The organism is Asaia krungthepensis NRIC 0535, from assembly GCF_025995175.1.
In the GTDB taxonomy this organism is placed as follows: Bacteria; Pseudomonadota; Alphaproteobacteria; order Acetobacterales; family Acetobacteraceae; genus Asaia; species Asaia krungthepensis.
In genome coordinates this window covers 1-55,681 of record NZ_BAPV01000009.1, presented here as the reverse complement: position 1 = coordinate 55,681, position 55,681 = coordinate 1, and the positions used below count along the sequence as shown (strand labels likewise).

Genomic DNA, 55,681 nt, shown 5'->3' with positions numbered 1-55,681 from the left:
CAGCTTGCGGGACGGATCGCGGTGGTGACAGGCGCCGCGCGGGGCATCGGACGCGCCATTGCCGTCGAATATGCTGCCAATGGCGCCGATGTCGCGATCATCGATATTGCGGGCCCGGTCAGTTCTGTAGCCGATGCCATGCCCGCGACGGGCGATGAACTGGAGGAGACAGCGCGTCTCATCAGAGACTATGGCCGCCGGACAGTGGTGATCAAGGCCGATATCCGGCAGATCGCCCAGATGCGCGCAGCGGCGGCGCAGATATCGGAGACTTTGGGGCAGATCGATATTCTGGTCGCCAATGCGGCTATTCAGGGCTGGAAGGCCATTCTCGATATGGACGATGCCGATTGGGACGACCAGATAGACAATAACCTGAACGGGACGGCGCGCACCCTTCGTGCCTTCGTGCCCCATATGATCAAGCGTCGCGGAGGACGTGTTCTGATTGTTTCCTCAATGCAGGGACGTCATGGCACCCGCAACGGGTCAAGCTACTCGGCTTCCAAATGGGGGCTTATCGGGCTCATGAAATCAGCGGCCATGGAGTTCGCCCCCTATGGTATGACCGTCAATGCAGTGATCCCCGGCCTTGTCGGCACGGCACTGACGCTGAATCCCCAGCGCCTGACCGCCGTCGAGGAGCAGGCCCATCACGCTGTGAAGGGACAGGTTTCTCCGGCCCGGGCATGGCGCGACCGCGCCCGGAGCGAGGTGGAGCCGGTGGGATGGCTTCAGCCGGAGGATATCTCTCCAATTGCAGTATTTCTGGCGTCCGAGGCATCAGCCCTCACGACGGGTGCCGAATTCGAGGTCAATGGCGGCGATAGCGCCTTGATGACCTGAAACCAAGCCCGACTGATCTTCGAAACCGTATAGCTGAGTGGCATGTGTCCTGCACATGAGGCGTCAGCAATCATGAGATCATGCCTGCCGAAGCCCTCGCATGTCCTGTCCCGATCGCGGTCCAGACAGCAATCTGACGAGGGTCTTCGATCGGCTCCGGCCAGAAATTCTAGCCAATTAAGGTCAGCGTATCAGAACCAGATCGTCGCGATGGATCAGCTCGTCGCGACCGCTATGGCCGAGGCACCTTGTGATCTCCTCCGAGCGGTGACCAGCGATCCTGCGCGAATCTTCAGCATCATAGGCGGTCAGGCCACGGCCGATCTCGTGCCCTTCTGCGTCGCGGATCACCACCAGATCGCCCTGCTTGAACGCGCCCTCAACCTCTCGGACACCTGCCGGGAGCAGGGAGCTACCCTTGAGCAAGGCATGGGCCGCACCCTGATCGATGATCAGACTGCCCTTCGTTTCAAGCGCGCTGGCAAGCCAGCGTTTGCGTGCCGAGCCAGCATCCTCACTGGCCAGAAACCAGCTACAGCGTCCTCCATCGAGCAGGCGGCTGACCGGGTGCATCGAGAGCCCGGACGCGATGGCCATGCGCGCTCCTGCACGGGTGGCGATCTGCGCGGCCAGCAGCTTGGTGTGCATGCCGCCGGATGAGTAGCCCGGTGGCGGCGCGCCGCCCATGGCCATGATCGATTCCGTGAGAGTCTCGATTTCAGGCAGATGCTCGGCTTTCGGGTCCAGCCTTGGATCGGCGGTGTAGAGCCCATCGATATCGGAGAGCAGGATCAGCGTATCCGCGCCGATCATTTGCGCCACGCGCGCGCCAAGGCGATCGTTATCGCCGAAGCGGATTTCGGTGGTGGCGATGGCGTCGTTTTCGTTGATGACCGGGACGCAACCCAGAGCGAGAAGGGTACGCAGGGTGGCGCGTGCATTCAGATGTCGCTCGCGATCTTCCGTATCGCCTGGCGTGAGCAGCAATTGCCCCGCAGTCAGCCCCTGAAGGGCCAGAGCGGCGCTCCAGGCCTGGGCGAGCTGGATCTGGCCGACACTGGCAGCGGCCTGCTTCTCCTCCAGGCGCAGCCTGCGCCCGACCAGCCTCAGCCGGGTGCGTGCCAGAGCAATGGCGCCGGAGGAGACCACGACCACATCCGTGCCCTGGGCACGTAGCCGGGCAATATCCTCGCAGACTGTGTTGAGCCAGTCATGGCGAAGCGCGGCGTTTTCAGCATCGACCAGCAGGGCCGAGCCGATTTTGATGACGACGCAGCGCGCTTCGGCCAGACGGTTTGTCACGGGGTGTTCTCGCGTTCTTCCAGACGGTATTGGGTGACGCGATCCTGCACGATACGCAGCAACTCGGCCAGCCCCTCATGAGTGGCTGCCGACAAGGTGAACACCTCGGCCCCCGAAGCCTTGGCCAGTGCTTTGGTCTTGGCTGTGATCTGGGTTTTGGTCAGGGCGTCGCATTTGTTGAGCACGATGATTTCCGGTTTCTCGGCCAGTGTCTCGTCATACGCCGCAAGCTCGCCGCGGATCATGCGGTAGTTCTTGACCAGTTGGCTCTCCGTGCCATCCAGGAGATGGATCAGCATGGCGCAACGCTCGACATGGCCGAGGAAGCGATCGCCGAGCCCGGCGCCCTCGCTGGCGCCCTCGATCAGCCCCGGAATATCCGCAATGACGAATTCTTCCGTGGCCGAGAGACGCACGACGCCAAGCTGGGGATGCAGCGTGGTAAACGGATAATCGGCAATCTTGGGCTTGGCGCGCGAACATACCGAAAGCAGCGTGGATTTACCGGCATTGGGCAGACCTACGAGCCCGACATCGGCGATCAGCTTCAGGCGCAGCCACACCCAGCGTTCTTCACCCGGCCAGCCCTTGTCGGCGCGGCGCGGGGCACGGTTGGTGCTGGTCTTGTAATTGGCATTGCCGAACCCGCCATCGCCGCCCTTGCAGAGCAGCACTTCCTTACCGGCCTCATCGAGATCGGCCAGCATGGTTTCACGGTCATCGTCGAAAATCTGGGTGCCGATGGGCACATTGATGATCACGGTTTCGGCCTTGGCGCCGGTGCGGTCGGAGCCGGCACCATTCCCGCCCTTGCGGGCACGGAAATGCTGTGTGTAGCGGAAATCGATCAGCGTGTTCAGGTTCGGGACGGCGCGGAAGACGACATCGCCACCGCGACCGCCATTGCCCCCATCGGGACCGCCGAACTCGACATATTTCTCGCGACGGAACGCAACAACACCATCCCCGCCATCGCCGGAACGCACATAGATCTTGGCCTGGTCGAGGAATTTCATGGTCTGTCTCGTCTTCGTCCAAAAATAAACGGTCCAAACAAGAAAGGCCGGCCCATGCGGACCGGCCTCTCCCGTCAACTGGTTGTGGCCAGTCTTTACTCTGCGGCTTCTGCCAGCGTCACGGAAACGTGGACGCGGCCTTCAGCGCGGCGCGTGAACTTCACGGCGCCATCGGCGAGGGCGAACAGGGTGTGGTCACGACCGACGCCAACATTCGAACCGGCCATCATCTTCGTGCCGCGCTGACGGACGATGATGTTGCCTGCGAGAACGGCTTCACCGCCGAACTTCTTGACGCCGAGACGGCGGCCTGCACTGTCGCGTCCGTTACGGCTCGAACCGCCTGCCTTTTTTTGTGCCATGGAGGTCTCTCCTTCTCTCTAGCGTCAGTTACGCTGCGTTGATCGCGTCGATGCGCAGGACGGTCACGTGCTGGCGGTGACCATTCTTGCGGCGGCTGTTCTGCCGGCGGCGCTTCTTGAAGATGATGACCGTGTCCAGGCGGTCCTGGGCGATCACGGTTGCCGTGACAGTGGCGCCAGCAACCAGCGGAGCGCCGATCTTGATGCCGGCGTCGGAACCAACGGCCAGAACGTCGGAGAAGGTGATGGTCGTGCCGGCTTCGGCTTCGAGCTTCTCAACCTTCAGCGTGGCCTGCGGGGCGACGCGATACTGCTTTCCGCCGGTGCGGATGACTGCGAACATGGTTTAACTCTCTATCAGTCCGATCTCTTGGCAATTTTGCCGGGGTTTTCCCCCAGTCGGCATTGCCCAGTCGCTTTTTATTATTGGCAGAAGGCGCAAGCGCTCCCGCGAGGGGGGCTCACTACAGGAGGCAAGGTAGAGCCGTCAATGATTATCGAGCCGGGTCGGGTGGAAAATCGCGGCGATGCGTCCCTGGCAAATCGGGGCAGGGTGAAAGAATCGTTTCATCCCCTCTTGCAAGGGGCATGATCTGCCCCCTATAAGCCGCCCACGACCGGGTGATCCTGTTACGGAGAGGTGCCAGAGTGGTCGATTGGGACGGTCTCGAAAACCGTTGTGCCTTCACGGGCACCGTGGGTTCGAATCCCACCCTCTCCGCCAGACCCGCCCAGCGGGTCCCTTCGGATTAGCCGGTCGCTTTCCCCCGTTTTAATATTCGGATGCTATCGTCCTGACTGGTCGGGGCGGTTTTGCTGCGGCCTCCTCCGTTCGTTTGCATTGGCCTGTCTTTTCGCTTCTTCCTGACATCGCGCTGGAAAACCCCCTGTAGAAAAGGCTAGAGGCTTTCGCACCCAATGAGAAAAACGGGCGCGGATCGGTCGATGACCTTTCTTGGCGCTGAAGAAAAACAGGACGACAAGATCGTGAAAAGCGATATCTGCCCGCAATGCGGCTGTGAACATATCTATCAGGATGGCGGACTTTGGGTCTGCCCCGAATGCGCTTTGGAATGGAGCATTGCCGAGGGCGCGCCTGCGCTCGCAGAAGATACGGTCATTCGTGATGCCAATGGCAATCCCCTTGCGGATGGCGATACCGTGACCATTATCAAGGATCTCAAGGTCAAGGGATCTTCCTCCGTCATCAAGGGCGGCACCAAGATCAAGGGCGTGCGCCTGACCGACGGGCATGACGGGCATAACCTCGCCTGCAAGGTGCCAGGCATCGGCGCCATGAACCTCAAATCGGAATTCGTCAGAAAGGCCTGACGCATTCATCGGGAAAGGAAGCGGAATGTCAGGTTCTTCAGCTCGGGTATCGCCGACGCAACCCCTGGTCCTTCCGCGTCGCTCCCTGCTGGCCTCGACCCTTGGATTTTCCGCGGCAACACTCACGGGCTGTCACGGCCCGTCGCACCCTAAGGCGCCTGAGCAGATTGCCCTCTGGTCGGACGCTCCCCCCGGGGGCGGAGGCCCTCGGGGGCCCGAGCAGGCTACGGCAAAGGGCGCCCTGTATAATATTACCGAGCCCCGACTGGAGATATTCCGGCCCGAGCGTCCCAATGGAAGCGCTGTGCTGATTGCAGCGGGCGGTGGGTATCAGCGTATCGGCATGCAGCGTGAGGCATACCCGGCCGCGCATTGGCTGACGGCGCGGGGTGTCACGGCGTATGTCCTCGTCTACCGCCTCCCCAGCGAGGGCTGGGCCGAGGGGCCTCTGGCGCCCTTGCAGGATGCCCGGCGTGCCCTGTCCCTGATTGGCCGCCACGCCCGTGCCGATGGAATCGATCCGGCGCGGATCACGCTGCTTGGCTTTTCGGCAGGCGGGCATCTCATGGGCATGACAGCCTCGCAATGGCACGGATCTGGGCCATTTGTGGCGTTCGAGCATGCGTCACGCGCCCCCCGGCCTGCCGGTGCGGCACTGATTTACCCGGTGATCACGCTTGAAAAGCCCTACGACCACACGGCCACCCATCGTGACCTCGTTGGCATGGATGCCGAGCCGGCACTTGCGCGACTCTGGTCTGTGCAGAGTCATGTCATGCCCGGTTATCCGCCTGTGTTCCTGACCCAGGCCGATAATGATCGCATCGCCAACCCCTATAATGCCTCGTTGATGGCCCGGACCTGCACGGCCATCGGCACGGCGGTCGATTATCGTCGTCTGCCCTCCGGGGGGCATGGGTTCGGTATGGGAGAGCCGGATCAGGTCACGTCACGCTGGCCGCAGTGGTATGAGGCGTGGTTGCAGCAATACGGCATGATTTGACGCAGAATTCGATCGGCTGCAGGCACGAACTCTACGGCGCTTGGAAATCAGGCCGATGCCGTTCGTTCATGACGCCTGCCCATCACGTAGGTGGCTGCAATAGCGCGCTCGTCACCGAGCATCGACAGGGCGAACAGCAGATCGGAAGTTTTCTCCGCCCTTTGCGCGCGCTGGGCCATGAGCGGAGTGGCGAACGGATCGAGCACGCAGAGATCGGCCTCACGACCCGGCTCGAGTTCCCCGATCACCCCCTGAAGGCCGAGCGCCTGGGCCGCGCCTGCGGTCGCCAGCCAATAGGCCTGAACCGGGTGCAGGGTTGTGTCATGGGCCTGGGCGGCACAATACGCATCGTTCATGACACGCAGCATCGAGAGGCTGTTGCCGCCACCGATATCGGTCCCGAGAGCGACGTGGACCGGACGGTCGCGTCTCAGCGCCTCGAATATCCTGAAGGCCCCGCTGCCGAGAAAGGCATTGGAGGTCGGGCAATGGGCGAGGGTACAACCAGCATGGGCGCAGCGCGTCAGATCCTGCTCTGAGACATGGACGGCGTGACCGAAGATGCTGCGCGGCCGCACCAGACGCGCATGGTCGTAGACATCGAGATACCCCGAACGCTGCGGGAAGAGCGATGCAACCCACTCCGCCTCACGTCTTGTCTCGAGCAGATGGGTCTGCATGAACAGATCGGGCGCTGTATCCAGAAGCGCGCCTGCAAGCTCCAGTTGCTCCTCGGTGCTGGTCGGCGCGAAGCGCGGTGTCACGGCATAGAGCTGCCGGCCATGGCCATGCCATCGGGCGATCAGATCACGGGACTGATCATAGCCCTCTCTCGCGCTATCACGGAGGTAATCTGGCGCATTGCGATCCATAAGGACTTTTCCCGCAATCATACGCGTATTGCGCTTTTGCGATTCCTCGAAGAAGGCGTCGGCTGATTCCGGGTGAACCGTGCAGTAGACAGCTGCCGTTGTCGTGCCGTGGTCGAGCAGCTGGTCGAGGAAAGATGAGGCGATACGCGCGGCATAGGCCTGTTCTGCAAAGCGTCGTTCCTCAGGGAAGACATAGCGCTCCAGCCAGGTCAGAAGCTGCTCGCCATAGGACGCGATGACCCCGAGTTGAGGGTAGTGCACATGGGCGTCGATGAAACCCGGTCCGATAAGCTGCGACCGATGATCGATCACAGGCATGTCGCGGGGTAGGTCAGCGCCGATCGCCCGGTACGACCCGACTGCGGTAATATGGCCCTCCTCAATGACGACCACCCCGTCGCTATCGGTGATCAGGGCCTCCTCCGGCGGCATATCGAAAGGATTGCCCGCAAAGCGCAATGTCGTGCCGCGCAGGGCGAGGCGGGAAGACGCAGGCATCATGTCGTCGTGTCCAGAAGCTCGTGACTGGTGAAAGCGTGGGATTCGTCGAGGAAAGCAGCATTGGCCACGAGTTCGTCCCTGATCACGACCAGATAGGATATTCCGCGAATGAGCTCCAGCCGTGTCACGAGGTCCTGCTCCGTTCGATCCAGCGCCCTGAGGCGCCGTACCGCCGCCGCAGCGACGCGGGCAGGGCGGTCATGCCTGTCGCGCGTGTACTCCATCCGGTCCAGAAGCAGCTCGATCGGGCGCCGGGCCGTGACCGGCAGATGTTCACGATCGAGCAGGGTGCGCAGGCGTATGGCGTTCAGGCCGATCGTCATTGTGGCCAGCGTACCCTGAAGATAGCTCTCGACGACGGGCAGAGGCGAGGGGCCGGCATGACGGATAAGCCGGGCGAAGCGATCGATATTGCGACCGATCCACTGACGGGTTTCGGGAGGCTTGCGCAGATGACATAGCGTGCGCAATTCTCCCAGCATCTGACGTCTCAGACGCAGTCTCTCGGATTGTGGGTTGAACGGCATGAAGGTGTGAAACACCAGAACGGCCGCGCAGGCGGCCATGACGGTTGCCATCGCGCCGTTATAGAATGCAACCTCGTCAAGACGATGATGGTTCTGCACATTCACCATGGCCGGCATGAGCAATCCATAGGCAGCAGCTGCGCCCGCAGTGGCGGCATTGGCGCGGGCCAGACCGCCAATGAACATGGCCGGGCCGAACGCCATGATGAACATTTCATAGGTGTCGAATTTCGGGACAAAGATGAATGTCAGAATGCCACCGGCAATGACGGACCAGATGGTGCCCTTGAGAAAGGCGGTCGTGCCCAGGACCGGGTTTTCCTGCGTGGCGAACAACCCGCAGATCAGCGATGTCATCGAAATGAAGCCGGTTCCGTTAGGCCAGGCTGTGACCTCCCATACGAGGGCGGTAAACAGAATGGCTGCAATGACCCGCAATCCGTTATTGATCGCATTGCGTGGATCATGATGCGATTGCAGCCGGAAATGGAAGCGGTCCCCCGGGATCAGATGCGTGCTGGCATCGTATTCGATGATTGCAATTTCGAGGTCGTTGAGGAGCTCGCCAAGGGCCACATGGAGAACACGCTCATCGACAGGGCCTAGCTGGGGAGCCTCTTCATGATCGGCCCTGATGAAGGGGGCCGCATGGATGCGGCAGGTTTCGATGAGCAGATGAAGATCGGCGAGGATCGGCTGAACGGGCTCTTGCTTGCGCAGGCGCATATCGAGACTGCGCAGGAATTCCTGCGCCTGATGCGAGGTCTCACGAAAGCTGCCATGATCATGGGCGAGCGTTGCAAGCCGGGCCGCCATCCCAAAGCCGCGAGACAGCAGGATCGAGACGGCGGCAAGCGCCGCACGGGCGTGGTCACCTTCGTGACCATGGGGGCCCATCTCGATCTCGGCAAATTCAATTTCGCTATTGAGGCGCAGGATGGTGGCAAAGAGATCACGCGCCTTGCGCTGTGTCGTTGCCGCGTCGGCAAGGATGTCGGCAATCGAGTAGGAGACCAGGGACAGCGCCGTCTGAAGTTTCGAACGCACCGCCTGACGGGCCTGGCGCTCCTGACTCGTCGCGAAAACGAGCCCCATTCCTGCCTCGCACAGCACGCCGAGGGCAATATAGGTCGAGCGTGAGACGGCAATCATGAAAACGTTCTCAGGGTCGTACACAGCGCCCATCGCAATGATCGCACAGGTATATCCCGAGAGGACGAGGGCATAGGCCCTGAAATTACTGACGAATGTTGCAAGCCCGGCGCAGCAGCCCATCCAAAGCGCAAGGGTGATGAAGAACAGAAGCGGTTGCTGCGGAAAGACTGTGAAAAGCCCGATCGCCGCAATCGCGCCGATGACGGTGCCGACGATGCGCCACCGTGCTTTCGACAAGCTCTCACCGCGTGTGCCCTGGGCCACTGCCCATACGGTCATGGTAGCCCATATGGGGCTGTCGAGCTCCATCCACATGGCAATGCCCAGAGCGAGCAGCGCTGCAATGGTGTTGCGCAAGGCAAATTCCACCGCCTGACCGGAAGGGACGAGGAGCCATTTCCAGCGGCCGGAGGGCTGGAAACTGAACCACCGGGCCATGCCAGATGCCGGGTTGGGCGCGGTGCTGCCAGAGCGTGCGGCAATGAACCAACGACGTGAGAAAGAGCGCACTGTACGGAAACCGATTATGGCGACGAGGCCGAGAGACGAGCGGGTGGTAATAAGCTCCTTCATGATGGCAGCGGCCGACACGTAAGAAAAGCGTACAGCTGGGAAGGATGCCTAAAGTTTGCGTAACGCCCTCGGTGACAAGATGCGCTAGGGCGCGGGCGGTTCCTGCTCGACGTGGCCTCGGACCCTATCTCGAAAGGCCGGGGGAATCTGTGCAATCAACGCGTTACCAAGCGGCTATAGTTAACAGACGTTATTTCTGGACCGATACGGTACGCGATACATCGAAACGGACTGCTCCGGGTGACTGTCACCGTGGAGATAGCGCCCATGTGTTGCATGGCTTTTCAGTTCTCGCAGGGTGGTAGAGGAAGAATCTGTGAGTAACCGGATGTAAAGGAGAAGAATCTATCAGCCTCTTGGATCTATGGAGCTGTATAGCCATCTCAAACGAATCGTCTGGCGAAGGGAATTGGACACAGAGAATTCCAGCGCGGCGAGCTGATTTTGACTCGGACTTGCTATCCGTCGACGCGACATTTCGGGTAAAAAATGGAAAAGGAACAAGCATTTACATCGTTAATTATTCAGGAAAATTGATCAGATTCGGAATGCATGGACAAAACCGAAAAAAAAATGATTGGCGATTGATGAAATTATCAAAAGGTTTACAAAGATATTCTAGAGTGTTTTGACGTATATTGACGGGAAGGTCAGAAAAAAGCAGGACAACGCCCCCATCTGGACAATATTGTTCTTGCATGACGCTATGAAACATTGTGAATTAAGCTTGTTTTTAACGGAAATCGATCATTACTATAAAAATTACAAGAGAAATCGTTAAACCTATTTACCTGAAAAAACTGATGGTATAAAACCTCCGGTTAAAAGAGTTAAACTTCAACAAAGAGAAAATAAATGTCAGAGTCTGAAACCAATGTCGCCCTGCTTGAGTTGACCGCTCAGATCGTTTCCTCTCACGTTGCCAATAATCCGATGGCGGGTGACGATCTCCCCGGCATGATCAAGCAAGTATACAACGCTCTTCAGGGCGCAGGTCAGGCCGATCCCGAGCCGGAGCGCCCGCAGCCTGCAGTGCCGATCAAGCGCTCCGTGTTCCCCGACTATATCGTCTGCCTGGAAGACGGTAAGAAGCTCAAGATGCTCAAGCGTCATCTGCAGAGCGCTTACGGCATGACGCCGGAGCAGTATCGTGAGCGCTGGGGCCTGCCGAGCGATTATCCGCTGGTTGCCCCGAACTATGCGGAGCGTCGCTCGCATCTCGCCCGTGAAATCGGCCTCGGTCGCAAGATCAATGCAGGGGCCGATACGGCTGCCCGCGCCGCGACCGAAGAGAATACTGACGGGGAAGAGACCGTTACCCGCCGTGGTCGCGCAAAAAAGGCCTGAATCGGGTCAATACCCGGTAGACGGAACGAAAAAGGCAACTCATCCTGTGATGAGTTGCCTTTTTTATTTGATGCGCGGGAAAAAGACGGATGACAGGGTTCTCTCAACCTGGCGATGACACTGGCGTTGCCTTGCGCCACCAGCGGCGACGGCTTGTTCTGTGGCGCGGTGTGGCGATTGCCGCGCTCATCACCATGGGGATATGCTTGTTTGCGCCGGGGCTCCCACACAAGCCCATCGATCACCTCGCGAGATTGGAAATTACCGGCGTCATTGGAAATCGTGTACGCCCGACCGTTGAGGCAATCGGGCGCGCGGAGCGGGACCCCCATGTTCGTGGGATGGTGCTGGTCATCGACAGTCCCGGTGGCGGCGTGACCGGCGGCGTCGCTCTGCATGACGCGATCGAGTCCTTCTCCCGGCACAAACCTGTTGCCGTCTCCATGCAGGGGCTTGCGGCCTCGGCGGGTTATATGATTGCCGTCCCGGCGCAGCGTATCTTCGCTTATCCCTCGACCATCACGGGGTCTATCGGCGTGATCATGATGCGGCCCGATGCCTCAGTGCTCCTCGGACGGATCGGGATCTCGGCCGAGGCAATCGCTTCTGGACCGATGAAAGACCAGTCCCAGCCTTTCACTGCACTGAAGCCCGAGGGGCGACAGATGCTCCAGGGGATCGTCGACGATCTCTTCGACCAGTTCGTCACCATGGTGTCCAGAGGGCGACATCGACCTGTCGACGAGATCAGGTCGCTTTCTGACGGGCGGCCTTATACCGGGCGTCAGGCCATACCCCTCCATCTGATCGATGCAATCGGGGATGAGGATCAGGCCACGGCCTGGCTGAAAGGGCAGGTCAAAGGCGCAAAAGATCTCCCGGTCCGGAAACTTGCTGCCGACAAGCCGCCCAGAACACTATGGGAGCGCCTGCATCATCGATTTGGGGGTTCCTGGTTCGGCCTTCCGGAGGCGCTGGAACAGGTAGCCGCCTATCAGACGCTTGACGGTGCGGTTTCGATTTTGCCACGGTAAAAACCTGACATCGCCGCTGGGCGGGTGTCTGCGCCTGTCCAGCCTTTTCGAAAGCCTGCCGAGTTTCCCATGACGAAATCCGAACTGATCGCCGAACTCTCTGCAGCACATCCTCATCTCAATGCCCGCGATATCGAATTGATCGTACAGACGATCCTGTCTGAAATCTCGTCTGCACTTTCTCGCGGCGACCGGGTCGAAATCCGCGGCTTCGGCGCGTTCGTCGTGAAAAAACGCGATGCCCGTCAAGGTCGAAATCCGCGCACCGGCTCTGCCGTCGCTGTCGGCGAGAAGACGATTCCTTTTTTCAAGGCAGGCAAGGAACTTCGTGAGCGGGTCAACGCCCATGCAGGCAAGCGCGGGTAAGGGTAGGCCCCGGTTTCAATCATCAATGCCGCTCGTCGCGGCAAGGCGTCACGCAACCGAATGCTGATTGGAAAATCAGTGTTTGGCTGTTTGTATCTCGCTCAGCAGGAAGTCACGCAACACGGTGATCCTCTTCGACATCTTGAGTTCTTCCGGATAGACGAAGAATGCTTCCACAGTCGGTATAGGCTCGTGGGGCAGGATCCTGACCAGCTGGGGATGCGCCTGTGCAAGATAGGTCGGCAATGAGCCAATCCCGGCCCCGTTGGCGATTGCGGTTGCAATGGCGGGGAAGCTGTTGATCTCGAGCTTGTTGCGAACCGATCCATGACATTGCCGGCGCACGAGCTCCAGTAACCAGAAAGCGTCCGGGAGCGGGGGTGAAATGCCGGCAAATCCGACCAGGTGATGCTGCCCGAGGTCAGCGATGCTCGTCGGCATACCATGCTGATCCAGATAGGCCTGGCTGGAGTAGATAGGCATCGGGAAATTGGCCAGGTGACGCTGGATCAGATCTGCCTGACGGGGCGGATGCATGCGAATGGCGACATCGGCTTCCCTCATCCCCAGATCGAGATCCGTATCCTCCATGATCAGGCTGACCTCGATATCGGGATGCAACGCAAGAAAGCGCTGCAATCTGGGGGCCAGCCACCCAAGCCCGAAGCCGGATGTCGTCGTGATTTTCAACTCGCCCTTGGCCTTGACCTTGCTCTCGCTGAGATAAGCCTGGGTAAGGGAAAGCTTGGAGAATACCTCGCGCACCGTGTGGTTGAGCGTCTCACCCTGTTCGGTGAGGATCAAACCGCGGGCATGGCGATGAAAAAGGGGGACATTCAGTGTTTCTTCGAGAGCCGAGATCTGGCGCGAGACGGCTGACTGGCTGAGATTGAGGCGGTCGCCGGCATGGGTGAAAGAGCCGGCCTCTGCAACGGCATGGAAGATTCGCAGTTTGTCCCAGTCCATGCGGCTTTCCTAGAGCTCGTCCTCGACCGCGCAAGGATGGAACGCGGCAGGAAACGGAATTTCCTGGGCGTTCCATGCGGTCATGAAATCTTGATCACAATGACTTGGCAGCATTCCACGGCGCTGCCAAGTCATTTTCTGCGCAGGATCTTACGCATAAATAACGATTTTTGACTCAGGAAAGACCAGCGAGAAGATGCTCGGCCTCAAGCGCCGCCATACAACCGGTACCGGCTGCAGTTATAGCCTGTCTAAATTTCTTGTCCTGCACGTCACCAGCCGCAAATACGCCCTGAACAGAGGTCTGCGTGCTGCCCGGCACAGTGATGATGTAGCCTTCGGGGTCGCACTCAATAGTGTCACGGAAGGGTGCCGTATTCGGGCTGTGGCCGATCGCGACAAAAACACCGTCAACGGCCAGTTCCTGTTCGGCGCCGTTCTGCGTGTCACGCAGTTTCACTCCGCAGACAGTTTCGGGCTTGCCCGCCCCGAGTATTTCCTCGACTGCGTGGTTCCACAATACGGTGATCTTGGGATTGGCGAATAGCCGGTCCTGCAAAATGCGCTCGGCACGCAATGTGTCGCGGCGATGAATGAGCGTCACATGATCGGCATGGTGGGTGAGGTAGAGTGCCTCTTCCACAGCTGTATTGCCGCCGCCAATCACGGCCACCTTCTTCCCACGATAGAAGAATCCGTCGCAGGTGGCGCAAGCCGACACGCCGCCGCTCTGCAATCTGGCTTCTGAGGGCAGGCCGAGCCATTTGGCCTGGGCACCTGTGGCGATCACCACCGTCCGCGCGAGATACTCTGCGCCCGAATCCGCAGTCAGTCGAAAATACCCGTCTTCGGTCTTCTGGTCGAACCGGCATTCGGTGATCAGATCATAGTGCATTTCGGTGCCGACATGCTCAGCCTGGAGGCGCATCTGCTCCACCAGCCAGGGTCCCTGTACCGGCTCGGCAAATCCCGGATAATTCTCGACATCGGTGGTGATCGTCAGCTGGCCACCCGGCTGAAGCCCCGCCACGAGAATCGGCTTGAGATTGGCGCGCGCCGCATAGATGGCTGCCGTGTAACCCGCTGGCCCGGCGCCGATGACGAGCAGATCGGTCTTGAAACTCTGGCTCACTGATTGGGTCCTTAATCGGGGCCCGGTGCTGGAAGCGCCGGACCGATATGACATCACAGGTGTGAAGAGACATGGCTCTTGGTTCAGGATGCAGATATAGGTGATGCAGCGCGCCTGCCAACCGACTAGTTTTGACCGACCCCACGGTGACGATGACTGACCACGACCCAGACGATCATATTCCCCATCATCATGCGTCGAGAGGCGATTCGCCTCTGGGGAGTTCCTCTTCCGCATCTCCCGCGGGTCCGACGGGTGGAGGCATTGTCGATCTGGACGCCATAGATCGTCAGATCGTCGCTGAGTTGCAGCGCGATGGCCGTATGACCAACGTCGAACTCGCGCGACGCACCGGTATATCGGCGCCGCCCTGTCTGCGTCGTGTCAGACGCCTTGAGGAGATCGGGGTCATCGAAGGCTATCATGCCGATGTCGACGCCTCGCGGCTTGGGTGGTCGCTGACCTTCTTCGCGCTGATTGGGCTCGAGAGCCAGAAGGGCAGTGTTCTGGAGGCTTTCGAGGCCGAGGTGGCGGACTGGGCCGAAGTGCGGGAATGTCACATGATCCGGGGGGGCGGAGACTTCCTCGTCCGTCTTGTGGCACGCGACGCAGCTCATCAGAACTATCTCACCAAACGCCTGACCGATCTCGATCACGTGGTGCGGGTTCAGACATTGCAGACCATCAGGACCAGTCTGAACAGGGCCGGTGTTCCCGTATGAGTCTCCCGCTTCCAGCGGATCTGACACTCGTCATTCCCTGTTACAATGAGGCGGAGAACGTTGTCCCCCTGATCGAAGGGGTAAGGCAGGCCCTCGGCTTGCTGCGCTGGGAGATCGTTTTCGTCGATGACGATTCGCCCGACGGTACCGCCCGCATTGTTGAGCGAGAGGCGCAGCGCGACCCGCGCATCCGCCTTGTACGACGCGTCGGACGGCGCGGTCTTTCCTCTGCCGTGATTGAGGGCGCCTTGTCCTCCACGGCTCCGGTCATTGCCGTGATGGATGGCGACCTGCAACATGACGAGAGCATTCTGCGTGATCTCGTGACGCCTTTGCTCGAAAACCGGGCCGATGTGGCTGTTGCGAGCCGTCACGTTGAGGGAGGCGACAGCAGCGGGCTGGCCAATCGATGGCGTCATATGCTCTCCCAGGCCGGGATCAGACTTGCACAGTCCATTCTGCCCATGCCGCTCTCGGACCCGATGAGCGGGTTTTTCGCCATGCGTCGCGCGAGTTTCGAGCAGGCCGTGCCCAGCCTTACCGGTACGGGGTTCAAGATCCTGCTTGAGATTGTCCTCTCGGTGCCCGGTACCACCCGCCTGATCGAGGTGCCCTTCGTTTTCCGCCCGCGCGTCGCGGGGGAAAGCAAGCTGAGTCCGCTTGTGATGGTTCAGTTTCTGGGCATGCTGATCGAGCGAGGCTGTGGCGGGTGGCTGCCAACGCGGTTCATCATTTTCGCTGCGGTGGGCCTGGTTGGCGTCGCCGTCAATCTTCTTGTCTCGGAGATTGCGCGTTTCGCAGGGGCGGATTTTGCAACCGGTCAGATCATCGGCACGGCAATTGCCATTCTGGCGAATTTCCAGCTCAATAACCGCATCACCTATCTTGACCGCCCGTTGCGCGGCAAGCGATGGCTGCCCGGATTATTGATCTTCGTGATCGGCGCGGCGATCGGCGCTGTGGGCAATATCGGCGTGGCGCAGCTTCTCTACGACACACACGCTCACTGGAGCCACGCCAGTGCCGCCGGTGCCGTTATTGGTGTGGTCTGGAATTATGCGATTGCCTCAACCCTCGTCTGGCGCTGACACCTTCAGCTTCTGGCATGTGCGTGACGTGTCGGCCACGCGGCTTTTCTGGCTGCTTCTGACATGTCTCACCGCTTTGCGTCTCGCTCTGGCCGCAAGGCTGGGGCTGACGCCGGACGAAGCCTATTACTGGCTCTGGTCGCGTCATCTTCAGCCCGGTTATCTCGATCACCCGCCGATGATCGCCCTGTGGATACGCGTGGGTACGGCGCTATGTGGCGAGAATCCCCTCGGGATCAGACTGCTGGGGCCATTATCCGCCTTTGTCGGCTCCGGAGTACTGGCCGCTGCGGGGCGCGATCTCCTGGGAAGTCGTGCCGCGGGGTATCGCGCGGCGCTCCTCCTTAACGCCACGCTGATGCTCGGGCTGGGCGCGGCTACCGCCACGCCTGACACGCCTCTCGTCTTCTTTATCGCCCTTGCCCTCTGGGCGCTCGGGCGTCTGTACAGAACCGGGCATAGCCTGTGGTGGATTGCAATAGGACTGTGCTTCGGGCTGGCGTTCGACAGTAAATATACAGCGGTCCTGCCGGCCTTCGGATGTGGTCTATGGGCGTTATCCACGCCCGAGCGTCGCAAGCAATGGCTTGGCCTTCTTGGTGGGGTTGCCGCTGGCATGGTCGCCATCGCGCCAGTACTGTTCTGGAATGCGACTCATCACTGGGCCAGCTTTGCCAAGCAGGGGGGGCGGGCAGGGGACTGGCAGCCCCTCCGGGCGCTCAGTTTCCTCGGCGAGCTTGTGGGGGGGCAGATCGGTCTCGCAACGCCTCTCGTCTTTCTGCTTTTCTGTGTCGGGATTGTCTGGTGCATACGCCGCTCACGGGCGGAGAGCGTTGCACGATTACTAGCCTGTCTCTGTCTCGTACCGGTCATTGTGTTCGTCCAGCACGCTTTCGGGGGAAGGGTCCAGGCAAATTGGCCTGTGGTTCTTTACCCTGCGGCTGCATTGGCTGCCGCCTCGACCGGGTGGCGTATCGGGACAGCCTGTGCGCTCGGACTCACCTTGACCGCTCTGGTGACATTTCAGGGCCTGTTCTCACCGCTCAGATTATCGGCCCATCATGACGTGATTGCCCGTCAGACCGCAGACTGGTCGGGGCTTGCCTTGCGCGTACGGGATGCCATGCCCCCCGGTCAGTCCCTGATTCTAGGGGACTACGCTCTGGCGGCGATCATGACCTATCACGATCCGACCCATCCGGTATTCAGCTATGACCAGCGATGGGCGTATCTGGATCGGGAACGACAGTCCCCGGGTCCTTCCCTGCTTCTGGTGCGCGACAGTGAAAAGCCCGACTTGCCTTCTTCCTGGCTTGGTGCCGACAGGCCTGGACGATTCTGCCGCCTGCTTCGCGGGGAACCGATCCTTTGCTACCGCCTGATCTCGGTGACGATACCCGAACGATCGACCATGTTCCGCCTGCCCTGAGCCGGTAAGAGGCGGCATTTGTCAGCCGGATTTTCGGGGCTGGCTGTCCAAGGGTAGATGAAGCGGATCTGTGAGAGCACATCGACTGCATTCCTGATGGAATCCGAGCGGTCGGAGAGTGTCATGATGCGTCGCTCGCCGATGCGTTTTCCAAATGCCGAGCATTTCCCTCCCTGCCGGGGTGCTCTACGCTGGTTTGATCATCCAGCAGGGGAAGCACCATGAGACGCATATTCGTGGCGATGACATCGCTTGTTTGCACGTCGCTGCCATTTGTCATGCCCGTGGCTGCGCGAGCGGCTGCCGATGGCGCGTCAACCCATCTAGTCGTTCCATCGCGTACGGTGCTCGAACAGGTCGAAGGCAAGGAGGCACTTGACTGGGTCAGGGCGCAGAACAGCCGCAGCATGGAAAGGCTGCAGTCAGACAAGCGCTATCAGAAGTTTCACGACGACGTGCTGGCCGTCGAGCAGGCTCCGGGGCGGCTGCCTCTACCCGACCAGGCCGGGGGACGTCTTTGGAACTTCTGGCAGGATGCCGCTCACCCCAAGGGCCTGTGGCGCGTGACGAGCGAAGAGTCCTTTGCACAGACGACGCCGGACTGGAAAACCGCCATCGATCTGGATGCCCTTGCCAGGGAGGAGAAGCGCGACTGGGTGTTCCAGGGCGCCGATTGCCTCGAACCTGACGCCAGGCGCTGCCTCGTCGTGCTCTCGCTGTCGGGCGAGGACGCAGCGTCCTATCGGGAGTTCGATACGACTACGAACAGTTTCGTGTCAGGTGGTTTCGATCTGCCGCGTTCCAAGCAACGCGTGGCGTGGCTCGACCAGGACAGTTTGCTCGTGGCGCGTGACTGGGGCGCGGGCAGCATGACGCGTTCCGGCTATCCCTTCAGTGTGCGCCTGCTCAAGCGGGGGCAGCCTCTCTCCGAAGCGAAGGAAATCTATCGCGGGGCCGAAGGGGATATGATCGTGGAGCCTCAGGTGCTGCACGACGAAACCGGGCATCAGATTGCCCTGATCCAGCGCAATCTCGATTTCTTCAGGAGCGAATACAGGGTCTATGATCCGGCGACGGGCGCGCTGAGGCAGATCGCTCTCCCGCAGAAGATCGGGTATCTCGGATTCTATGCTGGCAAGCTCGTTCTGCGTCTCGACGAGGACTGGACGGCAGGGGGGCATTTCAAACGTGGCAGCATTATCGCGGTTGACCCGTCAGCGCCCGGCAAGACACCCACGCTGGTCTTTACGCCCAAGGACACCGAGACAACGACCGATATCGGCGTGACCTCGAAAGGGGTGATTGCAGTTGTCTACACGGACGTACAGCCCTCGCTCCGACTCTACACCCCGACCGGAAAGGACGGGAGCTGGCATGAAGCCTATTTCATTCTGCCACGCATGAGCTCGGCCACCCTGCAATCATCCTCTCCTTCAGCCAGCAACGCCTATCTCAGGGTCGAGGGGTACATCAGACCGCCGGAACTCGTGCGTTTTGACGCGGCGAAGATGGTGGCGCATCGGGTCAAGTCCACGCCTGCCCTGTTCGATGCCAAGGGGCTGCGCACCGAGCAGTTCTGGGCCAAATCGAGCGATGGGGTGAATATTCCCTATTTCGTCACCCATCGCCGTGACTGGAAAATGAACGATCGTAATCCGGTGCTTTTTACGGCATATGGCGGCTTCGATCTCTCCTACCTGCCAACCTATTACGCCGATATCGGCAAGACGTGGCTTGAGCGGGGGGGTGTGTATGTGGTGGGCAATATACGTGGCGGCGGCGAATACGGACCGGCCTGGCACGAGGCGGGGATGAAATCCGGACGGCAGCATGCCTATGACGATTTCGCAGCGATCGGACGTGACCTCGCAGAGCGTCACATTGCCAACAAGGATCATCTGGGAATACGTGGGCGCTCCAATGGTGGGCTGCTGATGGGTGTAGAGTTCACCCAGCATCCCGAGCTCTGGAAAGCCGTCATCATCGGGGTGCCGCTGCTCGACATGGAAAATTTCGAGACCATGGCAGCGGGCGCCTCATGGGCGGCGGAGTACGGCCATATGGCCATTCCCGCCGAACGCAGCTTCCTCCAGAAGATCTCGCCTCTGCAGAATCTGAAGAAGGACGTTGCCTATCCGGTGCCGTTCATCTTCACCTCAACCAAGGATGACCGTGTCGGACCGGTCCATGCACGCCTGTTTGCCGCGCGTCTCGCTGAGCTGGGGAAGGATTTCTACTACTATGAGGACACCGAGGGCGGTCATGCGGGCACCGTCAATGCTCAGGAGATCGCTCATGAGCGGGCGCTCGAAGCCGTGTACCTGTCTCAGACCCTGATGGATCAAGATGTTCAGGCGGCACATTGACCGGAGGCTGCGCCGCATTGCGTGGGCACCCTAGACTATTTAAACTGATACCGAAGGGAGGAGGGACTTTCCCTCTTTCCTTGAGGGCCTCGTCTTGGGCTGAGGAGGTAAGAAGGCACAAAAAAACCGCCGTGAAAACGGCGGTTGTTCTGTTTGCCGGTTCGGCAGGCTGATCAGAAGCCTTCACGCTCCAGGCGCTTGCGCTCCATCTTGCGTGCACGACGAACCGCTTCTGCGGCCTCGCGAGCGCGACGCTCGGAGGGCTTCTCGAAGTGGCGACGCAGCTTCATCTCGCGGAAAACGCCTTCGCGCTGCATCTTTTTCTTGAGCGCCTTGAGCGCCTGATCAACATTGTTGTCACGAACCAGAACCTGCACGGGTCTGCCATCTCCTGTCCGACCATGAAGATCATGGTCTGTTTGTAAATGCGATGCCAGGAACGCGATACCGATGGCAGAGCGTTCCAAAGAGGCCGCCGCCTTAGCACAGGTTTTCGAGGGGACACAAACGGTTTGAGCAGTATCGCCCGAAATTTATTCATGTCACGATGCGGATCAGCACGGGAACTTTTCCCCAAGGGCGAGGACTGGATCGGGTAATGGCGTTGCTGAAGATCGCGCGTATGGGGCATCCGGTATTGCTCCAGAAGGCGCAAGAGGTTGAAGACGTTCACTCTTTGACCATCAGGCAGCTTGTCTCAGACATGATCGAAACGATGCTTGATTCGCGTGGCGCCGGGCTGGCAGCCCCCCAGGTTCACAAATCCTTGCGTCTGTTCGTTTATCATGTGCCGGAGGCGCGCTGTGCCGCAGGTGAGAGCCCGATTCCGCCACGTGTGCTGATCAATCCCGAAATCACGCCTCTGGGCGATGATACCATGGAGTGTACCGAGGGCTGCCTCTCTCTGCCCCTGCTGCGCGGTGTTGTGCCTCGTCACGCTGCCGTCACCTATAAGGGGCTGGGTCTTGATGGCGCGGTCATCGGCGGTGAGGCACGGGGCTTTCATGCCAACGTGCTGCAACATGAATATGACCATCTTGAGGGTATTCTCTACACCATGCGCATGACGGATTTCGCGAGCTTCGGTTACGCCGAGGAATTCGCCACACCCCGGGACAGCGAGGGATGAGCATGTCAGGCCTGCGTGTGCAGCGCGATGCGCCGGGTCAGGCGCATCTTTATCTTCGCGAGGAGCAGATACGCCTCACTTATGAAGCCATGCTTCTGGCCTGGCGGGAGTTGAGCGCGATCTGCGATCCGTTTCAGCGTGACCAGCAACTTGGATCGGCGCATCATCGTGTGATGTTTCTGGTCTCTACCCATCAGGGTCTGACCATGAGCGCCTTGCTCCGGCGTCTTAACATCACCAAACAGAGCCTGAACCGGGTCCTGCAGGATCTGATGGCCCGTGGCCTTCTTGAGCAGCGGCCCGACGAACGGGACAAGCGCCTCAAGCACCTCCATCTGACCCCCCAGGGTGTGGCGATCGAAGAAGAAATCTTCGGCGCGCTGCGCGACCGGATGACGATGGCTTACAGAGCTGCAGGCGGTCAGGCCGTCGAAGGATTCAGGCGCGTTCTGGCAACATTGCAGGGCGAGGGGGAAACGCCATGAACCAGGCCCATGTGCTTGTGGTGGATGACGATGCGCGGCTGCTGCGGCTGTTGCAGCGCTTCCTGTCGGAAAACGGTTTCAGGATCACCACAGCCATGGACGCGGAGGCGGCGCGCAAGATTCTCTCCGTCACCCAGCCTGATGCGATGGTGGCCGATATCACCATGCCCGGTGAAGACGGACTGAGCCTGACGCGCTGGCTGCGGGAAAAAGGGCAGGTCTGGCCCATCATCCTGCTCACGGCGCGTGGCGAGCCCGCGGATCGCATCATCGGGCTGGAATCGGGAGCGGATGATTATCTGGGCAAGCCTTTCGAGCCGCGTGAGCTGCTCCTGAGGCTTCAGACCCATTTGCGGCGTCATGTGCCCCGCCCTACCGGCGCGCCGCGTCTGCTGCGACTGGGAAAGCTGGAATTCGACACGGGTCGCGGTCTGCTGAGCGGACCCGAGGGGATTGTCCATCTGACGAGTGGGGAGGCTGCGCTTCTGGGCGTGCTGACACGATCCCCCGGTGACATCCTGTCGCGTGAGGCTATTGCCGAGGCTCTCGGCATGGACGAGATCGGCGAGCGCGCTGTCGATGTGCAGGTGACGCGTCTGCGCCGCAGGATCGAACCCGACCAGAAAGAGCCCCGCTTTCTGCAGACTGTACGCGGCAAGGGGTACGTGCTGAAGCCGGGAAGCTGAGGCGGGTCATGCAGCTCGCACGACTGCCGGAGCGTCTTATACGCCGGGTGCTGCCACGTTCCTTTCAGGGGCGGTCGCTGCTCATCGTGCTGATGCCGCTCCTGATTACGCAGATTGTGGCGCTGCAGCTCTTCTACGGAAATTATCTCAGTGTCGTGTCGCGCCGCCTTGCCGATAGCGTGGTGGCCGATCTGGCTCTCATCCGGGATTCGGTCGAGCATCAGCCCGCTGCGAAGGACTGGCTTATTAACCAGGCGCGCTGGCGCATGCAGCTGAATATCACCTTTCATCCCGGCCGGAAATTCACTCCCCGGGATGCGTCTTTCGTACTCGGCCCGATGGACGAGGATCTGACAAGCGCGGTCCGGCGGGTCTTCGATGCACCCTGCCATATCGACTGGAATGCCACGCGCCAGAGTGTGAGGCTGGAAATCCCGTTTGGCGATGGTGTGCTGGACGTGATCGTGCCTCGCAAACGGCTCGATGTCGGGCCGATCTGGCTGTTTGTCGCCTGGGAGGTCGGAAGCGCGATTCTGCTTTTCATTGTCGCAGGGCTGTTTGTCGGGCGGCAGGTACGCGCCGTACGGCGTCTGGCGAAAGCGGCAGAGAATTTCGGCCTCGGACGCGATGACGGCCCGATCCAGCCACAGGGCGCGCTCGAAATTCGCAAGGCCGCACTTGCCTTCAATCGCATGCAGGCACGGGTCAACCGGTTTGTGACGCAGCGTACAGCGGTCCTGGCGGGGGTGTCGCATGATTTGCGGACCCCGCTGACCCGTCTCCGCCTGACCCTGGCCATGATGCCTGTGGAGGGGGCTGTGGAGGCGCAGGAACTGCGTCCCGATATCGACGACATGGTGGCCGATATTGCCGAGATGGAACGTCTGATTGGCAGTTATCTGTCATTCGCCCGTGGTGAAGGGGAGGAGGAGCCGGTCCCGACCGATCTGCTGTCCATGCTCCATGACGTTGCGGCAGCCACGACACGGGCAGGTGGGGAGGTGCTGGCCATCCATGCCGAGCAGAGTCTGGTCGCTCCGGTACGACCGGACGCGATGCGCCGTGTGCTGATCAATCTGGCGGAGAATGCGCGTCGCCATGGTGGGCGCATGACCTTTTCGTTGCGCCAGACCGGACGCATGATCGAGATTACCATCGATGATGATGGCCCTGGCATTGCCCAGTCGCGACGCAAGGATGTGTTCAGGGCTTTCAGCAGTACGTCGGGCCCCGAAGGTGGAAGTGGGCTGGGGCTGACAATCGCGCGAGACATCATGGCCGCCCATGGGGGGAGCGTCATGTTGCGTAACAGCCCGCTTGGCGGGCTACGCGTCATGCTGAAATTACCGCGCTGAGTTGTGCTCGCTGTGGAAAGGCGTGGGGCTGTTCTCACGCTCCTGTAGAGTGATGGTCAGGGATGATGGCGCCATAGAGGGCGGGTAGTCCGCGTGAGATCGTATTGAAGCGTCATGATCGCCGTGTGGCTGCCGCCCATAGGGCATGCCGGGCCTCAGAAAATAGTCTCAGGCCAGAAACAGCAAAGGCCCGATCCAGAGACCGGGCCTTTGCTTGGCGGGATCAGACCCGGGGGGAGGGCATAGCCGCTGCGGTGTCCCCTGTCCCCGTTTCCCGCACTGATAGGCTGTTCGACAGATCAGGGGATGGAGTTGCCCGTGCCGCCATGGCCCGTTCCGACACCAGCGCCCAGCGGGCCCTGCGTTCCGCCGAACGTGCTGCCCATGTTGCTCATGGGGTTGTAGCGGCCGACATTGCCCAGCAGCTGCTGAAGCACATTGACCTTCGTACCCGGGGTCGGTGTGGTCTCGCCCACCATGCCGACATTATAGCCGTTCTTGCGATGCAACGTGTCGACGCGACGCAGCACGCCGCCATTGTCGAAGGCAAGGACCAATACATTCTGCTTTGTGACACGCGGGAAGCCGAGGGGCTGCGGCACGGTCACCATCGAAATGTAGATCCAGGTGTTGTCGTCAAAGGTGGAGTGGGTGGTCGGCGATCCAAGCAGATCGGTCACGTCGTTGCGTGTGCTCGTGCCCGGAACGAGTTGGGAATAGTCATCCTTCTCAATCAGCGAGCCGCGATTCTGGGGAATCGGTCCGAATACGGAACAGCCAGCCAGAGCGATCGGGGCGATGCAGAGCAGGGTGCGCGCAATCGCTGCACGCGATTTCTGCCGCGGGGCGGTCTTCTTGGAGGCGCTCTTCATGGCGGGCTATGTCGTCCTGCAGTGATCGAAACAAATTCGGCAGATGGCCCCGGGACGAAGGAAACACTGTTCCACCGCACTCGCAGGACGATCCAAGTCTTCTATATTGCGCAGACGAAGGTTAAGGCAATTCGGAAAAGGCGGACTTGGAGCGGGTTTCTCCCGCAGGAGTCGGTTTTTCCCCAAGGACAGTGTCAGGAAGACAGCCATGAGCGACAGACAGGATTTCGACAGCGCCCCTCTTTCCCAGCCGGAATTCTCGCGTCGTCTGGTCATCAACCGTATCGGGCATGAGGGTCTGAACGAGACCATCAAGGCCAAGGAAGACGAGTGCAGGAAGCTCGCCAAACGTCTGGATATCCCTGCAGTGCGTGCGCTCGACTGCCGCTTTCGCATTATCCCTGAGGCCTCCGATCATTTCGTGCTTGAAGGCGTGCTAACCGCGCATGTCGTGCTTGAATGCGTGATCACGGGAGATCATTTCGAGGACGCGCTGAACGAATCCTTCGCCGTGCGCATGGTGCCTGCGCGCCGCTTCTCCGAGGAATCGGCTTCGGATCTCGAGGCGATCGACGAGATCCCCTACGAAGGAAATGCACTCGATCTTGGGGAGATTGCCAGCGAGCAGCTTGCCCTGATGTTGCCCGCCTATCCGCGCAAGCCAGGAGCAGCTCTCGAAAATGCGGTTGACGAAGCCCCCCGTGAGACGGCAGAGGAAGCCGCAGATGAAGCAGGTAGCCGACCCAACCCGTTCGGTGCCCTGGCCGGTCTGTCTCTCCCTAAAAAAAAGACGGATCTGAGCTAGAAACGCACAGGATGCTTGCGACCCGGCTTCGGGTCTGCTAGAGCCGCCCGCCTGATCATAGTGAACAGCATCGTTTCCCGCTGCGGTCGAATGGCGACCGGTTGCAGGGACGATCTAAGAAGAAAGAGGCTCCTGCCATGGCCGTCCCCAAAAGAAAGACCACGCCGTCCCGCATGGGCATGCGTCGCAGCCACCACGCCCTGACCGTTCAGGCCCATGCCGAATGCAGCAACTGCGGTGAACTGAAGCGTCCGCACCATGTCTGCGCGCATTGCGGTCACTATGACGGTCGTGAAGTCGTGGCTTCCGGCAAGACGCTGAAGACGACCGTTCGCGTTTGAGGCTCGATGGCGCTGGCCCAGACAAGGGTCGGCGCATCTTGTTTGAAATGAGACGCGGGGCGGAGCATGACTGACCTGAATGTGCCGGCCAGCCAGGCCGCGCCTTACAGCCTGGCTATTGATGCGATGGGTGGGGATCATGCCCCTGAAATCGTTCTGGCCGGTTTGGATCGGGCAGCCGATCGACATCCCACAGCCAAAATCCTGCTCGTCGGCGACGAGGCCGTGCTGCGTCCGCAACTTGCGCGCTATACCAAGGCACAGCGAATCTGCGAGATCCGCCACGCGCCGTCTTCCATCTCGATGGAAATGAAGCCCACAGCGGCCCTACGCATGCGCGACTCTTCTTTGCGCATGGCGATCGATGCGGTGGCCTCGGGTGAGGCGGGTGGCGTCGTGTCTGCTGGTAACAGCGGCGCGATGCTGGCTCTCGCCAAAATTGTTCTCAAAACGCTTCCCGGCATCACGCGACCGGCCATGGCAGCCGTCAACCCGTCGGCGCGTGGCGATGTGGTCATGCTCGATCTCGGGGCCAATATCGCCTGCGACACCCGCAATCTCGTTGAATTCGCGGTCATGGGCGAGGCTTTTGCAAAGGCTGTGCTCGGGCTTCCTGCGCCGAGCATCGGCCTTCTCAATGTCGGCGCCGAAGAGCTCAAGGGCGATGAGCGTCTGCGCGGCGCTGCCGATATTCTGCGCGATTCGCCGCTCGCAGCCCAGTTCCATGGTTTTGTCGAGGGTCATGACATCACAGCGGGCACGACCGATGTGGTGGTGACAGACGGTTTTTCCGGCAACATCGCGCTCAAGACGGGCGAGGGGGCGCTCAAGCTCGTCTCCATGCTTCTTCAGCGTGTCTTTAAAACGAATCTGCTGACCCGTATCGGCTATCTTCTCGTTCGGCCTGGTCTGGAGCGGATGAAGGAGTGGATCGACCCCCGGCGGTATAATGGCGCCGTGTTTGTCGGGCTCAACGGAATTGTCGTCAAATCGCATGGCGGCGCCGATGCCGAGGGGTTTGCCGCTGCAGTTGACGTTGCAATGGATGCAGTGACGCATTCGATCAACGAGAAGATCCGCGAGCGTCTCCGTCAGGTTGAAGCCTTGATGGCGGCCGAGGCCGACGGCGAACGCGCCCCGTCACCCACCGCGGCCTGAAAACCGCGGAGGCGACAAATCGGCTGCCTGCGTCCGGTGGTGCTGGGCGTTATTCATGCCTTCTAATTCCAGGAATCCTTCTCGCTGTTGATCCGGCCCCCGAGGCAGTGTGAGCTCCAGCCGCAACCCGTCGGGGTTGGCTCCATCCCGGGCTGGCGCGATGCCGGATAGGCTGGTATCCGCAGGGGTTAGCCGTATCGGCAATAGTTCAAGAGGTATAGACATGTCCCTGCGCGCGCGCCTGATCGGCTTTGGCAGCTATCTGCCGAAGCAGATCGTCACGAACGCCGATCTGGCCGAGCGTATCGATACATCTGACGAGTGGATCAGGACCCGTACCGGTATCGCCCAGCGCCATGTTGCCGGCGACGGAGAAACGGCGGTGAGTATGGCCGTCGAGTCCGCGCGCGCTGCCCTTGATTACGCGAATACCAGCGCCGACGACGTGGGCGCGGTGATCGTCGCGACGGCGACACCTGATCAGTCCTTTCCGGCGACTGCGGTGCGCGTGCAGGCTGCATTGGGCATGACAGGGGGCTTTGCCTTCGACCTGACTGCGGCCTGCTCAGGGTTCGTTTACGCTCTGGCGACCGCAGAGGCATTCATTCGCAGCGGTCAGGTCAGGAAGGCACTGGTAATCGGCACCGAAGTCTATTCGCGTATCGTCGACTGGGAAGACCGTACGACCTGTGTCCTGTTCGGCGATGGTGCAGGCGCGGTGCTGCTCGAGGCCACGGAGGAGGAAGGGTACGGTATACTCTCGACCCACCTCCACAGCGATGGGAATTACGGGGATATTCTCTTTGTCGATGGCCCTGCCACACCCAGGCCCGTTCTGCACATGCAGGGGCGTGAAGTGTTTCGCCATGCTGTTGCCAAGCTCTCTTCCGTGGTCGACGAAGCGCTTGCCGCAAACGGGTTCCAGCCCCAGGACATTGCGTGGCTGGTTCCGCATCAGGCCAACCTGCGCATCATTGAGGGTATGGCCAAGAAACTCGCCCTTCCGCTCGACCGGGTCGTGATAACCGTCGACCGTCATGCCAACACTTCTGCGGCCTCCATCCCGCTTGCACTGGACGAAGCCGTGCGTGATGGGCGAATCAAACCCGGCGATCTGGTGCTGCTCGAGGCGCTTGGCGGTGGTCTGACCTGGGGCTCGGCGCTGCTGCGTCTGTAATGTCTCTGGCGGGTTACGTCAGAACACTGATTTGATTGATTTTCATTACTGTCATGATACGGTGCTGTCATGACCACGGTGACCCGCGCGCAAATAGCAGAGCACATCTACAGTGAAGTAGGGCTGTCCCGGCACGAATCCGCCGATCTGCTCGAGACGGTTCTCGAACTGATCGCTGCGCGGCTCGAAAAAGGCGAGACGGTCAAGCTGAGCGGATTCGGAACGTTTTCCGTCCGCCAGAAGGGCCGCAGGGTCGGCCGTAATCCAAAGACCGGTATCGAGGTGCCGATTTTACCGCGCTCGGTGCTGGTGTTCCGACCAAGCCAGATTCTCAGGGCAGAGGTGAATGGCGAGTCGATTGAAGGTCTGGCCAGTGAAGGCGAAGATTCATGACGACCACCCACGCTGCATCCGACCTGCTCAGGGGCACCGAAGAGCGTACCGATATCGAGCGCCTGGTGAAGGGCCCGAACGCCTACCGCACCATCAGCGAAGTGGCTGATGAGTTGCATGTGCCCCAACACGTGCTGCGTTTCTGGGAAACACGCTTCCCCGAGGTCAAGCCGCTGAAGAGAGGCGGTGGTCGACGATATTACAGCCCTGAGGATATCGACACGCTCCGTCAGATCACGGACCTGCTCTATGTGCAGGGCTACACGATCAAGGGTGTTCAGCGCGTCCTCAAAGAGCATGGAGCGGTCGGCCCGGTGCCGGTGGCGGGTAACGCGGCGGGGAGTGAGGTTTCCCACGTTGCGAGTGCCGATGCGCAAGCTGGTCAATTGGCTCCTGAAGCATTGCGCGCGCCATTCGAAATTCCTGCTTTTCAGCAAGCTGAAGAGCCTGCCTCTGCCAGCGGCGGGGAAACGCCTCTCGCGTCACAGTTTGAAGACTCCCACTCCGCCGCGATCGTCTCGCAGGAAGGCGATCAAGATCATGCCGCGACGATTGCCGACCCGGGTGAAGAAACGAGCGGTCTGCCGGATGTCGAGGCCCGGTCAACGCTGAATGAGACGCGTGATATCGATACGGCTGCATCCGAGCAGGAAACCGGAGCAGCGGCTCTTGCCGCGATCCTGCAGGATGAGCTTGAGGACCTTCGGTCGCGTCAGGAGCAATGGCGTCACGAGCGCCGTACGCTGCGTCTTGCCCTTGAAGATGTGCTGGCAGAGCTCGATAATCTCAGGGGAATGCTTCCAAGCGCCTGAAAACGTTCAACGCATAAAAAACTGACCTTGGGCGCTTGCAGGAAAAGCGCCCTCCTGCTACACGGCCTCTACCGCAGGACTGACGGGCAGTAGCGCAGCCTGGTAGCGCATCAGTCTGGGGGACTGGGGGTCGTGGGTTCGAATCCCGCCTGCCCGATATCGTTCGTCCTGCGGTTATTTTCTCAAAAATAGAATCTCCTCCTGCTCCTGCCAACGCGTGGGCATGCGTGCTTTCATGGCGTCGGGATTATTCCCTGGCGGCAGAGGTGGGCAGGTCTGTGCAGGTCCATGACGCGGGTTAAGGGCTCTGACGCGTCGCCAAGGTTGACCCCGGCGGACAACAAAAAAAGGCCGGGGAAACCCGGCCTCGCGTGTTCGCGCGCATCGCTGCGTTTTCATCCAGCGTGCCTGTCAGCGTGCTTCCTCACGCAATTGCACTTCCGAGTCAGAACTCCAGATGCGCCACAGGAGATGGACGGCCGCCATGATGGCCGGGCCGAGGAAAAGGCCCAGAAGTCCCCAGGTCTCTACACCCCCCAGGATGCCCAGAAGAACCCACAGGAACGGCATCTGTGTGCTTCCACCAATCAGCGCCGGGCGTATGAAATGATCTGCCACGAAGATAACGATGGCTCCAAGAACGATGATCACGATACCGGCAATCATCTTGCCCTGCACGATGATCAGGAGTGAGGCCAGAATGACCGTGGGCAGACCCAGGAACGGGATCATGGCGGCAACGCCGGTCAGGAGAGCAAAAAGGAGGGGCTGGGGCGTGTCTGTCAGTACATAGGCGATTCCCATGACCAGGCCTTCGCCAAGGCCGACCAGAACCAGACCGGCCACAGTGCCATGCACCGAAGAGATCATCTGACGTGCGAGCTTTTCGCCGCGCTGACCGAAGGTCCGGTTTGACACCACCAGCACGCGATGGATGATATCCGCCCCATCACGCAGCAGGAAAAACAGGGTCAGGATCGAAAACAGGAACAATGTTGCGCGTCTTGCAACCTGCGTGGTGACCTGTCTGGTGACGGCCATGCCATGGCCGGCATCGAACGAGTGGAACAGACGGTTGAGATGTTCCGGATTGACCAGATTATTCTGCCACCAGCGCGCGACCTGGGCCCTTTCGAAAGGCAGATCGTTCAGCCAGTCCGGCATCGGTATGCCGGTATGGCGCACCTCGTCGATCCAGTGCAGCGCGCTCTGCGCCTCTTCGGCGGCCTTATAGCCCACAAGGCTGAGCGGCACGAGAAAGATGAGGGCGATAGCCGCCGTGAACAGCATGGGGAGCCATTCTGTACGCCCGAAGCGCTTCTCGGTGCGCTGATAGAGCGGCCACGAAGCGATAGCGAATACGCAGCCCCAGAGCAAAGCGGGCAGGAAATTCTTGAGCGTGAACAAGGCCAGCGCGATGAAGAAAAAGCCTAGAAGACCCCTTGAGCGTCTCTGCCCCCGCCCAACGGGCGAGCCGGTCGCCTCTGTAAGGTCGTCTTCCCCCGGCTGGTCCTGACACTCGGCAGATTGTCGGGTCAGGCCGGCTGGTGGCATGGCGTTCGGGTTGGTCATCATGTTCCTCGGGGCCAGCATCGCCTGCTCCGATCGTCGTGTGTTGACGTTTCGCGGTCTCGGAGACGCTGCCTGTTTTTCTCTAAATCCTGATCAGATCAGGAGGGCGATTCTCATTTCCGGCAAGTTACGGTCGCGCGTCAACATGCCAGTCCACTTTACGGTGCAGGATACGCCTAAAACGAGGCGCAGCCAGAGTGAATGAACGCAGCGACGGAACTCTGGTTGAACCGTTTTTTATAGGCGTCGCGTAGGGCGGTCAGCTTCGCGCCCAGACCGGGGCTGGAAGGCGCGATGATCCATACCAGTCGCGCGCGCTCGTGGATGATCGGTGACGCGGGGGTGTCCTGCCATTGTCCGCGCACTTCCATGACCGAAAGGCCCGCGGGGAAGCGCGGCGTCACCTCGCGTGCAAGGAAATCGTCCCATTCAGCCTCTGTGATCTCGCCTCCTTCAGAAAGCGAGAGCCCGAAAGCAAGGGTGATGGATTCCGCGGGGGCACCCGTAATCGCCTTGCAGAGTGTTTTTTCCTGAGGCGTGGGAGCCGGTGCGGTCGCGCATCCCGAAATCCCCAGCAGCGTGGCCCCGAAAATGAGCGCTTGGCCGGAAGGGAGAATCCGGCGCAATGGAAGACGTCTCACTGGTGATCGAGCGCCGCACGCAGGATCGTGCTCTCATCGGGTGTGAAAAGCCCATGGCGCAGGAAGAGGTCGATCAGCACGAGATTGACATTGAATTTGATGTCGTTCGTGTCGCGCACCAGAGCAAAGACCTGTTCGAGAGCCATGAGTTCGAAAAAGGCCACTTCTCCATCCACCGGCTGCGGGACGAACTCGGTTGGCAGGAGCAGATCATAGCAGTAGAGCGTGTCCTGACGCAGGCCCTCAGGCCGTGCCATGGCGTAGCGCAGGGTTGCAACGGCTTGGGCCTGTGCCGCGAGCTCGGGCGGGATAGCAGCTTCCTCCCCCGATTCCTTGATGAGCGCCTCCATGGGGGTGAGCCCGGTGCAGATGCCCCCTGCCGCCAGATGGTCGAGTTTGCCCGGGTCGAGGCGCTTGTTCGAAGCGCGATGGCCCATCCAGACGAAGCATTGGCCATCTTTCTGCACCAGCCCGTTCAGATGCACACCGGCGGCGGTGCAGCCCAGCAGAGGCAGGGCGCCACGATCGATCTGGCCGATCACCTTCCCCTGATTGTCGGACACGTCGAAAAGCTCGTTATGAGGCCGATAGAGCCCGCGCTCGGCCAGGGTAACGCCCAGCCCGACAAGCTGTGCGCCATTCTCGATGCGGAACTCTTCCCCCTGAGCCAGACCAAGTTGCGTCAGGACCTCGAAGGCGCGGGGGTCGACCAGCCCGAATGGCGTTTCCCCAGCCAGAAAAAGGCGTCTGCCCCCAGGGAGAATGGCAGTCTTGCACTGCCTGATATGGGCCAGAAACGGGGCAAGGCGATTGTCGTGCATGGAGGGCGGTACTCTCTATTCTGAGGGTCAACGATATCGCGTAACGGGAGGCGATTGCAAAACGCTGACGCACACCACAATTTGGACTCATGTCCTTCTCGTGGCGTTTGCCTCTCGCCGTCACCAGCCTTGTCCGGGCCTGGCGTCTCGTCCTTTCTCATGACATCCGCTTTTTCCGCATCGGCATGGGTCTGACGCTGTTGCTGCTTCTGGGGGAGCGGCTCTGCATTCTGGCCACACCCTACATGTTCAGCCGACTGGTCGCGCATTTCTCGGTGCCGGATCTGCGGGTGGTCGTGCCTGTTATGCTGATCCTGTCCTATGCCGGGCTGATTTTCTTCCGGAGCGTTTTCTCGGCGTTGCAGGAGCTGGTGTATCAGCCGGTCGGGCAGCGGCTCCAGGCGCTGACGGCACAGGAGGCCTTCAGGCATCTGCTCGATCTGCCCTATCGCTTTCATCGTGACAGGCAGACAGGCGCCCTCACGCGTGCCATCGAGCGCGGCTCCGAGGCCGCGGACACGTTGTTGCGTCTGGCGCTCTTCAATGTGCTACCAGCCATGCTGGATACGGGTCTGACCATTGCCGTCGTGTTCCATTTTCTCGGTCCACGATATGCGGCGGTGATTGCTGTAGCGCTCGTGAGCTATATCGCCCTCGCGCAATGGTTCGTGCGCCAACGGGTCAGGGCGCGGCGACAACGCAATGAGGCCAATGGCCGCGCCCAGCACTTCCTGCTCGATTCCCTGCTCAATTTTGAATCCGTACGCCATTTTGCCAATGAGCCTCATGAATATGCGCGCTATGAGCGCGCGCGGCGCGAGCAGGAAAAAGCCAGCCTTCGCATGACCTTTGTTGCCGGTCTGTCCTCGGTCAGTCAGAACGCCATGATCGCGCTGGCAACGCTTGCCCTGTTCCTCATGGCGGCGCGCGATCTGGCGGCTGGGAGACTGGATGTCGCTGCTTTCGTGCTGATCGGGACCTATCTGCGCACGCTTTATCAGGCCATCATCTCGCTCAATCTCGTCTATGCGGGGTGGCGCAATGCCTGCGTCGATCTGGAGCACCTGACCGAGCTGATGGACGAGACACCCCGGGGCGGGGAGGGTAGGGATACTGGCAGCGCTCCGGCAGGGATCGAGCCTGCCTCACTCTCCTTTCGCGATGTCAGTTTCGATTATGACGGGCGCGAGATTCTTCACAGCCTGTCCTTCGACGCCGGGCCGGGCGAGACGATTGCGCTTGTCGGCCCGACCGGGGCAGGAAAATCAACCATAGCGCGGCTCATCCTTGGGGCTTATGCGCCGCGTTCAGGCTCTATCCTGCTGGATGGGCAGGATCTGACGACCCTAGCCCCTGTCGATCTGCATCGCATGATCGGCGTGGTCCCGCAGGACACGCAGCTCTTCAATGATACGATCGGCTACAACATCGCCTATGGTCATCTGGAGGCTACTCAGGAGGAGATCGAGGAGGCCGCGCGTCTGGCCCAGATCCATGACTTCATCGATGGCCTCGAGGAAGGGTATGAAACGTTGGTCGGCGAGCGTGGCCTCAAGCTTTCGGGTGGAGAGCGTCAGCGTATTGCTCTGGCGCGCATCATTCTGCGCAAGCCACGGCTGCTTCTGCTGGACGAGGCGACGAGCGCGCTGGATACCAGCACCGAGCTGCGGCTCATGGAGGCCTTGCGTCAGGTGACTTCCCGCCAGACCACGATCGCCATAGCCCACAGATTATCGACCATACGGCACGCGACAAGGATTCTGGTGATCGAGTCCGGGCGTATCATCGAACAGGGCACCCATGAGGCACTGATGGCGCAACATGGACCCTATTTCGAGATGGTGACCCATCAATCCACCGCAGTGCCCTAGTTTTCCGGACGGTGCTTCCCTAACTGTTGCTCCATGATGCCCGCCCGGCTGGTCACCGAACTGCCTGCTGCGCGCATTTCCAATTCAGGAGGAGAATTCTCATGACCAAGCCGGCCGAAGACCTCGCCCAGGACTTCCATCCCGACCAGAATATCGAGGCGGAAATCCGGGATCAGGCGGCTCATGAGCTCTCTGACGACCCCGATGCCGTCGAGATTCCCGAAGAACTGCGCCAATGCGGCGCCGTGATCGACAAGGCGATCGGTTATCTTGTCGAGCAGAACCTGCCGACCGAACTGATCGCCTCGGCATTGCTTGGCGGCTCGCTCGGTGTGCTTGCCCGGACCACCGATGCCGAGACAATGGTGCGGATGCTGCAAACCGCAATCGACAGCATCCGCACGGGTGAACTGCTCTGTGCGGACGCCTTTTCCGACGGCGAATGACAGTTTGCGACGCTTTCGGCTTGACGGGAGCGGGGGGCTCCGTCATAAGCCGCGCCTTAACGCATCGTCGTATGCCGGGAGTGGTCTCGGCGATCATATTACTACCGAGGATCAAGTCCATGTCACGCCGCTGCCAAATCACGGGCAAGGGTGTGCTGACGGGCAACAACGTCAGCCACGCCAACAACAAGACCCGTCGTCGTTTCCTGCCCAACCTGCAGGAAATCACCCTTCTGTCCGACATTCTGGGCACGGGCGTTCGTCTGCGTCTCTCCACCCAGGGTATCCGTACGGTCGAGCATAATGGCGGCCTGGACTCGTTCCTGATCAGCACGCCGAACCGCAAGCTCCCGGTCGAAGCTCAGGTCATCAAGCGCCGCATCCTGCGCGCTCAGGAAAGCAAGGCCGCTCAGACCGCTTGAGTCTGACGGTGCCAGCCTGACGCCCCGGCGGAAAAGGCAGGCAGCAACAAAATTGGCCTTGAAAACGTGGTCGGGTTGTTTCATTCAGCCACTCGATCACAAGGCCCGACTTGGTCGATCCGGCTTCGACGTCTTCCCCAAGCTTCCCGAAGGGTAATCCACCGGGAATATTACGGCATAGCGCGTCGATCTGTGACGGCCACGGCAAAGGTGTTTCGGGGCGGCCTGAAGCACCTTTCATCGCATTCTGGAGGTATCCCGTGTCCGAAAGCAGCGTCGCAGAAGCCAAATCGGCTCTCTCGAAGATCCGCAATATCGGTATCACCGCGCATATTGATGCCGGCAAGACCACGACGACCGAGCGTATTCTGTACTACACCGGCGTGTCGCATCGCATCGGTGAAGTGCATGACGGCAACACGACCACCGATTACATGGCGCAGGAACGTGAGCGCGGCATCACGATTACCTCGGCAGCTGTGACCTGCGAGTGGGAAAACCACCGCATCAACATCATCGACACCCCGGGCCACATCGACTTTAACATCGAAGTGAACCGCTCGCTGCGCGTGCTCGACGGCGCCATCTTCATCATTGAAGGCGTTGCCGGTGTTCAGCCGCAGTCGGAAACCAACTGGCGTCTGGCTGACCGTTACAACGTGCCGCGTGTCATCTTCATCAACAAGCTCGATCGTACCGGTGCCGATTTCTATCGCGCGTTCGACACGCTGAAGGAAAAGCTCGACATCGTCGCTATTCCGCTCCAGCTGCCGATCGGCATTGAAGAAAACTTCGTTGGCGTGGTCGACCTGGTCGAAATGCGCGCCATCATCTGGGAAGGCGGCGAGCTGGGCGCGAAGTTCCACTACGCCGAGATCCCCGATGACCTGAAGGAAAAGGCAGCTGAAGCCCGCCAGAACCTTCTGGACACCGCGCTGAGCGTTGATGAAGCCGCTATCGAAGAATACTTCGAGAAGGGCGATGTCGATGTTGCGACGCTGAAGAAGTGCATCAAGAAGGGTGCCATCTCGGGCGTGTTCCGTCCCGTCCTGTGCGGCACGGCCTTCAAGAACAAGGGCGTTCAGCCGCTCCTCGATGCCGTTATCGATTACCTGCCGGCTCCTGACGAAGTCGAAGGCATCCGTATCGCGCCGCCGGAAGGCGAAGAGGTCGACGAGAACTTCCTGCCGATCGTACCGGTTGATCCCGATGGCAAGTTCGCTGGTCTCGCATTCAAGATCATCTCCGACAAGTACGGCACCCTGACCTTCGTGCGCGTCTATCGCGGCGTTCTGAAGTCGGGCGACACCGTGCTGAACACGACCAAGGGCCACAAGGAACGCGTGGGCCGCATGTTCCAGATGCACGCTGACAAGCGTGAGGAAGTCAAGCAGGTCGGCGCTGGTGATATTGCTGCTTTCGTGGGTCTGAAGGACACCCAGACGGGTGACACCCTGGCCGACGCTGCCGATCCGGTTGTTCTGGAGCGCATGCAGTTCCCGGTTCCGGTGATCGACATCTCGGTCGAGCCGAAGACCAAGGACGGCGTTGAGAAGATGACGCTGGCCCTGCAGAAGCTGGCCGCTGAAGATCCCTCGCTGCAGCTCAAGACCGATCAGGAAACGGGTCAGACCATCCTGTCCGGCATGGGCGAGCTGCATCTGGACATCATCGTGGACCGTCTGCGTCGTGAATACGGCGTCGAAGCCAATGTCGGTGCGCCTCAGGTGGCCTATCGTGAGACGATCTCGCGTGCCCACACCGAGACCTACACCCACAAGAAGCAGTCCGGTGGTTCGGGTCAGTACGCTGAAGTCAAGATCGAGTTCGTGCCTGTCGAGCGTAACGAAGGCATCAGCTTCGAGAACAAGGTCGTTGGCGGTACGGTTCCGAAGGAATACATCCCGGCTGTCGAAAAGGGCATCCGCATGCAGTCCTCGACGGGCGTGCTGGCTGGCTTCCCGACGGTGGACTTCAAGTTCACGCTGCTCGACGGCAAGTACCATGACGTCGACTCGTCGGCTCTCGCCTTCGAAATCGCCGCCAAGGCCTGCTTCCGTGAAGGCATGAAGAATGCCGGCCCCGTGATCCTTGAGCCGATCATGGACGTCGAAATCACGACCCCGAACGATCACGTTGGTGACGTGGTAGGCGACCTTAACCGTCGTCGTGGCATCATCCAGAGCCAGGAGACGGCCGGTTCGACCGTCATGATCCGCGCTCAGGTGCCGCTGAAGGAAATGTTCGGCTACATCTCGCATCTGCGTTCGGCCACCAAGGGCCGCGCGTCGTTCACGATGCAGTTCCATCACTATGATCCGGTGCCGCGCAACGTGGCCGACGAGATCATGGCGAAGAGCGCCTGATCCCTCGGGTTCAGTCTCGGAACACGGAAAAGCCGCCCTTCGGGGCGGCTTTTTTCGTTTTCTGTTGGCGCTTCGAAGTGTACGGGGCAGGAGAGGTGCGGCGCCCCTCTCAAGGATAAGGCGTCATCTCGTGCTCTGACAGGCGCTATGGAACCGATAGAGAGAAGGCCCGAAGAAGCTCGCTGCAATCATGAAGACAAGGCTGAGCCGAAGAACAAAGGCCTCGGGACCGTGATGGGCAGGCACACGCGCCATGTCGATGAAGATGAGGGCACGTAATGCAAAGAACGCCCCCCATATGCGCGTATAGAACCTGAAAAAGCGGTCGATACCCGGTGCCTCGGCGCGATCTTGCATCGCGTTCCCTTCGCGCTGCCGCGCCAGATGTTCGATCAGGGAGACGCGCCAGAAGCTCCCCCAGAGGAATAGACACGCCATCAGGGCGGCACAGAACGCGGCGAAATAATCAGGCCCCACCCTCTCCCTGAACAGGACGCTCGCAAGCGCGAAGCCGATGGCGCCACCGTTGAGCGCAACTCAAGGCGCAGGGAACCCCGCACCCCGACGATAGCGATAAAGGGCGCTCATGCCTACGAAGGCAAGACACGCAGGCAGGGCATAGGCCTCGAGCCCAGCTATCTCGCCAGTCCAGACAAGGGCAAGGCCGCCAAATTCTTGCCCGATTGCCCGGAGCGGCAGGCGAGATGGAGGAGACGAGAAATTCATAGGGGTACCTCGGTAAGCTTGGGTATCTTTCCTATGTAAAGATTGTCGCTCACACTGTGGTGAAGTCAAACTTTTTATTGTAAAGATTAACCGAATATCGAAAGGCACCATGAGCGATCCATCTCCTCCCTATCATCACGGCGACCTCGCCAATGCGCTCCTCGAGGCTGGGCGTGCTCTGCTCGCGTCTGACGGCCTGGAGGCGCTGAGCCTGCGTGCCGTCACCCGCAGGGCGGGTGTTTCGGCAACGGCTGCGGTGCCGCATTTTGGTAGTCTGGCCGGGCTTCGGGCGGCCCTCGCCGCACAGGGATATCGGGAGTTGGCGCTTGCGCTGGGCGATGCCTCATCGGCGCATCAGGTCGGTATGGCCTATATTCGTTTTGCCCTTGCCAATCCGAACCTCTTCCAGCTCATGTTTCGACGCGCCCTGCTTCTCGAGAGCAGTGAGGCCCTGCAATCAGCCTCGCAGTCTGCGTTCGAGGCCCTGCGTGGCCTTGCACAGGGCTTGGACACGGCTACAGGGAGGGATGAGGGCAGCGCCGCGCGTATGGCGGGGCTATGGGGCAGGGTCCATGGCCTGGCGATGCTTGCCATAGACGGAATGCTCTCACCAATGATCGCGGCAGAGGGCTTCCAGACCGTGGAGGGTTTCCTTGCCGAAGCGCTCGATTCCGGGGGGAAGGCCCGAGCTGATTGATGTTTCCATTCGCTCTTCGGCTCGACAAGGGGCAGGGTACTGGCGCGCGTTTCTTGGCCTTGATGGGATGCGATCAACATGGACGCGAATTAACTATCACGTCTCCGTTACTTAATTAAAGATTGCAAAAACATTATATAAATTTAACAAAATATCTGCTTCTCTCGATTTCGGCAGAAGGGGGCCAAGCAAGATTCTCCCGCTGCTTCAGGCGCAAATCGGGAGACTGGTCCCATGACTCTGGCCCAACACACGCAGTGTGACACGCAGGACGGAACACCGCTCCTCCATGTCGAGGGTATTTCCAAAACTTTCTCCGGGGTGCGTGTTCTCAAGGATGTTTCCCTTATCGCCTATGGCGGTGAAATTCTGGCGCTGATGGGTGAGAACGGGGCTGGCAAGTCCACCCTGATGAAGATTCTCTCGGGCGCCTATACAGCCGATCCTGGCGGTGAAATCCGCATTGCAGGGGAGGTCCAGAAAATCACCAACCCGGCTTCTGCACGGGCGCTGGGGATCGGGATCATTTATCAGGAACTGGCCCTCGCGCCGAACCTGACGGTAGCCGAAAACATCCATCTGGGCTCGGAGCTGCGTCGCAACGGCATGATCGATCGTGCCGCCATGAACGAGGCCTGCCGGGACCTTTTGAAGGAACTTGGCGCCCCCTTCGGCCCTGAAGATCGCCTGTCAACAATGTCGGTCGCGGAGCAGCAGCTCGTCGAGATCGCCCGTGCCCTGCATCGCGACGCGCGCATTCTGGTGCTTGATGAGCCCACCACGGCGCTTTCGGCCCGTGAAACCGACCGGCTCTTCGCTCTGATCCGCCAGCTTCGCGCGAAGGGTCTGGCGCTCATCTATATCAGCCACCGCATGGATGAAATCGACGAACTGGCCGATCGTGTGTCGGTACTTCGCGACGGCGCCCATGTCGGGACGCTCGAGAAACATGAGCTCTCTTCAGCACGTATCGTCAGCATGATGGTTGGGCGCGATCTGTCGAGCTTCTATGAAAAGGACGGTAATCATGTCCGCCGTGACGCAGCCCCAATTCTGCAGGTCGAAGGCCTGACAGATGGCCGACGCGTCCACCCGACAAGCTTCGCGCTTCGTCCGGGCGAGGTGCTGGGTATTGCCGGTCTGGTTGGGGCGGGGCGTACTGAGCTCGCCCGGCTCATTTTTGGGGCGGACGCGAAAACGGGTGGCAGTGTCTTCCTCGATGGGAAGAAGATCGAGATCCGCTCGCCGCGCGACGCGCTCGCCTCGGGCATTGCCTATCTGACTGAAGACCGTAAGTCGCTCGGTCTTTTCCTCGACATGTCCTGCAGCGGCAATATCAATCTGGGTGTGGTCGAGCGTGACTCCCGAATGGGCGTGCTTGACCAGACAAAGGGGCGCACACGTGCAACGGGCTCGTTCTCGGCCCTGCGCATCAAGGCGCAGAACATGCTCACCAATGTTGGTGGGCTCTCTGGCGGAAACCAGCAGAAGGTCCTGCTAGGCCGTCTGCTCGAAACAGGGCCCAAGGTGCTGATCCTCGATGAGCCGACGCGTGGCGTCGATATCGGGGCAAAGACCGAAATCTATCGCATCATCAATGATCTGGCGGCGCAGGGGCTGGGGATCATCGTCATTTCGAGCGAAATGGCCGAGATCATCGGCGTGAGCGACCGCGTTCTCGTCATGCGTGAGGGTCATCTCACGGGTGAACTTGAAGGCAGTGCGATCACGCAGGAGGCTATCATGTCTCTTGCTGTCGGGCTTGCCTCCCCTTCACCAATCGCCGCCTAGGATATCACGTCAATGAGCAATACTCTCAACCCGGCGGTGGCGGCCTCACCAGCTGCCCAGCTGAACGCGCGCGCAACCACGCGCAGCATCCTGCAGGCAGCTGGCATGCTGCCCGTTCTGATCCTTCTGGCGCTGGGCTTTCATTTTCTCGGCGGGCATCGGTTCCTGTCGGGCCAGAACCTTTCGATCATTGCCCAGCAGGCCTCCATCAATACCGTGCTGGCCTCAGGCATGACCTTCGTCATCCTGACGGGCGGTATCGATCTGTCGGTCGGCTCCATTCTGGCTTTCGCAGCCATGTGCGGCCTGATTGTCTCGCTCTTGCCCCATCTGGCCTGGCTGGCCGTGCCGGCCTGCCTAGGCGCAGGTCTGCTGATCGGCGTATTCAACGGCGCGCTGATCGCGGGGGTCAAGATTCCGCCCTTCATTGTGACGCTGGGAACGCTGACGGCGGTCCGTGGCCTTGCGCGCCTGATGGGCAATGATCGCACCATCTTCAATCCCGATCTTTCCTTCGCCTGGATCGGCAATGATGGCATCGCGATCACTTCGACCTTCACCATTCCCTGGCTCGCGGTCATCGCTTTTGCTGTGGTCGTGGCGAGCTGGTTCATCCTGCGGCGTACGGTTCTGGGCGTACATATCTACGCCATCGGCGGCAACCCCTCCGCTGCGCGCCTAGCTGGTATTCGTGTCGGACTTGTCCTGATGTTCGTTTACGCGGCTTCGGGTCTGCTCGCAGGGCTTGGCGCTGTCATGTCCTCGGCCCGCCTCTACGCGGCAAATGGCTTGCAGCTCGGTCAGTCCTATGAACTCGATGCCATCGCCGCGGTCATTCTGGGCGGCACGTCCTTTGTCGGGGGTATCGGCTCGATCTGGGGAACGCTCGTCGGGGCGCTCCTGATCGCCGTGCTCACCAATGGCCTCATCCTCATCGGGGTGTCGGATATCTGGCAGTTCATCGTCAAGGGTCTGGTCATCATCGTGGCCGTGGCACTCGACCGCTTCCGGGCACCGACGGCGCGCACCTGACATTGCGCTCCCCCGGGGTTTGCCCGGGCCTCCCAGGGTGTGCCTCTCAGGGGGCCGCCCCCGGGGTCATATTTTCCTCGCCCCGGCTTACACGCTCACCCAGTTTGTCTTTCTTCCGTTTCGGATGTTTCAAGATGATCACTAGCTCTAAATTCCTCCTCGGCGCCCTCGCTCTTTCCACCGTTCTGGCTGCTCCCGCAGCCCGGGCAGATGGCATCAGCAATGTGGGTGTCTCGGTCGGATCGCTCGGTAATCCGTACTTTGTCGCTCTGGTGAAGGGCGCCACCACGCAGCTCAAGAGCCTGGCCCCGAACGCCAGCATCAATGCGCTCTCTGCGGATTACGATCTCAACAAGCAGTTCTCGCAGATGGACAGCTTTGTCACTTCCGGCGTGAACCTGATTCTGCTGAATGGCGTAGACCCGCAGGCGGTCATGCCTGCCGTCAAGCGCGTGCAAAAAGCCGGAGCGACCGTGATTGCGGTCGACGTGGCCTCGGCCGGTGTCGATGGTACGGTGCAGACCGATAACGTCGCGGCAGGCCGCATCTCCTGCGAGTATCTGGCGAAGAAGCTGGACGGTAAAGGCGAGGTAGCGATCGAGAATGGTCCGCAGGTCTCGTCAATCATCGACCGCGTGAAGGGCTGCAAGGAAGTCCTCGCCAAATATCCCGACATCAAGATTGTCAGCGACGATCAGAATGGCGGGGCCGAACGCGATCTTGGCTTCAAGGTCATGCAGGGCTTCCTGGTACGCTTCCCCAATCTGAAGGGGGTCTTCGCGATCAACGATCCCGAAGCCATTGGCGGCGACCTTGCCATCCGTCAGGCCCATCGTCAGGGGATTGTCGTCACCTCCGTCGACGGTGCGCCGGATATCGTTTCGTCCCTCAAGGATCCGAGATCCTCGGTTGTCGCCTCTGCCAGCCAGGATCCCTATCAGATGGGCAAGGATGGCGTCGCGATGGGGCAGGCCATCAAAGACGGCAAGATGGCCAAAGGCACGGTCAGACTGATGCCCCCGACCCTGATCACACGTGACAATGTGGGCAGCTACAAGGGCTGGACGGGGGAATAATCCCTGCGTTCAAGTTATAGCCGACTGTACCCCCCGGCATCGATGCCGGGGGTTTTTTTATCCTTGCTGATTGTTCGAGGCAAAGAGGCGGTAGACGAGCAGCAGGATCATGGCGCCGAATACCGAGGCTACGAAACCGGCGGGTTGTCCGGGATGATAAAAGTGAAGCTTCTGCCCGATCCAGCTAGCCAGAAGCGCTCCGGCAATGCCGAGGAAGATCGTGATGATGAAGCCGCCCGGATCGCGCCCGGGCATCAGGAACTTGGCGATCAGCCCGACAAAGAAGCCGACGATCAGGGTCCAAATCAGATGCATGTCAAATCTCCACGGAGAAAACCGGCCTCGCTCCCCAAAAGAGAGCCAGATCTCACGCTTGCGTGATTAACATCTCGCTGAACCCGGGTCCATATCGCCAGGCGCGTGCGCACCCTCTCTATCTATCGCCCCAGCGGGAATGCCTTTTTGAGGGCCTCATCTGCCGAGTCAAAACGGCCCTCCAGTTGAACGACGCGTTGAAACTGGAAGTAAAGAGGTGTCCAGCCCGATGTGCCATCCGAGGCAACGAGTTTGAAGTAAATAAGCCGGGCTGGAGCCGGATCTGGCACCGGGCCATCGATCGTCCTCTGGCACTCCACCAGATAAAACCCGGGATGTGCCGGGTCCGCTGAAGTCGCAAAGGCCAAGGAAAGAATGGTGTCCTCGCCTGTATGGGGGGCATCTTGCAAATGATCGCGCAGCCCGTCCTTTGCGTTTTCTGGCAGGGGGTCGCTGCCTACCAGAGAGAAACGACCTTCGGTATCGCGCACGGTCACCGTGAGGTCGTGATATCCCCAAGCATTCCCATTCTCGCGCCAACTCTGCAGCACATGCAGAACGCCGTCGGGCGCAGCCTCCCTGATCGCTCTCGCATCCAGTTTTCCGCCAAGCGCGAAACGTGTTTCACCCTCCTGCAGGGCGAGTGGCCGCAGCGCGGGTAGATCGGCGGCCCGCGCCGGGAGTGGGAGAACAAGCGTCATGAATGTTGCCAGCCCCAGCCCGAACCGCGAAATGCGCCTGGTATGGCATGACCCTGTACCTGAGGCGCGTTCTCTCATGGCACTCCCCTCCCGATCTGGTGCCTCAGCCAAACGATCCATTCGCATGCATGACGGCCACGCTGATCTCGCGCAGTACCGCGAAGAGACGCGCCATGGGGGCGAAGATCTCTTCATGCTCGCGATTGAACCCATGATCGTCACGCGGGCCGCTCGGCTCGTGGAAATCGAGATCGGTCACGATACCGGCGGATTGCGGGAAGATCTCGGAGAGCCGCTTGAGCACGGCCGGGATCTCGAGCTGAAGCACGAGGCGCAGCAGGGTCTCCCGGTTGATGTCATTGCGCGGGCTGAAATAGGGGATGCGCGTGGCCAGAAGCCAGATCTGTCCGATCACGGCATGACGTATCGCATGGAGCGTTCGCTCCTGCGCGCTCATCTTGAGCGTATGGCTCCAGACCGATTCAAGGGCGATGTGATCGGCCTGAATGCGGCGGAACATGGCCGGCAGGCTCCGCCAGAATTCCAGCCCCTCGAGCCCATGGGCCAGCACCAGATGCTGGCTGCGCTGTTCCTCGTTGCGAGCCGAGGCTGCACGGTCCAGCCAGGTGCCCGGGTCCAGCAGACGTACGATACCACGCAGCGCCCCGATATCGGAATGGGCGGCCGCCTGACGGGCGAAATCGAGTGCCAGACCGAAGCGGCGGCTGCTGCGGGCAAGTTTCTCGAACGTCTCGGGATGGCGCGATGCTGCTGTGCCAAAACCTTGCAGCACGTTGGTCCACCAGCCGAGCTGTTCCAGAATGGCGTTGTTCGGAATGGCGCGAAGCTGGCTCGGGTGGGTGATGCGGGTGACGCTGATCCCGTCACCCTGGCGGGCTGAGGGGCGAGAGCCCGATTTATCGATCAGAGCAGGTCCAAAGGCACCGAGAAGACCGGCATAGCCGGGATCTTCCACGAGACTGCTCATATCGAGCGCGATGGTCGAGAAGAAATCCGCGGAAAAATCAGGCTCGTCATAAATCGGGTCGCGGGTCGTCGAAAGCGGGCGGACCAGGTTCTCGGCGAGCGTCGCGATGGTGGAGGCGGCAAGAGGTGCCGTGCCGAACAGGGTGTAGCCATCGCCACCCTGAAAAGCCGCTTCCTCGCGCAAACTGATCCCGGCCTTCGCGAAAAGACCGCGCGTATGGTCTGGCGAGAAGTAGCTTAACCGATCGGAAAGGCTGAAAGGATGAGCCCCTCGGCCGATGCTCTCGCCATGGGTGTCGAACAGAACGAGTTCGATATCCTTCATGTCATGCTTCTGCATGAGCGCGAGCGTGCGCAGGCGCAGGCGTTCGACCAGATTGGTCGCGGCAAGCTGGCCGATATAGCGGCCCGAATCCGAATACCCGAATTGGAGGCACAGACGTCCGTTATTGCGGATATACTGACGCCAATGAGGAGAACGGAACGCCTCCTCCAAAATGATCTCGCCATGCTCGAGCGCGCTCTGCGTTTCGAAAAGCGGAGAGATCTGAATCTGGTCGTCGCGGATGCCGAGCATACGGGCCAGCCAGAGCGTGGCGAGAAGCGTATAACCGCTCTCGGTCTCGGCAATCAGGAAGCGGACAGGGGTAGCCGTATCGATGTGCTTGAGGATCTGCGCCATCGTCATCATCAGACGGCCGGCGGAGGATTGCTCCATCATGACGGCGCCGAAATCGACCGGGATCGGTGCCTTCAGCGATTCGAGCGCTTCGTTGATTTGGGACAGGACAAGGCGGCGACGCGACGGGATGGTGGGATCGTCTTCGATACCCAGACGGTGGCGCACCACGTTATAGATCTGGGTAGCATTCAGGCGCGTATGGATATGCGCCGCCCCCAGCCCATGGGCCATGAAGCCCGAGCGCGCGGTCAGCAGGGCTGTACGCTGGTTCGCGTCGATGCGCGTAAGTGCCTCGTCGAAAAGCGGGGCCAGCGTCTCTGCCGAGATCAGGGCAGCCTCGCGACGGCTCACCAGTGCCTGCGCGAAGGCGGCGATGGCGTTGGCATCATGGCTCTGCTGGTCAGGGCAGGCGGCCTCCTGCTCCTTGACGGCACCCAGGGCGACATCGATACGGGCGACGAGTTGCGAGCAATGGGGCAGCAGGGATTCGAGCTGGGTGCGCAGGCGTTCCAGCTGTGTGCGCTTGAGCGCCAGCCGAATGCGCAGCGTGTCCCACCAATGAATGTCGCTGCGGCCATCCGTATCGAACCCGACCCATGTCGCCAGGATCAGTGTCTTGATATCGAGGCGGCTCAGCTTCTCGATCTGATCAGGCCAGCGTTCGGCTGCCTGCTCCAGAATGGACGCGTTGAAGATATCCAGCGCATCGCGTCCGCGCAGAATGGCCGTGAGGGCGAGATTCTGCTCATGGACGAGGGTGGGTGCGCCCTCGCGACGGTGGGATTTCAGTTCCGGCAGACGATGGGCGGGGTCTGTCGCCATTTCGACAATGTGCCGATAGACGTTATCGGCCAGAGCAAAAGTCGGATGTGCCGTGAAGACAGCGGCAAATCCCGGACGGGAAAGGCGTGAAACGAGCGCCTCGACACTCTCGCAACTTTCAACCGTTTTCCGGGCGGCTTCGATCAGCCTGTCCTGCGGCGCGCCGTCATCCTTCAGGCCCACATAGCTGCGTAACCGTGCCGCGCGACCTTTGAGATTGCTGTCACGCAGCACGCGTACAGCGTTTTCAAGCGTCGAGACCGATACGGCGCCATCAATCAGTTCGTCGCCGATCTGGCTTGACAGGGCCTCGATCGGGTCGGGTGCGTGACGTTCATGGGTGGCCCGGTCCTGCAGGGCCTGCATCTCACCCGTCAGGCGCTCGGCGAAAGCCGCGCCTTCTCGCATATCTGGTGCGATTTTCTGATCGGCCTTGGTGGCGGGCGTTCCGGAAGAGGCGTGATGCGGCGCGGTATTGGACAAGGCACTCTCGCTTATAGTCGGTTCACGGATTGTGACCGGTTTTCCATGCCCGCAGGGCAATGGCAATGGAGGATCGCGGGAGCGCAGGACTTTTTGTTCCGGCGGTGCTAATCGATCCTTCATGCATCATCCGAATTCCGATCAGTCGATCCCGCCCGAGCGTATGAGCGATGCCGCCGCGACCGAGGCCGAGGCGCTGGCCAGCCTCAGGGCTTCACGTCGTCTGGCGGGTGGTCTTCTGGTCTCGATGGGCGGTCTGATGGTCATCTCTGCCGGACTCCCGGCACTGGGTTGGGTGCGTGACAGCTATCTGCTGGAGGTGCTGCGCTCGGGTGCGCGGGCGGGCGTGGTCGGCGGTATTGCCGACTGGTTTGCGGTGACGGCGCTGTTTCGCCACCCTCTAGGGCTGCCCATTCCCCATACCGCGGTTCTGCCCCGCCAGCAGCCGAGGCTGGCCCGTGCGCTGGGGCGTTTTGTCTCGACGCAGTTCTTCACGGAAGAAGATGCCGGGCGGGCGCTCGCCTCGGCAGATGTGGCGCGCATTCTCGCCAATCTGCTGCGCCAGCCGCGTACGGCCAATGCCACTGCCTCTGCCCTGCGACGCAGCGTGCCCGACATGCTCGATCGGCTTGAGGACGGGCGCGCTTCTGCCGCCATAGGCAAGGCGCTGCCTGTTCTGGCGCGCGGCGAAACCTCGATCAAGGTCGTGACCAGGGCGCTCCGGGCGCTGGTCGATAATGAACTGCATCAGGAAGTTCTGTCTGCCCTGCTCGAGCGGTTCAAGCTCGGCGTGCAGAAGCGCGAGGCCACGCTGCGCAGCTTTATCGAGGAGCGCGTGCGCGAGCAGGGGGGGCGCATGATCGGCTGGGCCATTGGCCCCTCCGTTGCCAATCGCGTGATCACAGCGCTCTATCTCGAACTGGAGCGGATAGACCCGCAGGACTCGGAGCTGCGCGAGGGATTCACCGGGTGGATCAGGCAGGAGATAGACCGTCTGGAAGAAGACCCGGAGCGACGGGCGCGGTTTGGCGATGCGATATCGGGCTATCTGGGTCATGACAGCCTGAAGCTGTGGTGGTCCGAGATATGGCAGCGCTTCAGGGGACTGGCCGAGGCCGATCTGGCCTGTGAGGACGGATGGAGCCGCAGTGTCATCGAGGCGGCGTTGCTGAGCCTGGCCGATCAGCTCGATCATGATCCCGCCATGCGGGCGCGGCTGGAGCAGACGCTCAAGACCACGCTCGTCCGTATCCTGCCTTCGCTGCGCGACAAGCTTGCGGTCTATATCGCCTCGGTCATGGAGCGCTGGGACCCGAAGGAGCTTTCGGCGCGGCTGGAGCAGCGCGTCGGACGCGACCTGCAATACATCCGTATCAACGGCACGCTTGTCGGCTTCGTGGTCGGGGCCGTTCTGGACATGCTCATGAGGCTGTGTTTCGGCCATCTCGGCTGAACCCTGTTTTTATCGGCATCACAAAAGGCGAAAAGGGTTGACGCAGCGCCCTCGCGCGCGCATCTGCTAGAAAAATAGCACCATTTAGGTCTTTAATTTCTGTTCATGCGGAACTGATCGAGGGAGCAGAATGCTCAGGTTATCGAAACTCGCTGATTACGCTACGGTTCTGCTCGTGCAGCTTGGCCAACAGGACACGCTCGTGACGGCTACCGCGCTTGCGGGTGCCACGGGTGTGCCGGAGCCGACTGTCGCGAAATTGCTGAAGGGTCTCGCGGCCGATGGTCTCGTTGCCTCGCATCGTGGGGCTCGTGGCGGCTATCGCCTGGCGCGTTCGCTCTCCGATATCTCGATCGCCGCCGTGATCACGTCGGTCGACGGGCCGATCGCGCTCACCGCCTGTGTCGAAGGGCGCCTTTGTGAGGCCAAATCGCTTTGCGCGCTCTCTTCCGGACAGTGGGACATGGTCAACAAGGCCATCCGTTCGACGCTCGAATCCATCAATCTAGCCGATATGAGCCGCGCCCATCTGTCAGGCAGCATCATGCCTGCGTCGCGATGCGTGGCCCCGGACCATATGCCGGATCATCAGCCTGCCGGGGAGGGATGACATGCCAGCCGTAACCGAAACACGCGAAGCCGTCGAAACCCTTGGCCAGTCGACCTATAAATGGGGCTTCGAGACCGATATCGAGATGGAGTTCGCGCCCAAGGGGCTGAGCGAGGAAACCATCCGCTTCATCTCTGCGCGCAAGCAGGAGCCTGAATGGATGCTCGACTGGCGCCTGCAGGCTTTCCGCGCCTGGCAGGCGATGGAAGAACCCACATGGCAGAAGCCGGAATATCCCGCCATCGACTATCAGGACGCTTTCTACTTCGCCGAGCCGAAGAAGAAGCCCGGTCCGAAATCGCTGGAAGAAGTCGATCCCGAGCTGCTACGCACCTACGAAAAGCTCGGTATCCCGCTTCATGAACAGGCCATCCTGGCCGGTGTTGAAGGAGCCGATCAGGCCGAGCGGCTGCCTGTGGCCGTAGATGCGGTGTTCGACTCCGTCTCGGTTGTGACGACTTTCCGCAAGACGCTGGAAGAGGCCGGGGTGATCTTTTGCCCGATCTCGGATGCCATTCGCGAGCATCCCGAGCTCGTGAAGCGTTATCTCGGTTCCGTCGTGCCGGTCAGCGATAATTTCTTTGCAGCCCTGAATTCGGCTGTCTTCACGGATGGCTCTTTCGTCTATGTGCCGGAGGGCGTGCGGTGTCCGATGGAGCTCTCGACCTATTTCCGCATCAATGCCCGCAACACAGGGCAGTTCGAGCGGACTTTGATCATCTGCGAGGACCGCGCGACCGTTTCCTATCTCGAAGGGTGCACGGCGCCCATGCGCGACGAGAACCAGCTTCATGCAGCCGTGGTCGAACTGGTGGCGATGAACGACGCTACTATCAAATATTCGACGGTGCAGAACTGGTACCCAGGTGATGAAAACGGCAAGGGCGGCATCTATAATTTCGTGACCAAGCGCGGCGCATGCCGTGGCCGCAACGCCAAGATTTCCTGGACACAGGTCGAGACGGGCTCTGCCATCACCTGGAAATATCCGTCCTGCATTCTCGCAGGCGAGGGCTCGGTGGGCGAATTCTACTCGGTTGCCGTGACCAATAATCGCCAGCAGGCCGATACGGGCACCAAGATGATCCATCTGGCGCCGAACACGCGCTCGACCATCATTGCCAAGACCATCTCAGCGGGTCATTCGGACAGTACCTATCGCGGTCTGGTGCGCATGATGCCCAAGGCACGCGGCGCGCGTAACTTCACGCAGTGCGACAGCCTCCTAATCGGCGATCAGTGTGGCGCCCATACGGTGCCGTATATCGAGAACCGCAACATGACGGCACGCGTCGAGCATGAAGCGACAACCTCGAAGATTTCCGAAGACCAGCTTTTCTATTGTCGCTCGCGCGGCCTCTCCGAAGAGGACGCCGTGGGTCTGATCGTCAACGGGTTCTGCAAGGATGTCCTGAAGGAACTCCCCATGGAGTTTGCAGTGGAAGCGCAGAAGCTCCTGCAACTCAGTCTTGAAGGTAGCGTCGGGTAAAGAGCCGCAACATGAATGATTTTCTGAAAATTTCCGGTCTCTGTGCGCAGATCGACGATAACGGAACCCCCAAGGAGATTCTGCGCGGTCTGGATCTCGATGTGCCCAAGGGCGAGATCCATGCGATCATGGGGCCGAACGGGTCGGGCAAATCCACCTTGTCCTACGTGCTTGCCGGGCGCGAGGATTACGAAGTGACGGGCGGCAGCGCGCATTTCATGGGCGAGGATCTGCTCGCTCTCGAGCCGGAAGAGCGTGCGGCTCTCGGCGTCTTTCTGGCGTTTCAGGCGCCTGTGGAACTGCCGGGTGTGAACAACGCCAATTTCCTGCGTACCGCGGTGAACGCCGTGCGTCGCGCCCGCAAGGAAGACGAACTGGATGCCGTAGGCTTCCTGAAGGCTGTGCGTGCGGAAACGAAGCATCTCCACATGTCGGACGAGATGCTCAAGCGCAACGTGAATGTCGGTTTCTCCGGCGGCGAAAAGAAGCGCAACGAGGTGCTGCAGATGCGTATGCTGCGCCCGAAATTCGCGATCCTCGACGAAACGGATAGCGGACTCGACATCGATGCACTGCGTATCGTGGCCGAGGGCGTGAACAGCCTGCGTGGGCCTGATTTCTCCGCGCTCATCATCACGCATCACCAGCGTCTGCTCGATTACATCAAGCCGGATCGCGTGCATGTCATGGCCAAGGGCCGGATCATCCATAGTGGCGGTGCCGAGGTCGCGCTGGCGCTTGAGGCACAGGGCTATCAGCAATATCTCGAGGCGGTGGCATGAGCGAAAGCGTCGCTTTATCGCCTGCACTCGGGTCTTTTCTCGCACGAGCCCATGAAGGCGAAGCGAGAGAGCTTCTGGCTCGTCAGGGTCTGCCCCAGCGTCGTCTCGAGGCATGGCGCTATACACCGCTGCGCGATGTTGACCGCATCGGGTTCGAGCCGCCTGCGCACGTTTCGCTGGGTGAGGCGGAAGCCCTTCTGGCGCGTCTTGCTCCCGAGGCCCGCAGCGGCTTTCGTGTCGTGTTCGTCAACGGCGTGCTTGTTCCCGAGCTGACGCGCCTCCCCGAGGCGGTCATCCTGACCGCACCCGACGCGCCGCTTCTGGCGGACCGTCCGCTCAGCGTTCTCAACAGCGCCCTGCAGCAGCCGGGTCTGTCCCTGACAGTACCTGCAGGGGTTGAGGCCGGTCAGATCTGTCTCGTCTCCTTAGTTTCAGGGGAGGAGCCAGTTTCGACGCATCTCGCGCATCAGGTCACGCTTGAAAAAGAGGCGACCCTGACTCTTCTCGATATCCAGTCGGGTGAGGGCGCCTATCTGGCCAATCCGTCTCTGACGGTATCCGTGGCCGAAGGGGCTCACCTGACCCATCTGCGTGTCCAGCAGGACGATGTGCGGGCTACGAATCTGACGCTTGTGAATGCGAGCATTGCCGAACACGGCACTTATGACAGCTTCACCCTGACGCTTGGCTCCAGGCTGTCGCGCCACGAGGTTCTGGCGCATCTGGGCGGCAAGCATGCGACTGTGCATGTGAATGCGGCGCAGCTTCTGGCTGGTACGCAGCACGCTGATCTGACCTCCGTCATCACCCATGCTGCACCGGACTGCAATTCTCGTCAGACAGTCAAGAACGTGCTGATGGATGCGGCGCATGGTGTTTTTCAGGGTAAGATCTATGTCGATCGCATCGCCCAGAAGACTGATGGCTATCAAATGAATCAGGCGCTGCTTCTGTCCGAAAAGGCGCAGATCGACAGCAAGCCCGAGCTCGAGATTTACGCTGATGACGTCAAGTGCAGCCACGGTGCTACTGTGGGCGCACTCGATGACGAGCAGCTTTTTTATCTGCGGGCGCGTGGCGTGCCGTACGACACCGCGAAAGCCATGCTCGTCCGGGCCTTCCTGCTCGATGCGCTCTCTCTGGTCACCGATGAGGCTGCCTATGCCCTTCTGGACCAGCGTGTCGAAGCCTGGTGGCTGAACAGGGAAGGGTGATCATGTCAGGAGACGTGCTTGACCGTTTCGCGTCCTTGCGAGACCGGTTTCCGATCTTGTCTGAGACAGTGCATGGCCGTCCGCTGGTCTTCCTGGACAGCGCGGCCTCGGCTCAGAAGCCGGAGAGCGTGATTGCGGCCATGGCTCGGGCCATGCAGCACCAATATGCGAACATTCATCGCGGCCTGCACTGGATGAGTGAGCGTACCACCGAAGCCTATGAGTCGGTGCGTACCCAGGTCGCACGGTTTCTCAAGGCGCCGGATCGCCGTGAGATCATTTTCACGCGGAACAGCACCGAGGCCATCAACCTCGTAGCCCATTCCTATGGCGCGTTGCTGAAGCCGGGTCAGGCGATCCTGATTTCCGAGCTGGAGCATCATTCCAATCTCGTTCCGTGGCAGATGCTGCGCGATCGTGCCGGGCTGGAACTCCGCGTGGCGCCGATTACCGAGACCGGGGATCTTGACCTCGACGCTTACGAGAGCCTGCTCTCGGACGGACGTGTCGGGCTCGTGGCCATCACCCATATGTCGAATGTTCTGGGGACGCTGACGCCGGCACATGAACTGGCGCGTCTGGCCCACGCGCATGGCGCGAAGATCCTGCTCGATGGGTCGCAGTCAGCCGTGCATCGTGCCATTGATGTTCAGGCGCTCGGAGCGGATTTCTTTGTCTGCACGGGGCACAAGCTCTATGGCCCGACCGGCATCGGGGTGCTCTGGGGCCGGTCCGAGCTGCTCGATGCCATGCCGCCTTTCCTGGGGGGTGGGGAGATGATCGAGAGCGTCAGCTTCGAGAAATCGAGCTGGGCCGGGCTGCCGCATAAATTCGAGGCAGGGACGCCGCCGATCATCGAAGTCATCGGGCTCGGCGCGGCGCTCGCCTTCATGGAAGAGTTGGGTGCCGAAGCGATCACCGCGCATGAAAAGGCACTCGTGGCCTATACGCGTGACGTGCTGGGCGGCAGTGAGGGTGTAAAGCTCGTGGGCGCGCCTGTCGATCAGGGCGGGGTCGTCTCTTTCATTGTCGACGGGGCGCACCCACATGATCTGGCGGTTCTGCTGGATCGCCAGGGCATCGCCATACGCGCCGGGCAGCATTGCGCCGAGCCGCTGATCCGTCGGCTCGGGCTTACTGCCACAGCGAGGGCGAGCTTTGGCGTTTACACCACACGCGACGATATTGATGCACTGGTCAAGGGCGTTGCGCGCGCCCGACAGATGCTGGTCTGATTGAGGGAGGTCATTCATGTCTGAAGAGGGTCACATCCTGACCAGACCGCTCGGCGCTCCGCCTGAGGAAACCGTTGCTGCAGACCAGGCCGGTGTTCCCGATGAGGATAGCGTCATTTCCGCCATTGCCACGGTCTATGACCCGGAAATCCCGGTCAATATCTACGAACTGGGGCTCATCTATGCGATCGATCTGCATGATGATGGGCGCGTCGATATTGAAATGACGCTTACGGCTCCCAATTGTCCGAGCGCGCAGGAACTGCCGGAGCAGGTGCGCGAGGCCGTGGCCGCTCTTCCCGGGGTGAGCAAGGCCAGCGTCGCTATCGTCTGGGATCCGCCATGGGATATGAGCCGCATGAGCGACGATGCCCGGCTTGCATTGAACATGTTCTGAACAGGGAAACGAGTATGAGCGCGACACAGACAGAACAGGCCCCGATCAAGGTCGCGGTCCCCCGGGCGTTGCCCCCTCTCATGCAAATGACCGAGCGTGCAGCCTCACGTTTGAAGAAACTGTATGAAGGCGCAAACAAGGGCCAGCTTCTGCGTATCGGAGTGAACACGCGTGGATGCTCGGGCATGTCTTACGACATGAGTTTCGTCGACGCAGCCCTGCCCGGTGATGAGCGTGTGACTGATCATGGGGTGGACGTGCTGGTCGATCGCAAGGCGACCCTGTTTCTGATCGGGACGGTGATGGATTACGAGGTCAAGGATCTCGAATCAGGCTTCACCTTCACCAATCCCAATGAAAAGGGCCGCTGCGGGTGCGGTGAGAGCTTTCACGTCTGACGACGTGAAAGTCTCTTTTTGCTTTTTGTGAAGCTGACAACGGCTTCAGCTTCCGTAGACCAGAGGAACTGGTCGATAACCGAGACGGACAGCACCTCGTATCCCGCTTTCTGCAGAAGAGCAGAGTCTCTCTGAAGCGCCTGCGGGTTGCAACTTACATAGACAATGTCTTCGACAGCGGAACGCGCGATATGGTCCATCTGGATCAGCGCTCCCGCATGGGGCGGATCGAGCACGACGACGCGCGCCTTGGCAAATTCCTTGGCGATCAGGGGCTGGCGTGTGAGATCGCGATGCGTCGTCTCGATTCTCTGACCGACAGCCCCAGATTTGAGGGCTGAGATCGCCTCGAAATGCCCCTCATAAGCGAGAACGCGCCCTTTCTGGGCCATGGGAACTGTCAGCGTTCCGAAACCCGCAAAGAGCTCAATGATCGGATCGCGCCTGTTCAGCGACGGCAGCGCATTGAGCACCGACTGAGCAATGGCGTTTTCACTCTGTTCCGTCGCTTGCAGGAACCCGCCAGGAGGCGGGCACAGCTTGACCGCACCGAACGCATGGAACACGGGTCCCTGCTGAGCGACGATCTCGAATCCCTGCTCGGGGCGGCGCTTCGACTTCCATGAGATGCGGGGAATCCTGTGATCCCGCCCGAACGCCGCGAGTTTGACCCGGTCGGTCGGCGCCAGCGCAGAATCGGTCGAGAGCAGGATATCCGGACCCGAACTATAGAGATTGATCTGGAGATCACCGCCTCCTGTCACTGCGCCGAGCGAAGACAGGACGTGGCGCAGCGGATCGAGCAGGGCCAGGAGTGCAGGATGCACGACATGGCACTCCGTCATGTCGACGACATCGCCATGGCGACGATGGAGCCCGAGAACGAGTCGTCCTGGCTGACGCTGGAAGGCCAGATCGATACGGCGGCGCGTCTCCGGAGGGACCTGAACGGAGGCGACACGCGGGAGTGTACGGAAGCCTGCCCGCTCCAAAGCATGGCGTACGAGCCCGGTCTTCCATTCGAGCAATGCGGGGAGGGCGGTGGTCTGCATGGAACAACCGCCGCACTGCCCGAAGAGCGCGCAGACGGGGGATACGCGTTCAGGGGAAGGGGAAAGAAGGTCGAGCACTTCGACATGCCGGTCATCCCCCACCCGAAGACGCATCCGGTCACCCGGCACGGCATAGGGAATGTAGGCGGGCTTGTCATCAATCAGCACAAGCCCGTCGCCATTCGCGCCAAAGGCGCGAATCTCGGCTTCAACGATACTGGGCATCAGGGATCAGACTGTGCCGCGATGCTGGATCGGTCCGACCTGCTCGTCCTGCTCGATACGCCGATTGCGGCGCGGCAGAAGCATGAAGGCAGGCGTTTCGTGGCCGAACCCGGTACGCGGCGTATCGTGATCGAAGGACGAGGTAGGGGCCACAGAACCACGCTCCGCGCGGGCTTCCTGCTTCGGCGCGGCTTCTTGACGCGGCGCTTCCTGAGATGCAGCC

At 60.6% G+C, this 55,681-nt stretch carries 55 protein-coding genes, 2 tRNA genes and 1 pseudogene (1 of these 58 cut by a window edge); 38 read left to right on the top strand and 20 right to left on the bottom strand.

Annotated elements, in window-relative coordinates; genetic code table 11:
• A protein-coding gene (locus AA0535_RS06305) for an SDR family oxidoreductase (RefSeq protein WP_264815084.1) crosses the window boundary here: on the top strand, positions 1 to 846 show its 3' portion. The gene continues 150 nt to the left of window position 1, outside the view; the window shows 846 of its 996 coding nt (coding positions 151-996); the start codon falls outside the window, past its left edge; the stop codon is at positions 844 to 846.
• Positions 847 to 1,029: 183 nt separating this feature from the next.
• On the opposite strand, the gene proB is transcribed toward AA0535_RS06305, so the two are convergent.
• From proB to rplU, 4 genes are all read right to left on the bottom strand, one after another.
• Positions 1,030 to 2,148 carry a glutamate 5-kinase gene (gene proB / locus AA0535_RS06300; RefSeq protein ID WP_264815083.1) on the bottom strand — a complete coding sequence of 373 codons (1,119 nt, stop codon included), beginning with the start codon at positions 2,146 to 2,148 and terminating at the stop codon, positions 1,030 to 1,032.
• Positions 2,145 to 3,164: a GTPase ObgE gene (gene obgE, locus AA0535_RS06295; RefSeq protein WP_264815082.1), complete on the bottom strand. Its 1,020-nt coding sequence runs from the start codon at positions 3,162 to 3,164 to the stop codon at positions 2,145 to 2,147. The genes proB and obgE overlap by 4 nt, the downstream gene beginning before the upstream one ends.
• Positions 3,165 to 3,259: 95 nt before the next feature.
• Entirely contained in the window at positions 3,260 to 3,526 is a 267-nt protein-coding gene (gene rpmA / locus AA0535_RS06290) for a 50S ribosomal protein L27 (RefSeq protein ID WP_127103030.1), read from the bottom strand.
• A gap of 28 nt (positions 3,527 to 3,554) precedes the next feature.
• Positions 3,555 to 3,869 (bottom strand): 50S ribosomal protein L21, encoded by a 315-nt coding sequence (rplU, locus tag AA0535_RS06285; RefSeq protein ID WP_023977545.1) that lies wholly within the window; start codon positions 3,867 to 3,869, stop codon positions 3,555 to 3,557.
• Between the two features lie 291 nt (positions 3,870 to 4,160).
• On the opposite strand from rplU, the gene AA0535_RS06280 reads away from it, so the two are divergent.
• From AA0535_RS06280 to AA0535_RS06270, 3 genes are all read left to right on the top strand, one after another.
• A tRNA-Ser gene (locus AA0535_RS06280) sits at positions 4,161 to 4,250 on the top strand.
• 221 nt (positions 4,251 to 4,471) lie between these two features.
• Positions 4,472 to 4,858 carry a zinc ribbon domain-containing protein YjdM gene (locus AA0535_RS06275; protein ID WP_264815080.1) on the top strand — a complete coding sequence of 129 codons (387 nt, stop codon included), beginning with the start codon at positions 4,472 to 4,474 and terminating at the stop codon, positions 4,856 to 4,858.
• A 25-nt stretch (positions 4,859 to 4,883) separates the two neighbouring features.
• A complete protein-coding gene (locus AA0535_RS06270; protein WP_264815079.1) occupies positions 4,884 to 5,861 on the top strand; it encodes an alpha/beta hydrolase in 978 nt (325 codons plus the stop codon).
• A gap of 47 nt (positions 5,862 to 5,908) precedes the next feature.
• On the opposite strand, the gene guaD is transcribed toward AA0535_RS06270, so the two are convergent.
• Entirely contained in the window at positions 5,909 to 7,234 is a 1,326-nt protein-coding gene (gene guaD / locus AA0535_RS06265; protein ID WP_264815078.1) for a guanine deaminase, read from the bottom strand.
• Positions 7,231 to 9,489, bottom strand: coding sequence for an FUSC family protein (locus AA0535_RS06260; protein WP_264815077.1), 2,259 nt, complete (start codon positions 9,487 to 9,489; stop codon positions 7,231 to 7,233). Before AA0535_RS06260 ends, guaD begins: the two co-directional genes overlap by 4 nt.
• Positions 9,490 to 10,344: 855 nt before the next feature.
• Here AA0535_RS06260 and AA0535_RS06255 point away from each other — a divergent pair.
• The 3 genes from AA0535_RS06255 (at position 10,345) to AA0535_RS06245 (ending at position 12,236) form a co-directional block, all read left to right on the top strand.
• A complete protein-coding gene (locus AA0535_RS06255; RefSeq protein ID WP_264815076.1) occupies positions 10,345 to 10,836 on the top strand; it encodes a MucR family transcriptional regulator in 492 nt (163 codons plus the stop codon).
• Positions 10,837 to 10,925: 89 nt separating this feature from the next.
• Positions 10,926 to 11,870: a signal peptide peptidase SppA gene (gene sppA / locus AA0535_RS06250; protein WP_264815075.1), complete on the top strand. Its 945-nt coding sequence runs from the start codon at positions 10,926 to 10,928 to the stop codon at positions 11,868 to 11,870.
• A gap of 69 nt (positions 11,871 to 11,939) precedes the next feature.
• Positions 11,940 to 12,236: an integration host factor subunit beta gene (locus tag AA0535_RS06245; RefSeq protein ID WP_264815074.1), complete on the top strand. Its 297-nt coding sequence runs from the start codon at positions 11,940 to 11,942 to the stop codon at positions 12,234 to 12,236.
• 75 nt (positions 12,237 to 12,311) lie between these two features.
• Here AA0535_RS06245 and AA0535_RS06240 read toward each other — a convergent pair whose 3' ends face one another.
• Complete coding sequence (locus AA0535_RS06240) at positions 12,312 to 13,202, bottom strand: LysR family transcriptional regulator (RefSeq protein WP_264815073.1); 891 nt, start codon at positions 13,200 to 13,202, stop codon at positions 12,312 to 12,314.
• 175 nt (positions 13,203 to 13,377) lie between these two features.
• Positions 13,378 to 14,334, bottom strand: coding sequence for a thioredoxin-disulfide reductase (gene trxB / locus AA0535_RS06235; RefSeq protein ID WP_264815070.1), 957 nt, complete (start codon positions 14,332 to 14,334; stop codon positions 13,378 to 13,380).
• Between the two features lie 152 nt (positions 14,335 to 14,486).
• Here trxB and AA0535_RS06230 point away from each other — a divergent pair, with 152 nt between their 5' ends.
• From AA0535_RS06230 to AA0535_RS06215, 4 genes are all read left to right on the top strand, one after another.
• Positions 14,487 to 15,056, top strand: coding sequence for an Lrp/AsnC family transcriptional regulator (locus tag AA0535_RS06230; protein ID WP_264815069.1), 570 nt, complete (start codon positions 14,487 to 14,489; stop codon positions 15,054 to 15,056).
• A complete protein-coding gene (locus AA0535_RS06225; protein ID WP_264815068.1) occupies positions 15,053 to 16,144 on the top strand; it encodes a glycosyltransferase family 2 protein in 1,092 nt (363 codons plus the stop codon). Before AA0535_RS06230 ends, AA0535_RS06225 begins: the two co-directional genes overlap by 4 nt.
• Positions 16,113 to 17,573, top strand: coding sequence for an ArnT family glycosyltransferase (locus tag AA0535_RS06220; protein WP_373319290.1), 1,461 nt, complete (start codon positions 16,113 to 16,115; stop codon positions 17,571 to 17,573). The genes AA0535_RS06225 and AA0535_RS06220 overlap by 32 nt, the downstream gene beginning before the upstream one ends.
• Positions 17,574 to 17,794: 221 nt before the next feature.
• Positions 17,795 to 19,939 (top strand): prolyl oligopeptidase family serine peptidase, encoded by a 2,145-nt coding sequence (locus AA0535_RS06215; RefSeq protein WP_264815065.1) that lies wholly within the window; start codon positions 17,795 to 17,797, stop codon positions 19,937 to 19,939.
• A 173-nt stretch (positions 19,940 to 20,112) separates the two neighbouring features.
• Here AA0535_RS06215 and rpsU read toward each other — a convergent pair whose 3' ends face one another.
• Entirely contained in the window at positions 20,113 to 20,316 is a 204-nt protein-coding gene (gene rpsU, locus AA0535_RS06210) for a 30S ribosomal protein S21 (RefSeq protein ID WP_007283570.1), read from the bottom strand.
• A gap of 221 nt (positions 20,317 to 20,537) precedes the next feature.
• Here rpsU and def point away from each other — a divergent pair, with 221 nt between their 5' ends.
• The 4 genes from def to AA0535_RS06190 are packed head-to-tail and all read left to right on the top strand — an operon-like array spanning position 20,538 to position 23,594.
• Positions 20,538 to 21,068, top strand: coding sequence for a peptide deformylase (def, locus tag AA0535_RS06205; RefSeq protein WP_264815063.1), 531 nt, complete (start codon positions 20,538 to 20,540; stop codon positions 21,066 to 21,068).
• Complete coding sequence (locus tag AA0535_RS06200) at positions 21,065 to 21,553, top strand: MarR family winged helix-turn-helix transcriptional regulator (RefSeq protein ID WP_264815061.1); 489 nt, start codon at positions 21,065 to 21,067, stop codon at positions 21,551 to 21,553. The genes def and AA0535_RS06200 overlap by 4 nt, the downstream gene beginning before the upstream one ends.
• The gene (locus tag AA0535_RS06195) at positions 21,550 to 22,239 is read left to right on the top strand and encodes a response regulator (protein ID WP_264815059.1); all 690 of its coding nucleotides are present in this window, start codon (positions 21,550 to 21,552) and stop codon (positions 22,237 to 22,239) included. The genes AA0535_RS06200 and AA0535_RS06195 overlap by 4 nt, the downstream gene beginning before the upstream one ends.
• 8 nt (positions 22,240 to 22,247) lie before the next feature.
• Positions 22,248 to 23,594, top strand: a complete 1,347-nt coding sequence (locus AA0535_RS06190; protein ID WP_264815057.1) for an ATP-binding protein — start codon at positions 22,248 to 22,250, stop codon at positions 23,592 to 23,594.
• Between the two features lie 299 nt (positions 23,595 to 23,893).
• Here the strand turns inward: AA0535_RS06190 and AA0535_RS06185 are convergent, their stop codons facing one another.
• Positions 23,894 to 24,466 carry an outer membrane protein assembly factor BamE gene (locus AA0535_RS06185; RefSeq protein WP_264815056.1) on the bottom strand — a complete coding sequence of 191 codons (573 nt, stop codon included), beginning with the start codon at positions 24,464 to 24,466 and terminating at the stop codon, positions 23,894 to 23,896.
• 208 nt (positions 24,467 to 24,674) lie between these two features.
• Here AA0535_RS06185 and AA0535_RS06180 point away from each other — a divergent pair, with 208 nt between their 5' ends.
• The 7 genes from AA0535_RS06180 (at position 24,675) to AA0535_RS06150 (ending at position 29,309) form a co-directional block, all read left to right on the top strand.
• On the top strand, positions 24,675 to 25,271 hold the full coding sequence (locus AA0535_RS06180) for a DUF177 domain-containing protein (protein WP_264815055.1): 597 nt from the start codon (positions 24,675 to 24,677) through the stop codon (positions 25,269 to 25,271).
• Positions 25,272 to 25,408: 137 nt separating this feature from the next.
• Positions 25,409 to 25,612, top strand: coding sequence for a 50S ribosomal protein L32 (rpmF, locus tag AA0535_RS06175; RefSeq protein WP_023977526.1), 204 nt, complete (start codon positions 25,409 to 25,411; stop codon positions 25,610 to 25,612).
• Between the two features lie 66 nt (positions 25,613 to 25,678).
• Entirely contained in the window at positions 25,679 to 26,770 is a 1,092-nt protein-coding gene (gene plsX, locus AA0535_RS06170) for a phosphate acyltransferase PlsX (RefSeq protein ID WP_264815054.1), read from the top strand.
• Positions 26,771 to 26,993: 223 nt separating this feature from the next.
• Positions 26,994 to 27,947: a beta-ketoacyl-ACP synthase III gene (locus AA0535_RS06165; RefSeq protein ID WP_264815053.1), complete on the top strand. Its 954-nt coding sequence runs from the start codon at positions 26,994 to 26,996 to the stop codon at positions 27,945 to 27,947.
• Between the two features lie 69 nt (positions 27,948 to 28,016).
• On the top strand, positions 28,017 to 28,340 hold the full coding sequence (locus tag AA0535_RS06160) for an integration host factor subunit alpha (protein ID WP_264815051.1): 324 nt from the start codon (positions 28,017 to 28,019) through the stop codon (positions 28,338 to 28,340).
• Positions 28,337 to 29,152, top strand: a complete 816-nt coding sequence (locus tag AA0535_RS06155; protein ID WP_264815048.1) for a MerR family transcriptional regulator — start codon at positions 28,337 to 28,339, stop codon at positions 29,150 to 29,152. The genes AA0535_RS06160 and AA0535_RS06155 overlap by 4 nt, the downstream gene beginning before the upstream one ends.
• A gap of 83 nt (positions 29,153 to 29,235) precedes the next feature.
• Positions 29,236 to 29,309, top strand: a tRNA-Pro gene (locus AA0535_RS06150).
• Between the two features lie 254 nt (positions 29,310 to 29,563).
• On the opposite strand, the gene AA0535_RS06145 is transcribed toward AA0535_RS06150, so the two are convergent.
• The 3 genes from AA0535_RS06145 to AA0535_RS15755 all read right to left on the bottom strand — a co-directional run bounded on the left by AA0535_RS06145 (position 29,564) and on the right by AA0535_RS15755 (position 32,186).
• Positions 29,564 to 30,745 carry an AI-2E family transporter gene (locus tag AA0535_RS06145; RefSeq protein WP_264815047.1) on the bottom strand — a complete coding sequence of 394 codons (1,182 nt, stop codon included), beginning with the start codon at positions 30,743 to 30,745 and terminating at the stop codon, positions 29,564 to 29,566.
• A 155-nt stretch (positions 30,746 to 30,900) separates the two neighbouring features.
• Positions 30,901 to 31,350: a DUF3574 domain-containing protein gene (locus AA0535_RS06140; protein ID WP_264815046.1), complete on the bottom strand. Its 450-nt coding sequence runs from the start codon at positions 31,348 to 31,350 to the stop codon at positions 30,901 to 30,903.
• 11 nt (positions 31,351 to 31,361) lie between these two features.
• Positions 31,362 to 32,186, bottom strand: coding sequence for an NUDIX hydrolase (locus AA0535_RS15755; RefSeq protein ID WP_373319289.1), 825 nt, complete (start codon positions 32,184 to 32,186; stop codon positions 31,362 to 31,364).
• Between the two features lie 89 nt (positions 32,187 to 32,275).
• On the opposite strand from AA0535_RS15755, the gene AA0535_RS06130 reads away from it, so the two are divergent.
• The 4 genes from AA0535_RS06130 to fusA all read left to right on the top strand — a co-directional run bounded on the left by AA0535_RS06130 (position 32,276) and on the right by fusA (position 37,291).
• Entirely contained in the window at positions 32,276 to 34,057 is a 1,782-nt protein-coding gene (locus AA0535_RS06130; RefSeq protein WP_264815045.1) for an ABCB family ABC transporter ATP-binding protein/permease, read from the top strand.
• A 101-nt stretch (positions 34,058 to 34,158) separates the two neighbouring features.
• Positions 34,159 to 34,503, top strand: a complete 345-nt coding sequence (locus tag AA0535_RS06125; RefSeq protein WP_233582157.1) for a hypothetical protein — start codon at positions 34,159 to 34,161, stop codon at positions 34,501 to 34,503.
• A 119-nt stretch (positions 34,504 to 34,622) separates the two neighbouring features.
• Positions 34,623 to 34,925 (top strand): 50S ribosomal protein L28, encoded by a 303-nt coding sequence (rpmB, locus tag AA0535_RS06120; protein ID WP_023977516.1) that lies wholly within the window; start codon positions 34,623 to 34,625, stop codon positions 34,923 to 34,925.
• Positions 34,926 to 35,185: 260 nt separating this feature from the next.
• On the top strand, positions 35,186 to 37,291 hold the full coding sequence (fusA, locus tag AA0535_RS06115) for an elongation factor G (RefSeq protein WP_023977515.1): 2,106 nt from the start codon (positions 35,186 to 35,188) through the stop codon (positions 37,289 to 37,291).
• Positions 37,292 to 37,414: 123 nt separating this feature from the next.
• Here fusA and AA0535_RS06110 read toward each other — a convergent pair whose 3' ends face one another.
• Together AA0535_RS06110 and AA0535_RS06105 are read right to left on the bottom strand one after the other, a co-directional pair.
• On the bottom strand, positions 37,415 to 37,768 hold the full coding sequence (locus AA0535_RS06110; RefSeq protein WP_264815043.1) for a hypothetical protein: 354 nt from the start codon (positions 37,766 to 37,768) through the stop codon (positions 37,415 to 37,417).
• 60 nt (positions 37,769 to 37,828) lie between these two features.
• Positions 37,829 to 38,017 (bottom strand): hypothetical protein, encoded by a 189-nt coding sequence (locus AA0535_RS06105; protein WP_264815042.1) that lies wholly within the window; start codon positions 38,015 to 38,017, stop codon positions 37,829 to 37,831.
• A 109-nt stretch (positions 38,018 to 38,126) separates the two neighbouring features.
• Between AA0535_RS06105 and AA0535_RS06100 the strand changes: the two genes are divergently transcribed.
• From AA0535_RS06100 to AA0535_RS06085, 4 genes are all read left to right on the top strand, one after another.
• Positions 38,127 to 38,714, top strand: coding sequence for a TetR/AcrR family transcriptional regulator (locus tag AA0535_RS06100; RefSeq protein WP_264815040.1), 588 nt, complete (start codon positions 38,127 to 38,129; stop codon positions 38,712 to 38,714).
• A 234-nt stretch (positions 38,715 to 38,948) separates the two neighbouring features.
• Positions 38,949 to 40,505 (top strand): sugar ABC transporter ATP-binding protein, encoded by a 1,557-nt coding sequence (locus AA0535_RS06095; RefSeq protein ID WP_264815039.1) that lies wholly within the window; start codon positions 38,949 to 38,951, stop codon positions 40,503 to 40,505.
• Positions 40,506 to 40,517: 12 nt separating this feature from the next.
• Positions 40,518 to 41,537, top strand: coding sequence for an ABC transporter permease subunit (locus tag AA0535_RS06090; RefSeq protein ID WP_264815038.1), 1,020 nt, complete (start codon positions 40,518 to 40,520; stop codon positions 41,535 to 41,537).
• Positions 41,538 to 41,671: 134 nt separating this feature from the next.
• Positions 41,672 to 42,613 carry an ABC transporter substrate-binding protein gene (locus AA0535_RS06085; RefSeq protein WP_264815037.1) on the top strand — a complete coding sequence of 314 codons (942 nt, stop codon included), beginning with the start codon at positions 41,672 to 41,674 and terminating at the stop codon, positions 42,611 to 42,613.
• A gap of 57 nt (positions 42,614 to 42,670) precedes the next feature.
• Here the strand turns inward: AA0535_RS06085 and AA0535_RS06080 are convergent, their stop codons facing one another.
• From AA0535_RS06080 to AA0535_RS06070, 3 genes are all read right to left on the bottom strand, one after another.
• Complete coding sequence (locus AA0535_RS06080; protein ID WP_127102594.1) at positions 42,671 to 42,928, bottom strand: GlsB/YeaQ/YmgE family stress response membrane protein; 258 nt, start codon at positions 42,926 to 42,928, stop codon at positions 42,671 to 42,673.
• 122 nt (positions 42,929 to 43,050) lie between these two features.
• A complete protein-coding gene (locus AA0535_RS06075) occupies positions 43,051 to 43,629 on the bottom strand; it encodes a hypothetical protein (RefSeq protein ID WP_264815036.1) in 579 nt (192 codons plus the stop codon).
• Between the two features lie 103 nt (positions 43,630 to 43,732).
• The gene (locus tag AA0535_RS06070) at positions 43,733 to 46,528 is read right to left on the bottom strand and encodes a phosphoenolpyruvate carboxylase (protein WP_264815171.1); all 2,796 of its coding nucleotides are present in this window, start codon (positions 46,526 to 46,528) and stop codon (positions 43,733 to 43,735) included.
• A 196-nt stretch (positions 46,529 to 46,724) separates the two neighbouring features.
• Here AA0535_RS06070 and AA0535_RS06065 point away from each other — a divergent pair, with 196 nt between their 5' ends.
• From AA0535_RS06065 to AA0535_RS06030, 8 genes are all read left to right on the top strand, one after another.
• On the top strand, positions 46,725 to 48,056 hold the full coding sequence (locus tag AA0535_RS06065) for a DUF445 domain-containing protein (RefSeq protein WP_264815035.1): 1,332 nt from the start codon (positions 46,725 to 46,727) through the stop codon (positions 48,054 to 48,056).
• Positions 48,057 to 48,186: 130 nt separating this feature from the next.
• A complete protein-coding gene (locus AA0535_RS06060; protein WP_264815034.1) occupies positions 48,187 to 48,666 on the top strand; it encodes an SUF system Fe-S cluster assembly regulator in 480 nt (159 codons plus the stop codon).
• A gap of 1 nt (position 48,667) precedes the next feature.
• Positions 48,668 to 50,155, top strand: coding sequence for a Fe-S cluster assembly protein SufB (gene sufB / locus AA0535_RS06055; RefSeq protein WP_264815033.1), 1,488 nt, complete (start codon positions 48,668 to 48,670; stop codon positions 50,153 to 50,155).
• Positions 50,156 to 50,166: 11 nt separating this feature from the next.
• Entirely contained in the window at positions 50,167 to 50,937 is a 771-nt protein-coding gene (sufC, locus tag AA0535_RS06050) for a Fe-S cluster assembly ATPase SufC (RefSeq protein WP_127102590.1), read from the top strand.
• On the top strand, positions 50,934 to 52,151 hold the full coding sequence (sufD, locus tag AA0535_RS06045; RefSeq protein ID WP_264815032.1) for a Fe-S cluster assembly protein SufD: 1,218 nt from the start codon (positions 50,934 to 50,936) through the stop codon (positions 52,149 to 52,151). Before sufC ends, sufD begins: the two co-directional genes overlap by 4 nt.
• Positions 52,152 to 52,153: 2 nt before the next feature.
• Positions 52,154 to 53,386, top strand: a complete 1,233-nt coding sequence (locus AA0535_RS06040) for an aminotransferase class V-fold PLP-dependent enzyme (RefSeq protein ID WP_264815031.1) — start codon at positions 52,154 to 52,156, stop codon at positions 53,384 to 53,386.
• 16 nt (positions 53,387 to 53,402) lie between these two features.
• On the top strand, positions 53,403 to 53,783 hold the full coding sequence (locus AA0535_RS06035; RefSeq protein ID WP_127102587.1) for an SUF system Fe-S cluster assembly protein: 381 nt from the start codon (positions 53,403 to 53,405) through the stop codon (positions 53,781 to 53,783).
• Positions 53,784 to 53,797: 14 nt separating this feature from the next.
• Complete coding sequence (locus AA0535_RS06030; RefSeq protein ID WP_264815030.1) at positions 53,798 to 54,181, top strand: HesB/IscA family protein; 384 nt, start codon at positions 53,798 to 53,800, stop codon at positions 54,179 to 54,181.
• Here the strand turns inward: AA0535_RS06030 and AA0535_RS06025 are convergent.
• The gene (locus tag AA0535_RS06025) at positions 54,172 to 55,458 is read right to left on the bottom strand and encodes a class I SAM-dependent RNA methyltransferase (protein ID WP_264815029.1); all 1,287 of its coding nucleotides are present in this window, start codon (positions 55,456 to 55,458) and stop codon (positions 54,172 to 54,174) included. The genes AA0535_RS06030 and AA0535_RS06025 overlap by 10 nt on opposite strands.
• Positions 55,459 to 55,464: 6 nt before the next feature.
• Positions 55,465 to 55,681: pseudogene (locus tag AA0535_RS06020) on the bottom strand (hypothetical protein); the annotation flags it as partial.

Excerpts from the sequence above, each read along its gene's own strand:
- obgE (WP_264815082.1), bottom strand. The coding sequence starts at position 3,164 with ATGAAATTCCTCGACCAGGCCAAGATCTATGTGCGTTCCGGCGATGGC.
- rpmA (WP_127103030.1), bottom strand. The coding sequence starts at position 3,526 with ATGGCACAAAAAAAGGCAGGCGGTTCGAGCCGTAACGGACGCGACAGT.
- rplU (WP_023977545.1), bottom strand. The coding sequence starts at position 3,869 with ATGTTCGCAGTCATCCGCACCGGCGGAAAGCAGTATCGCGTCGCCCCG.
- AA0535_RS06275 (WP_264815080.1), top strand. The coding sequence starts at position 4,472 with ATGACCTTTCTTGGCGCTGAAGAAAAACAGGACGACAAGATCGTGAAA.
- AA0535_RS06270 (WP_264815079.1), top strand. The coding sequence starts at position 4,884 with ATGTCAGGTTCTTCAGCTCGGGTATCGCCGACGCAACCCCTGGTCCTT.
- guaD (WP_264815078.1), bottom strand. The coding sequence starts at position 7,234 with ATGATGCCTGCGTCTTCCCGCCTCGCCCTGCGCGGCACGACATTGCGC.
- AA0535_RS06260 (WP_264815077.1), bottom strand. The coding sequence starts at position 9,489 with ATGAAGGAGCTTATTACCACCCGCTCGTCTCTCGGCCTCGTCGCCATA.
- AA0535_RS06255 (WP_264815076.1), top strand. The coding sequence starts at position 10,345 with ATGTCAGAGTCTGAAACCAATGTCGCCCTGCTTGAGTTGACCGCTCAG.
- sppA (WP_264815075.1), top strand. The coding sequence starts at position 10,926 with ATGACAGGGTTCTCTCAACCTGGCGATGACACTGGCGTTGCCTTGCGC.
- AA0535_RS06245 (WP_264815074.1), top strand. The coding sequence starts at position 11,940 with ATGACGAAATCCGAACTGATCGCCGAACTCTCTGCAGCACATCCTCAT.
- AA0535_RS06240 (WP_264815073.1), bottom strand. The coding sequence starts at position 13,202 with ATGGACTGGGACAAACTGCGAATCTTCCATGCCGTTGCAGAGGCCGGC.
- AA0535_RS06230 (WP_264815069.1), top strand. The coding sequence starts at position 14,487 with ATGACTGACCACGACCCAGACGATCATATTCCCCATCATCATGCGTCG.
- AA0535_RS06225 (WP_264815068.1), top strand. The coding sequence starts at position 15,053 with ATGAGTCTCCCGCTTCCAGCGGATCTGACACTCGTCATTCCCTGTTAC.
- AA0535_RS06220 (WP_373319290.1), top strand. The coding sequence starts at position 16,113 with ATGCGATTGCCTCAACCCTCGTCTGGCGCTGACACCTTCAGCTTCTGG.
- AA0535_RS06215 (WP_264815065.1), top strand. The coding sequence starts at position 17,795 with ATGAGACGCATATTCGTGGCGATGACATCGCTTGTTTGCACGTCGCTG.
- def (WP_264815063.1), top strand. The coding sequence starts at position 20,538 with ATGGCGTTGCTGAAGATCGCGCGTATGGGGCATCCGGTATTGCTCCAG.
- AA0535_RS06200 (WP_264815061.1), top strand. The coding sequence starts at position 21,065 with ATGAGCATGTCAGGCCTGCGTGTGCAGCGCGATGCGCCGGGTCAGGCG.
- AA0535_RS06195 (WP_264815059.1), top strand. The coding sequence starts at position 21,550 with ATGAACCAGGCCCATGTGCTTGTGGTGGATGACGATGCGCGGCTGCTG.
- AA0535_RS06190 (WP_264815057.1), top strand. The coding sequence starts at position 22,248 with ATGCAGCTCGCACGACTGCCGGAGCGTCTTATACGCCGGGTGCTGCCA.
- AA0535_RS06185 (WP_264815056.1), bottom strand. The coding sequence starts at position 24,466 with ATGAAGAGCGCCTCCAAGAAGACCGCCCCGCGGCAGAAATCGCGTGCA.
- AA0535_RS06180 (WP_264815055.1), top strand. The coding sequence starts at position 24,675 with ATGAGCGACAGACAGGATTTCGACAGCGCCCCTCTTTCCCAGCCGGAA.
- rpmF (WP_023977526.1), top strand. The coding sequence starts at position 25,409 with ATGGCCGTCCCCAAAAGAAAGACCACGCCGTCCCGCATGGGCATGCGT.
- plsX (WP_264815054.1), top strand. The coding sequence starts at position 25,679 with ATGACTGACCTGAATGTGCCGGCCAGCCAGGCCGCGCCTTACAGCCTG.
- AA0535_RS06165 (WP_264815053.1), top strand. The coding sequence starts at position 26,994 with ATGTCCCTGCGCGCGCGCCTGATCGGCTTTGGCAGCTATCTGCCGAAG.
- AA0535_RS06160 (WP_264815051.1), top strand. The coding sequence starts at position 28,017 with ATGACCACGGTGACCCGCGCGCAAATAGCAGAGCACATCTACAGTGAA.
- AA0535_RS06155 (WP_264815048.1), top strand. The coding sequence starts at position 28,337 with ATGACGACCACCCACGCTGCATCCGACCTGCTCAGGGGCACCGAAGAG.
- AA0535_RS06145 (WP_264815047.1), bottom strand. The coding sequence starts at position 30,745 with ATGCTGGCCCCGAGGAACATGATGACCAACCCGAACGCCATGCCACCA.
- AA0535_RS15755 (WP_373319289.1), bottom strand. The coding sequence starts at position 32,186 with ATGCACGACAATCGCCTTGCCCCGTTTCTGGCCCATATCAGGCAGTGC.
- AA0535_RS06130 (WP_264815045.1), top strand. The coding sequence starts at position 32,276 with ATGTCCTTCTCGTGGCGTTTGCCTCTCGCCGTCACCAGCCTTGTCCGG.
- AA0535_RS06125 (WP_233582157.1), top strand. The coding sequence starts at position 34,159 with ATGACCAAGCCGGCCGAAGACCTCGCCCAGGACTTCCATCCCGACCAG.
- rpmB (WP_023977516.1), top strand. The coding sequence starts at position 34,623 with ATGTCACGCCGCTGCCAAATCACGGGCAAGGGTGTGCTGACGGGCAAC.
- AA0535_RS06105 (WP_264815042.1), bottom strand. The coding sequence starts at position 38,017 with ATGAATTTCTCGTCTCCTCCATCTCGCCTGCCGCTCCGGGCAATCGGG.
- AA0535_RS06100 (WP_264815040.1), top strand. The coding sequence starts at position 38,127 with ATGAGCGATCCATCTCCTCCCTATCATCACGGCGACCTCGCCAATGCG.
- AA0535_RS06095 (WP_264815039.1), top strand. The coding sequence starts at position 38,949 with ATGACTCTGGCCCAACACACGCAGTGTGACACGCAGGACGGAACACCG.
- AA0535_RS06090 (WP_264815038.1), top strand. The coding sequence starts at position 40,518 with ATGAGCAATACTCTCAACCCGGCGGTGGCGGCCTCACCAGCTGCCCAG.
- AA0535_RS06085 (WP_264815037.1), top strand. The coding sequence starts at position 41,672 with ATGATCACTAGCTCTAAATTCCTCCTCGGCGCCCTCGCTCTTTCCACC.
- AA0535_RS06080 (WP_127102594.1), bottom strand. The coding sequence starts at position 42,928 with ATGCATCTGATTTGGACCCTGATCGTCGGCTTCTTTGTCGGGCTGATC.
- AA0535_RS06075 (WP_264815036.1), bottom strand. The coding sequence starts at position 43,629 with ATGACGCTTGTTCTCCCACTCCCGGCGCGGGCCGCCGATCTACCCGCG.
- AA0535_RS06070 (WP_264815171.1), bottom strand. The coding sequence starts at position 46,528 with ATGCGAGAAGGCGCGGCTTTCGCCGAGCGCCTGACGGGTGAGATGCAG.
- AA0535_RS06065 (WP_264815035.1), top strand. The coding sequence starts at position 46,725 with ATGCATCATCCGAATTCCGATCAGTCGATCCCGCCCGAGCGTATGAGC.
- AA0535_RS06060 (WP_264815034.1), top strand. The coding sequence starts at position 48,187 with ATGCTCAGGTTATCGAAACTCGCTGATTACGCTACGGTTCTGCTCGTG.
- sufB (WP_264815033.1), top strand. The coding sequence starts at position 48,668 with ATGCCAGCCGTAACCGAAACACGCGAAGCCGTCGAAACCCTTGGCCAG.
- sufC (WP_127102590.1), top strand. The coding sequence starts at position 50,167 with ATGAATGATTTTCTGAAAATTTCCGGTCTCTGTGCGCAGATCGACGAT.
- sufD (WP_264815032.1), top strand. The coding sequence starts at position 50,934 with ATGAGCGAAAGCGTCGCTTTATCGCCTGCACTCGGGTCTTTTCTCGCA.
- AA0535_RS06040 (WP_264815031.1), top strand. The coding sequence starts at position 52,154 with ATGTCAGGAGACGTGCTTGACCGTTTCGCGTCCTTGCGAGACCGGTTT.
- AA0535_RS06035 (WP_127102587.1), top strand. The coding sequence starts at position 53,403 with ATGTCTGAAGAGGGTCACATCCTGACCAGACCGCTCGGCGCTCCGCCT.
- AA0535_RS06030 (WP_264815030.1), top strand. The coding sequence starts at position 53,798 with ATGAGCGCGACACAGACAGAACAGGCCCCGATCAAGGTCGCGGTCCCC.
- AA0535_RS06025 (WP_264815029.1), bottom strand. The coding sequence starts at position 55,458 with ATGCCCAGTATCGTTGAAGCCGAGATTCGCGCCTTTGGCGCGAATGGC.